Origin of the sequence: Lactobacillus kimbladii, from assembly GCF_014323605.1 — a bacterium.
Lineage (GTDB): Bacteria > Bacillota > Bacilli > Lactobacillales > Lactobacillaceae > Lactobacillus > Lactobacillus kimbladii_B.
This window is the reverse complement of record NZ_SCMB01000001.1, coordinates 57,672-112,455: the sequence shown is the minus strand read 5'-3', so window position 1 is coordinate 112,455 and position 54,784 is coordinate 57,672. Positions and strand designations below refer to the sequence as shown.

At 36.0% G+C, this 54,784-nt stretch carries 74 protein-coding genes (2 of these 74 only partly in view); 66 read left to right on the top strand and 8 right to left on the bottom strand.

Annotated features, from left to right (window positions below; genetic code table 11):
• The 41 genes from rpsG to ERK18_RS00500 all read left to right on the top strand — a co-directional run.
• Positions 1-217: the final stretch of a 30S ribosomal protein S7 gene (rpsG, locus tag ERK18_RS00700; protein ID WP_034980476.1), read on the top strand. 254 nt of this gene lie to the left of the window's left edge; 217 of the gene's 471 nt are visible here — the last part of the coding sequence; its start codon lies off the left edge, out of view; it ends in the stop codon at positions 215-217.
• 24 nt (positions 218-241) lie between these two features.
• The gene (gene fusA / locus ERK18_RS00695) at positions 242-2,335 is read left to right on the top strand and encodes an elongation factor G (RefSeq protein ID WP_034980473.1); all 2,094 of its coding nucleotides are present in this window, start codon (positions 242-244) and stop codon (positions 2,333-2,335) included.
• A gap of 416 nt (positions 2,336-2,751) precedes the next feature.
• Positions 2,752-3,060, top strand: coding sequence for a 30S ribosomal protein S10 (gene rpsJ / locus ERK18_RS00690; protein WP_045928455.1), 309 nt, complete (start codon positions 2,752-2,754; stop codon positions 3,058-3,060).
• A 24-nt stretch (positions 3,061-3,084) separates the two neighbouring features.
• Entirely contained in the window at positions 3,085-3,714 is a 630-nt protein-coding gene (rplC, locus tag ERK18_RS00685) for a 50S ribosomal protein L3 (RefSeq protein ID WP_034980468.1), read from the top strand.
• A gap of 14 nt (positions 3,715-3,728) precedes the next feature.
• Positions 3,729-4,361: a 50S ribosomal protein L4 gene (gene rplD / locus ERK18_RS00680; RefSeq protein ID WP_034980465.1), complete on the top strand. Its 633-nt coding sequence runs from the start codon at positions 3,729-3,731 to the stop codon at positions 4,359-4,361.
• Positions 4,358-4,669, top strand: coding sequence for a 50S ribosomal protein L23 (rplW, locus tag ERK18_RS00675; RefSeq protein ID WP_034980462.1), 312 nt, complete (start codon positions 4,358-4,360; stop codon positions 4,667-4,669). Before rplD ends, rplW begins: the two co-directional genes overlap by 4 nt.
• A gap of 15 nt (positions 4,670-4,684) precedes the next feature.
• Positions 4,685-5,521, top strand: a complete 837-nt coding sequence (rplB, locus tag ERK18_RS00670; RefSeq protein ID WP_187153865.1) for a 50S ribosomal protein L2 — start codon at positions 4,685-4,687, stop codon at positions 5,519-5,521.
• A gap of 18 nt (positions 5,522-5,539) precedes the next feature.
• Positions 5,540-5,821 carry a 30S ribosomal protein S19 gene (gene rpsS, locus ERK18_RS00665; protein ID WP_034980456.1) on the top strand — a complete coding sequence of 94 codons (282 nt, stop codon included), beginning with the start codon at positions 5,540-5,542 and terminating at the stop codon, positions 5,819-5,821.
• 19 nt (positions 5,822-5,840) lie between these two features.
• Positions 5,841-6,194 (top strand): 50S ribosomal protein L22, encoded by a 354-nt coding sequence (rplV, locus tag ERK18_RS00660; RefSeq protein ID WP_034980453.1) that lies wholly within the window; start codon positions 5,841-5,843, stop codon positions 6,192-6,194.
• A gap of 13 nt (positions 6,195-6,207) precedes the next feature.
• On the top strand, positions 6,208-6,879 hold the full coding sequence (rpsC, locus tag ERK18_RS00655) for a 30S ribosomal protein S3 (protein ID WP_034980450.1): 672 nt from the start codon (positions 6,208-6,210) through the stop codon (positions 6,877-6,879).
• The gene (gene rplP / locus ERK18_RS00650) at positions 6,879-7,319 is read left to right on the top strand and encodes a 50S ribosomal protein L16 (RefSeq protein WP_045928453.1); all 441 of its coding nucleotides are present in this window, start codon (positions 6,879-6,881) and stop codon (positions 7,317-7,319) included. The genes rpsC and rplP overlap by 1 nt, the downstream gene beginning before the upstream one ends.
• Complete coding sequence (gene rpmC / locus ERK18_RS00645; RefSeq protein WP_034980443.1) at positions 7,309-7,506, top strand: 50S ribosomal protein L29; 198 nt, start codon at positions 7,309-7,311, stop codon at positions 7,504-7,506. The genes rplP and rpmC overlap by 11 nt, the downstream gene beginning before the upstream one ends.
• 18 nt (positions 7,507-7,524) lie before the next feature.
• Positions 7,525-7,791: a 30S ribosomal protein S17 gene (gene rpsQ / locus ERK18_RS00640; RefSeq protein WP_034980439.1), complete on the top strand. Its 267-nt coding sequence runs from the start codon at positions 7,525-7,527 to the stop codon at positions 7,789-7,791.
• Positions 7,792-7,823: 32 nt separating this feature from the next.
• Positions 7,824-8,192, top strand: a complete 369-nt coding sequence (gene rplN / locus ERK18_RS00635) for a 50S ribosomal protein L14 (protein WP_045928452.1) — start codon at positions 7,824-7,826, stop codon at positions 8,190-8,192.
• Positions 8,193-8,208: 16 nt separating this feature from the next.
• The gene (gene rplX / locus ERK18_RS00630) at positions 8,209-8,472 is read left to right on the top strand and encodes a 50S ribosomal protein L24 (RefSeq protein WP_045928451.1); all 264 of its coding nucleotides are present in this window, start codon (positions 8,209-8,211) and stop codon (positions 8,470-8,472) included.
• A gap of 14 nt (positions 8,473-8,486) precedes the next feature.
• Entirely contained in the window at positions 8,487-9,029 is a 543-nt protein-coding gene (gene rplE / locus ERK18_RS00625; protein ID WP_034980431.1) for a 50S ribosomal protein L5, read from the top strand.
• A gap of 12 nt (positions 9,030-9,041) precedes the next feature.
• Positions 9,042-9,227, top strand: coding sequence for a type Z 30S ribosomal protein S14 (locus ERK18_RS00620; RefSeq protein WP_034980430.1), 186 nt, complete (start codon positions 9,042-9,044; stop codon positions 9,225-9,227).
• A 22-nt stretch (positions 9,228-9,249) separates the two neighbouring features.
• Positions 9,250-9,648 (top strand): 30S ribosomal protein S8, encoded by a 399-nt coding sequence (gene rpsH, locus ERK18_RS00615; RefSeq protein ID WP_038523731.1) that lies wholly within the window; start codon positions 9,250-9,252, stop codon positions 9,646-9,648.
• 24 nt (positions 9,649-9,672) lie between these two features.
• Positions 9,673-10,203 (top strand): 50S ribosomal protein L6, encoded by a 531-nt coding sequence (gene rplF / locus ERK18_RS00610; RefSeq protein ID WP_046332452.1) that lies wholly within the window; start codon positions 9,673-9,675, stop codon positions 10,201-10,203.
• A 21-nt stretch (positions 10,204-10,224) separates the two neighbouring features.
• Complete coding sequence (gene rplR, locus ERK18_RS00605) at positions 10,225-10,584, top strand: 50S ribosomal protein L18 (RefSeq protein ID WP_034980422.1); 360 nt, start codon at positions 10,225-10,227, stop codon at positions 10,582-10,584.
• A 16-nt stretch (positions 10,585-10,600) separates the two neighbouring features.
• Positions 10,601-11,107, top strand: a complete 507-nt coding sequence (rpsE, locus tag ERK18_RS00600) for a 30S ribosomal protein S5 (protein ID WP_034980420.1) — start codon at positions 10,601-10,603, stop codon at positions 11,105-11,107.
• 13 nt (positions 11,108-11,120) lie between these two features.
• On the top strand, positions 11,121-11,306 hold the full coding sequence (gene rpmD / locus ERK18_RS00595) for a 50S ribosomal protein L30 (RefSeq protein ID WP_034980417.1): 186 nt from the start codon (positions 11,121-11,123) through the stop codon (positions 11,304-11,306).
• Between the two features lie 23 nt (positions 11,307-11,329).
• Complete coding sequence (gene rplO / locus ERK18_RS00590; RefSeq protein WP_034980414.1) at positions 11,330-11,770, top strand: 50S ribosomal protein L15; 441 nt, start codon at positions 11,330-11,332, stop codon at positions 11,768-11,770.
• Positions 11,770-13,065 carry a preprotein translocase subunit SecY gene (gene secY, locus ERK18_RS00585; RefSeq protein WP_034980412.1) on the top strand — a complete coding sequence of 432 codons (1,296 nt, stop codon included), beginning with the start codon at positions 11,770-11,772 and terminating at the stop codon, positions 13,063-13,065. Before rplO ends, secY begins: the two co-directional genes overlap by 1 nt.
• 10 nt (positions 13,066-13,075) lie before the next feature.
• Positions 13,076-13,732: an adenylate kinase gene (locus ERK18_RS00580; protein WP_034980410.1), complete on the top strand. Its 657-nt coding sequence runs from the start codon at positions 13,076-13,078 to the stop codon at positions 13,730-13,732.
• Between the two features lie 65 nt (positions 13,733-13,797).
• Positions 13,798-14,019, top strand: a complete 222-nt coding sequence (infA, locus tag ERK18_RS00575) for a translation initiation factor IF-1 (protein ID WP_034980408.1) — start codon at positions 13,798-13,800, stop codon at positions 14,017-14,019.
• Between the two features lie 14 nt (positions 14,020-14,033).
• Positions 14,034-14,150, top strand: a complete 117-nt coding sequence (gene rpmJ / locus ERK18_RS00570; protein ID WP_006729432.1) for a 50S ribosomal protein L36 — start codon at positions 14,034-14,036, stop codon at positions 14,148-14,150.
• Between the two features lie 20 nt (positions 14,151-14,170).
• Positions 14,171-14,521 (top strand): 30S ribosomal protein S13, encoded by a 351-nt coding sequence (rpsM, locus tag ERK18_RS00565; RefSeq protein WP_034980405.1) that lies wholly within the window; start codon positions 14,171-14,173, stop codon positions 14,519-14,521.
• 22 nt (positions 14,522-14,543) lie between these two features.
• Entirely contained in the window at positions 14,544-14,927 is a 384-nt protein-coding gene (gene rpsK / locus ERK18_RS00560) for a 30S ribosomal protein S11 (RefSeq protein WP_034980403.1), read from the top strand.
• A gap of 45 nt (positions 14,928-14,972) precedes the next feature.
• Positions 14,973-15,911: a DNA-directed RNA polymerase subunit alpha gene (locus ERK18_RS00555; protein WP_034980402.1), complete on the top strand. Its 939-nt coding sequence runs from the start codon at positions 14,973-14,975 to the stop codon at positions 15,909-15,911.
• A 25-nt stretch (positions 15,912-15,936) separates the two neighbouring features.
• Positions 15,937-16,320, top strand: coding sequence for a 50S ribosomal protein L17 (rplQ, locus tag ERK18_RS00550; RefSeq protein ID WP_034980401.1), 384 nt, complete (start codon positions 15,937-15,939; stop codon positions 16,318-16,320).
• 306 nt (positions 16,321-16,626) lie between these two features.
• The gene (locus ERK18_RS00545; RefSeq protein WP_187153864.1) at positions 16,627-17,478 is read left to right on the top strand and encodes an energy-coupling factor ABC transporter ATP-binding protein; all 852 of its coding nucleotides are present in this window, start codon (positions 16,627-16,629) and stop codon (positions 17,476-17,478) included.
• Entirely contained in the window at positions 17,454-18,299 is an 846-nt protein-coding gene (locus ERK18_RS00540; protein ID WP_187153863.1) for an energy-coupling factor transporter ATPase, read from the top strand. Before ERK18_RS00545 ends, ERK18_RS00540 begins: the two co-directional genes overlap by 25 nt.
• 4 nt (positions 18,300-18,303) lie before the next feature.
• On the top strand, positions 18,304-19,101 hold the full coding sequence (locus ERK18_RS00535; protein WP_045928444.1) for an energy-coupling factor transporter transmembrane component T family protein: 798 nt from the start codon (positions 18,304-18,306) through the stop codon (positions 19,099-19,101).
• On the top strand, positions 19,101-19,886 hold the full coding sequence (gene truA / locus ERK18_RS00530) for a tRNA pseudouridine(38-40) synthase TruA (protein ID WP_187153862.1): 786 nt from the start codon (positions 19,101-19,103) through the stop codon (positions 19,884-19,886). Before ERK18_RS00535 ends, truA begins: the two co-directional genes overlap by 1 nt.
• A gap of 106 nt (positions 19,887-19,992) precedes the next feature.
• Positions 19,993-20,436, top strand: coding sequence for a 50S ribosomal protein L13 (rplM, locus tag ERK18_RS00525; RefSeq protein ID WP_045928442.1), 444 nt, complete (start codon positions 19,993-19,995; stop codon positions 20,434-20,436).
• Between the two features lie 11 nt (positions 20,437-20,447).
• On the top strand, positions 20,448-20,843 hold the full coding sequence (rpsI, locus tag ERK18_RS00520; protein ID WP_034980394.1) for a 30S ribosomal protein S9: 396 nt from the start codon (positions 20,448-20,450) through the stop codon (positions 20,841-20,843).
• A gap of 202 nt (positions 20,844-21,045) precedes the next feature.
• The gene (locus tag ERK18_RS00515) at positions 21,046-21,681 is read left to right on the top strand and encodes an ABC transporter ATP-binding protein (protein ID WP_261982399.1); all 636 of its coding nucleotides are present in this window, start codon (positions 21,046-21,048) and stop codon (positions 21,679-21,681) included.
• Positions 21,678-22,328: an ABC-2 transporter permease gene (locus ERK18_RS00510; RefSeq protein ID WP_187153861.1), complete on the top strand. Its 651-nt coding sequence runs from the start codon at positions 21,678-21,680 to the stop codon at positions 22,326-22,328. Before ERK18_RS00515 ends, ERK18_RS00510 begins: the two co-directional genes overlap by 4 nt.
• A gap of 18 nt (positions 22,329-22,346) precedes the next feature.
• Positions 22,347-22,511 carry a hypothetical protein gene (locus tag ERK18_RS00505; protein ID WP_187153860.1) on the top strand — a complete coding sequence of 55 codons (165 nt, stop codon included), beginning with the start codon at positions 22,347-22,349 and terminating at the stop codon, positions 22,509-22,511.
• Positions 22,512-22,930: 419 nt separating this feature from the next.
• The gene (locus tag ERK18_RS00500; protein ID WP_187153859.1) at positions 22,931-23,287 is read left to right on the top strand and encodes a DUF6176 family protein; all 357 of its coding nucleotides are present in this window, start codon (positions 22,931-22,933) and stop codon (positions 23,285-23,287) included.
• A 78-nt stretch (positions 23,288-23,365) separates the two neighbouring features.
• On the opposite strand, the gene ERK18_RS00495 is transcribed toward ERK18_RS00500, so the two are convergent.
• The 3 genes from ERK18_RS00495 to ERK18_RS00485 form a co-directional block, all read right to left on the bottom strand.
• The gene (locus tag ERK18_RS00495) at positions 23,366-24,631 is read right to left on the bottom strand and encodes an ABC transporter permease (protein WP_187153858.1); all 1,266 of its coding nucleotides are present in this window, start codon (positions 24,629-24,631) and stop codon (positions 23,366-23,368) included.
• Complete coding sequence (locus ERK18_RS00490) at positions 24,628-25,311, bottom strand: ABC transporter ATP-binding protein (RefSeq protein WP_187153857.1); 684 nt, start codon at positions 25,309-25,311, stop codon at positions 24,628-24,630. The genes ERK18_RS00495 and ERK18_RS00490 overlap by 4 nt, the downstream gene beginning before the upstream one ends.
• An 88-nt stretch (positions 25,312-25,399) precedes the next feature.
• Entirely contained in the window at positions 25,400-26,473 is a 1,074-nt protein-coding gene (locus ERK18_RS00485; protein WP_187153856.1) for a S66 family peptidase, read from the bottom strand.
• Between the two features lie 589 nt (positions 26,474-27,062).
• On the opposite strand from ERK18_RS00485, the gene ERK18_RS00480 reads away from it, so the two are divergent.
• The 4 genes from ERK18_RS00480 to ERK18_RS00465 all read left to right on the top strand — a co-directional run bounded on the left by ERK18_RS00480 (position 27,063) and on the right by ERK18_RS00465 (position 32,644).
• A complete protein-coding gene (locus tag ERK18_RS00480) occupies positions 27,063-27,323 on the top strand; it encodes a SemiSWEET family transporter (RefSeq protein ID WP_034980382.1) in 261 nt (86 codons plus the stop codon).
• A gap of 27 nt (positions 27,324-27,350) precedes the next feature.
• Positions 27,351-28,700: a hypothetical protein gene (locus ERK18_RS00475; RefSeq protein ID WP_187153855.1), complete on the top strand. Its 1,350-nt coding sequence runs from the start codon at positions 27,351-27,353 to the stop codon at positions 28,698-28,700.
• Between the two features lie 514 nt (positions 28,701-29,214).
• On the top strand, positions 29,215-31,818 hold the full coding sequence (locus ERK18_RS00470) for a cation-translocating P-type ATPase (protein WP_187153854.1): 2,604 nt from the start codon (positions 29,215-29,217) through the stop codon (positions 31,816-31,818).
• Between the two features lie 178 nt (positions 31,819-31,996).
• Positions 31,997-32,644 (top strand): hypothetical protein, encoded by a 648-nt coding sequence (locus ERK18_RS00465; RefSeq protein ID WP_187153853.1) that lies wholly within the window; start codon positions 31,997-31,999, stop codon positions 32,642-32,644.
• 105 nt (positions 32,645-32,749) lie between these two features.
• Here the strand turns inward: ERK18_RS00465 and ERK18_RS00460 are convergent, their stop codons facing one another.
• The 3 genes from ERK18_RS00460 to ERK18_RS00450 form a co-directional block, all read right to left on the bottom strand.
• Positions 32,750-33,784: a linear amide C-N hydrolase gene (locus ERK18_RS00460; protein WP_187153852.1), complete on the bottom strand. Its 1,035-nt coding sequence runs from the start codon at positions 33,782-33,784 to the stop codon at positions 32,750-32,752.
• A gap of 441 nt (positions 33,785-34,225) precedes the next feature.
• The gene (locus tag ERK18_RS00455) at positions 34,226-34,810 is read right to left on the bottom strand and encodes a DJ-1 family glyoxalase III (RefSeq protein ID WP_187153851.1); all 585 of its coding nucleotides are present in this window, start codon (positions 34,808-34,810) and stop codon (positions 34,226-34,228) included.
• A 36-nt stretch (positions 34,811-34,846) separates the two neighbouring features.
• On the bottom strand, positions 34,847-35,503 hold the full coding sequence (locus ERK18_RS00450; RefSeq protein WP_187154250.1) for an HAD family hydrolase: 657 nt from the start codon (positions 35,501-35,503) through the stop codon (positions 34,847-34,849).
• A gap of 262 nt (positions 35,504-35,765) precedes the next feature.
• Here ERK18_RS00450 and ERK18_RS00445 point away from each other — a divergent pair, with 262 nt between their 5' ends.
• The 13 genes from ERK18_RS00445 (at position 35,766) to ERK18_RS00385 (ending at position 46,231) form a co-directional block, all read left to right on the top strand.
• Positions 35,766-36,044, top strand: a complete 279-nt coding sequence (locus tag ERK18_RS00445; RefSeq protein ID WP_034980372.1) for an autorepressor SdpR family transcription factor — start codon at positions 35,766-35,768, stop codon at positions 36,042-36,044.
• Positions 36,031-36,666, top strand: coding sequence for an SdpI family protein (locus tag ERK18_RS00440; RefSeq protein ID WP_187153850.1), 636 nt, complete (start codon positions 36,031-36,033; stop codon positions 36,664-36,666). Before ERK18_RS00445 ends, ERK18_RS00440 begins: the two co-directional genes overlap by 14 nt.
• Before the next feature lie 255 nt (positions 36,667-36,921).
• Positions 36,922-37,683: a sulfite exporter TauE/SafE family protein gene (locus ERK18_RS00435; protein ID WP_187153849.1), complete on the top strand. Its 762-nt coding sequence runs from the start codon at positions 36,922-36,924 to the stop codon at positions 37,681-37,683.
• 33 nt (positions 37,684-37,716) lie between these two features.
• Positions 37,717-38,397, top strand: coding sequence for a histidine phosphatase family protein (locus tag ERK18_RS00430; protein ID WP_187153848.1), 681 nt, complete (start codon positions 37,717-37,719; stop codon positions 38,395-38,397).
• A gap of 54 nt (positions 38,398-38,451) precedes the next feature.
• A complete protein-coding gene (locus ERK18_RS00425) occupies positions 38,452-39,339 on the top strand; it encodes a cation diffusion facilitator family transporter (protein WP_187153847.1) in 888 nt (295 codons plus the stop codon).
• 17 nt (positions 39,340-39,356) lie between these two features.
• Positions 39,357-39,533: a hypothetical protein gene (locus tag ERK18_RS00420; protein WP_162833770.1), complete on the top strand. Its 177-nt coding sequence runs from the start codon at positions 39,357-39,359 to the stop codon at positions 39,531-39,533.
• A 1-nt stretch (position 39,534) separates the two neighbouring features.
• Complete coding sequence (locus ERK18_RS00415) at positions 39,535-40,215, top strand: 2,3-bisphosphoglycerate-dependent phosphoglycerate mutase (RefSeq protein ID WP_187153846.1); 681 nt, start codon at positions 39,535-39,537, stop codon at positions 40,213-40,215.
• Between the two features lie 84 nt (positions 40,216-40,299).
• Positions 40,300-41,235, top strand: a complete 936-nt coding sequence (locus ERK18_RS00410) for an AAA family ATPase (RefSeq protein WP_187153845.1) — start codon at positions 40,300-40,302, stop codon at positions 41,233-41,235.
• 141 nt (positions 41,236-41,376) lie between these two features.
• Positions 41,377-42,540, top strand: a complete 1,164-nt coding sequence (locus tag ERK18_RS00405) for a galactokinase (protein WP_187153844.1) — start codon at positions 41,377-41,379, stop codon at positions 42,538-42,540.
• Positions 42,541-42,555: 15 nt separating this feature from the next.
• Positions 42,556-44,034 (top strand): UDP-glucose--hexose-1-phosphate uridylyltransferase, encoded by a 1,479-nt coding sequence (locus ERK18_RS00400; RefSeq protein ID WP_187153843.1) that lies wholly within the window; start codon positions 42,556-42,558, stop codon positions 44,032-44,034.
• A gap of 167 nt (positions 44,035-44,201) precedes the next feature.
• Positions 44,202-45,029 carry a hypothetical protein gene (locus tag ERK18_RS00395; protein ID WP_187153842.1) on the top strand — a complete coding sequence of 276 codons (828 nt, stop codon included), beginning with the start codon at positions 44,202-44,204 and terminating at the stop codon, positions 45,027-45,029.
• A gap of 2 nt (positions 45,030-45,031) precedes the next feature.
• A complete protein-coding gene (locus tag ERK18_RS00390) occupies positions 45,032-45,616 on the top strand; it encodes a hypothetical protein (protein ID WP_187153841.1) in 585 nt (194 codons plus the stop codon).
• Between the two features lie 9 nt (positions 45,617-45,625).
• Positions 45,626-46,231, top strand: a complete 606-nt coding sequence (locus tag ERK18_RS00385; protein WP_187153840.1) for an ATP-binding cassette domain-containing protein — start codon at positions 45,626-45,628, stop codon at positions 46,229-46,231.
• Positions 46,232-46,340: 109 nt separating this feature from the next.
• Here ERK18_RS00385 and pepC read toward each other — a convergent pair whose 3' ends face one another.
• Complete coding sequence (gene pepC / locus ERK18_RS00380; protein WP_187153839.1) at positions 46,341-47,687, bottom strand: aminopeptidase C; 1,347 nt, start codon at positions 47,685-47,687, stop codon at positions 46,341-46,343.
• Between the two features lie 128 nt (positions 47,688-47,815).
• Positions 47,816-48,130, bottom strand: coding sequence for a hypothetical protein (locus ERK18_RS00375; RefSeq protein ID WP_187153838.1), 315 nt, complete (start codon positions 48,128-48,130; stop codon positions 47,816-47,818).
• Positions 48,131-48,238: 108 nt separating this feature from the next.
• On the opposite strand from ERK18_RS00375, the gene ERK18_RS00370 reads away from it, so the two are divergent.
• The 8 genes from ERK18_RS00370 to rlmB form a co-directional block, all read left to right on the top strand.
• Positions 48,239-48,790 (top strand): dCTP deaminase/dUTPase family protein, encoded by a 552-nt coding sequence (locus tag ERK18_RS00370; RefSeq protein ID WP_109586566.1) that lies wholly within the window; start codon positions 48,239-48,241, stop codon positions 48,788-48,790.
• Positions 48,791-50,167 carry a DNA repair protein RadA gene (gene radA / locus ERK18_RS00365; RefSeq protein WP_187153837.1) on the top strand — a complete coding sequence of 459 codons (1,377 nt, stop codon included), beginning with the start codon at positions 48,791-48,793 and terminating at the stop codon, positions 50,165-50,167. It begins immediately after the preceding gene.
• Positions 50,168-50,240: 73 nt separating this feature from the next.
• On the top strand, positions 50,241-51,740 hold the full coding sequence (gene gltX / locus ERK18_RS00360) for a glutamate--tRNA ligase (RefSeq protein ID WP_187153836.1): 1,500 nt from the start codon (positions 50,241-50,243) through the stop codon (positions 51,738-51,740).
• Between the two features lie 174 nt (positions 51,741-51,914).
• The gene (gene cysS, locus ERK18_RS00355) at positions 51,915-53,339 is read left to right on the top strand and encodes a cysteine--tRNA ligase (protein ID WP_187153835.1); all 1,425 of its coding nucleotides are present in this window, start codon (positions 51,915-51,917) and stop codon (positions 53,337-53,339) included.
• A 106-nt stretch (positions 53,340-53,445) separates the two neighbouring features.
• The gene (locus tag ERK18_RS00350; RefSeq protein ID WP_261982398.1) at positions 53,446-53,742 is read left to right on the top strand and encodes a type II toxin-antitoxin system Phd/YefM family antitoxin; all 297 of its coding nucleotides are present in this window, start codon (positions 53,446-53,448) and stop codon (positions 53,740-53,742) included.
• Positions 53,739-54,089 carry a type II toxin-antitoxin system YafQ family toxin gene (locus ERK18_RS00345; RefSeq protein WP_187153833.1) on the top strand — a complete coding sequence of 117 codons (351 nt, stop codon included), beginning with the start codon at positions 53,739-53,741 and terminating at the stop codon, positions 54,087-54,089. The genes ERK18_RS00350 and ERK18_RS00345 overlap by 4 nt, the downstream gene beginning before the upstream one ends.
• A 120-nt stretch (positions 54,090-54,209) precedes the next feature.
• A complete protein-coding gene (locus tag ERK18_RS00340; RefSeq protein ID WP_222710083.1) occupies positions 54,210-54,635 on the top strand; it encodes a Mini-ribonuclease 3 in 426 nt (141 codons plus the stop codon).
• Positions 54,622-54,784, top strand: the beginning of a protein-coding gene (gene rlmB, locus ERK18_RS00335) for a 23S rRNA (guanosine(2251)-2'-O)-methyltransferase RlmB (protein WP_187153831.1). Its footprint extends 593 nt past the window's final position; only the first 163 of its 756 coding nucleotides appear in the window; it begins with the start codon at positions 54,622-54,624; its stop codon lies off the right edge, out of view. The genes ERK18_RS00340 and rlmB overlap by 14 nt, the downstream gene beginning before the upstream one ends.

Genomic DNA, 54,784 nt, shown 5'->3' with positions numbered 1-54,784 from the left:
TCAGATTCCAGTTGAAGTTCGTCCTGAAAGAAGAACTACTTTAGGTTTAAGATGGTTAGTTTCTTACGCTCGTTTACGTAATGAACATACTATGGATGAACGCTTGGCTAACGAAATTATTGATGCTTCAAACAATACTGGCTCAGCTGTTAAAAAGCGTGAAGATGTTCACCGTATGGCTGAAGCTAACCGTGCATTTGCACACTATCGTTTCTAATTTTTTAGGGAAAGGAAAAAATCTATGGCTAATAAGCGTGAATTTCCATTAGAAAAAACACGTAACATTGGTATTATGGCCCATATTGATGCGGGTAAGACTACCACAACAGAGCGTATTCTTTATTACACTGGTAAGATCCATAAAATTGGTGAAACCCATGAGGGTGATTCACAAATGGACTGGATGGATGAAGAAAAAGAACGTGGTATCACTATTACTTCTGCAGCTACTACTGCACAATGGAAAGATTACAGAATTAACATTATCGATACCCCTGGACACGTTGACTTCACTATCGAAGTTGAACGTTCCTTGCGTGTTCTTGATGGTGCCGTAACTGTTCTTGACGCTCAAGCTGGTGTGGAACCTCAAACTGAAAATGTTTGGCGCCAGGCTGAAACTTACGGTGTTCCTCGAATTGTTTTTGTAAACAAAATGGATAAGATTGGAGCAGACTTTGACAAATCTGTTAAGTCTTTGCACGAACGTTTAAATGCCAATGCTCTAGCTGTGCAAATGCCAATTGGTTCTGCCGAAAGCTTTGAAGGTGTTATTGACTTACTTGACATGGTAGCTGATGTTTATGATGAAGATAAGCTTGGATCCAAATGGGATACTATTCCTGTTCCTGATGAATACAAAGAAGAAGCTGAAAAACGTCGCTCCGAATTAATTGAACAAGTAGCTGATGTTGATGATGACATCATGGAAAAATACCTTAATGGTGATGAGATTTCCGTTGATGAATTAAAAGCTGCTATTCGTAAAGCTACATTGGACTTGAAGATTTTCCCTGTATTTGCAGGCTCAGCTTTTAAGAACAAGGGTGTACAGATGATGCTTGATGGTGTTGTTGATTACTTACCATCTCCGTTAGATGTTAAGCCTTATGTTGCTCATGATCCAAAAACTGGTGAAGAAGTTGAATTAGTTGCTGGAGATGAAAAGCCATTTTCCGCTTTGGCGTTTAAGATTGCTACTGATCCATTTGTTGGTCGTTTGACTTATATTCGTGTTTACACTGGTTCACTTGAATCAGGTTCATATGTTTTGAATGCTTCTAAGAATAGTCGTGAACGTGTTGGTCGTTTGTTGCAAATGCATGCTAACTCACGAAGTGAAATTTCTGAAGTATTCTCCGGTGATATTGCTGGTGCTATCGGTTTAAAGAATACTACTACCGGTGATTCATTAACTGATCCTGATCACCCATTAATTTTGGAAAGTTTGGAAGTTCCAGATCCGGTTATTCAAGTTTCAATTGAGCCAGAATCAAAAGCTGACCGTGACAAACTTGATGTTGCTTTGCAAAAATTAACTGAAGAGGATCCAACCTTTAGAGCAGAAACAAACGCTGAAACAGGTCAAACTTTGATTTCCGGAATGGGTGAATTACACCTGCAAATCATGGTTGAACGTATGAAGCGTGAATTCCACGTTGAAGCTAAGATTGGTGAACCACAAGTTGCTTACCGTGAAACCTTCACTAAGCCTGCTAAAGCACAAGGTAAATTTGTGCGTCAATCAGGTGGTAAAGGTCAATATGGTGACGTTTGGATTGAATTTACACCAAATGAAAGAGGAAAAGGTTACGAATTTGAAGACGCCATTGTTGGTGGTGTTGTTCCTCGTGAATTTATCCCTGCTGTTGATGCTGGTTTGCAAGAATCTATGAAGAACGGCATCTTGGCAGGTTACCCACTGATTGATGTAAAAGCTAAACTTTATGACGGTAGTTACCACGAAGTCGACTCTTCTGAAGCTGCCTTCAAAGTTGCTGCATCATTGGCATTGAGAAATGCTGCACCTAAGGCTGGTGCAGTTATCCTTGAACCTATTATGAAGGTTCAAGTTATCACACCTGAAGATTACTTAGGTGACGTAATGGGTTCAATTACTGCTCGTCGTGGTACAATGGATAACATGCAAGATCGTGCCGGCGCTAAAGTATTGAATTCAATGGTTCCTCTGGCAGAAATGTTTGGTTATGCTACCACCTTACGTTCTTCAACTCAAGGCCGTGGTACATTTACGATGGTCTTTGATCATTACTCACCAACTCCTAAGTCTATTCAAGAGGATATCATCAAAAAACGTGGCGGTAACGCTGAATAATTTTCAATAATTAATAATATAAAAACAAGTTATTAACTATAAAAATCGAGCTATTGGTAAAGCCAGTGGCTCTTTTTTTATCAAAAATTTCGTTTCTGAATAAATTATTTGAGAATTTTTCTGTTTGTAGTAGACTTCTTAAACATAAAATTAAGGATTTTATTTAAAAAAGTATAAAAATTGTATTTTTCTATTCTAAAAGATGAAAAAAGTTCCTTTAATCCTTGATAATTAAGCTTAAAACGGTTATACTATTTTTTGTGTGTCTAGGGCATAGTCTGCCTTAAAGCACATTTTGTTGTAAAGCATTGATACAAAAGGTTGCGGCACACCAGGCTGCATTGCCACAGAGGTTGTGTCGGTAATTTTTGTGGAAGCTAGTCATCTTTTAAAGAAGACGTTGAGGAGGTAATTTAATGGCAAGTCAATCAATTCGTATCAGACTTAAGTCATACGAACATGGTATTCTCGATGAATCAGCTGCTAAAATTGTAGCTACTGCAAAGAGAACTGGAGCTGAAATTTCAGGTCCAGTTCCATTGCCAACAGAAAGGGTATTGTTCACTGTTTTGCGTTCACCACACAAGAACAAGGACTCACGTGAACAATTTGAAATTCGTACGCATAAGCGTTTAATCGATATTTTAAATCCAACACCTAAAACTGTTGACTCTTTAATGAAGCTTGATTTACCAAGTGGTGTTGACATCGAAATTAAACTTTAATTTTAAAAAGAAAGAGGTGTAATCATGACCAAAGGAATCTTAGGAAGAAAAGTTGGTATGACCCAAATCTTCACTAAAGATGGTATCCTCGTGCCTGTAACAGTTGTTGAAGCAACGCCTAACGTAGTTATGCAAGTTAAGACAGTTGAATCAGACGGCTACGAAGCAGTTCAATTAGGATATCAAGATAAGCGTGAAGTTTTGAGCAACAAACCAGAAAAAGGTCATGCTGCAAAAGCAAAGACTTCGCCTAAGCGCTTCATACGTGAAATCCGCGGAGTTGAGCTTAAGGACTATGAAGTCGGCTCAGAAGTTACTGTGGACACATTTAAGGAAGGTGACGTAGTTGACGTCACTGGTACTACAAGAGGTCATGGATACCAAGGTAACATTAAACGTTGGGGCCAATCACGTGGACCAGAAACTCACGGTTCAAGGTACCATAGAATTCCTGGTTCAATGGGTTCAATCATTAACCGTGTGCCTAAAGGCAAACGTCTGCCAGGTCACATGGGAATGAAGAAAGTTACCATTGAAAACTTAGTAATTGAAAAAGTTGTAGCAGATAAGAATGTTTTGTTAATTAAAGGCAACGTTCCTGGCGCTAAGAATTCATTGCTTACTGTTAGATCTGCTGTAAAAAATAATAAATAGGAAGGAGGACTAGAATGGCTAATTTAAAAGTTATTGATCAAAAAGGCAAAGATGCTGGTGAAGTTACTTTAAATGATGAAGTATTTGGTATTAAACCAAATGAAAGCGTAGTTTTTGACGCAATTATCAGACAAAGAGCTGGCAGACGTCAAGGAACCTCGAAGGTTAAAAATAGATCTGCTGTTCGCGGTGGTGGTAAGAAGCCTTGGAAACAAAAGGGTACTGGACGTGCTCGTCAAGGGTCTATCCGTTCACCACAATGGCGCGGTGGTGGTGTTGTTTTTGGACCAACTCCACGTTCTTATGCATACTCAATGCCAAGAAAGCAACGGCGCTTGGCTATCAAGTCTGTTCTTTCCCAAAAATTGATTGATAAAGATTTGATTGTTTTAGATCAATTGACTATGTCAGCTCCTAAAACAAAAGAATTTAAGTCAATCTTGGACGACTTAAAGGTTGAAGGTAAAGTTTTAGTTGTTTCTGAAGATAAAAATATTCAATACTCAGCTAGGAATTTGCCAAACGTTAAGGTTATCACTGCAAATGGCTTGAATGTAGAAGATGTTGTCAACTATGACAAATTAATCTTGACAAAAGAAGCTATTGAAAAGATAGAAAAGAATGTTGAGGGGGCTTCGACGAAATGAGTGCACACGATATCATTTTAAGACCTGTCATTACTGAAAAGTCAACGAACTTAATGGATGATAAGAAATACACTTTCAACGTGCTTTTAACTGCAACCAAGACTCAAGTTCGTGATGCTGTTGAAGAAATTTTTGATGTTAAGGTCAAAAAAGTTAATATCATGAATGTTCGTGGTAAGGATAAGCGTGTTGGTCGTTATTCAGGTAAAACTGCTCGGACACGTAAAGCAATTGTCACCTTAACTGAAGATTCAAATGACATCAAAATTTTCAAAGACGATAACGATAATAAAGAAGAAAATAAGTAATAGGAGGTCAGTCAATTGGCTATTAAAATTTATAAGCCAACCACAAATGGTCGCCGTAATATGACTACTTCTGACTTTGCTGAAATTACTAAGAGCAAGCCAGAGCGTACTTTACTTGAGTCACAATCACATACTGCAGGTCGTAACTCTTATGGTCATATTACTAGCAGACACCGTGGTGGTGGACATAAGCAAAAGTACCGTATCATCGATTTTAAACGCAATAAAGATAACGCTAAAGCTGTAGTTAAAGCAATCGAATACGATCCAAACAGAACTGCTAACATTGCGCTTCTTCACTATACTAATGGTATTAAGGCTTATATCTTAGCACCTAAAGGTTTAACAGTTGGTGATGTGGTTGAATCTGGCGCTAATGCAGATATTAAGCCAGGAAACGCTTTGCCATTAAAGAATATTCCAACTGGTACATCAATTCACAATATTGAATTAAGTCCTGGTAAAGGTGGTCAGCTTGTTAGAAGTGCTGGAGCCAGTGCTCAAGTTTTGGGTAATGATGGTAAGTACACTTTAGTTAAATTACAGAGTGGTGAAGTTCGTAAAATTTTATCAGTTTGTCGTGCAACTATTGGTGTTGTTGGTAATGAACAACATTCGTTAATTCAATTAGGTAAAGCTGGCCGTAGTCGCTGGTTAGGCAGACGTCCGCAATCTCGTGGTTCTGTAATGAACCCTAACGATCACCCACATGGTGGTGGTGAAGGTAAAGCTCCTGTAGGTCGTCCACAACCAATGACTCCATGGGGCAAGAAAGCTCGTGGTATCAAGACTAGAAATAGTAAGAGAGCCAGTGAGAAGCTAATTGTTCGTCACCGTAAAGGTAGCAAATAATAGAAGGAGGGTAATTTAATGAGCCGTAGTATTAAAAAAGGGCCTTTTGCTGATGCATCCTTATTAAAGAAAGTTGATGCACAAGCAGATACAGATAAAAAACAGGTTATTAAAACTTGGTCACGTCGTTCAACTATTTTTCCTTCTTTTGTTGGTTTGACTATAGCTGTTTACGATGGTAGAAAGCATGTTCCAGTATATATTACTGAGGATATGGTTGGTCATAAGTTAGGTGAATTTGTTCCAACGAGAACTTTTCGTGGACATAAGACATCTGACGACAAGGCTACTGCAAAATAAAGAAAGGAGAAACACTTAAATGGCAGAACAAGTTAGTTCAGCTAGGGCGGAAGCAAGAACAGTTCGTATTGCTCCAAGAAAAGCACGTTTAGTTGTTGATTTGATTCGTGGCAAAGACGTTGCTGAAGCATTGGCAATCTTGCAATTTACGCCTAGAGCTGCTTCCCCAATCGTTGAAAAAGTTTTACGCTCAGCAATTGCAAATGCAGAACACAATTACGATCTTGAAAGTGCCAATCTTTATGTATCTGAAGCATACGTAAATGAAGGAGCAACTTTAAAGAGATTTAGACCACGTGCCAAAGGTATGGCTTCTCCTATTAATAAGAGAACTAGTCATGTAGTTGTAGTAGTGTCAGAAAAGAACGATTAAGGGAGGTATATTAATGGGTCAGAAAATTAACCCAAATGGTTTTCGTCTCGGCGTAATTCGTGACTGGGAATCTAAATGGTATGCTGACAGAGGATACAAAGAAACCTTAAATGAAGACCTTCGCATCAGAAAATTCATTGATAAGAAGTTAAAGAATGCCTCTGTTTCTACTGTTGAAATTGAACGTGCAGCTAATAGGATCAACGTATCAATCAATACTTCTAAACCAGGTATGGTAATTGGTAAAGGTGGTTCTGAAGTTGAAGCATTGAGAAAAGAATTAAATGCTTTGACTAAGAAACAAGTCCACGTTAATATTGTTGAAATCAAGAAACCTGATCTTGATGCCAAATTAGTAGCTGAAAGTATCGCTAGTCAACTTGAAGCTCGTATCGCTTTTAGACGTGCTACTCGTCAAGCTACTCAAAGAACTATGCGTGCCGGTGCCAAGGGAATCAGAGTACAAACATCTGGCCGTTTGAACGGCGCTGACATGGCAAGAAGAGAATGGCACACAGAAGGTCGTGTTCCATTACAAACTTTAAGAGCAGATATTGATTATGCTTGGGTAAATGCCTACACTACATATGGTGAAATTGGTGTTCAAGTATGGATTAACCGGGGTGAAATCTTACCTTCTAAAAGTAAGAAGCCCGAAAAAGCTGCGAAGGGAGGAAACAAATAATGCCTCTAGTACCAAAAAGGGTAAAACACCGTCGTGAGTTTCGTGGTAAGATGCGTGGTGCTGCTAAGGGTGGTAAAACCATTGCTTTTGGTGAATATGGTTTACAAGCCCTTGAATCGCACTGGATTACTACACAACAAATCGAAGCTGCTCGTGTTGCGATGACTCGTTACATGAAACGTGGTGGTAAGGTTTGGATTAGAATTTTCCCTCAAAAGTCATACACTGCTAAAGGTGTTGGTGTACGTATGGGTTCTGGTAAAGGTGCACCTGCAGGCTGGGTAGCTGTAGTCAAGAGAGAAAAGATTATGTTTGAAATCGGTGGCGTTAATGAAGCAACAGCTCGTGAAGCACTAAGACTTGCTGCAACGAAGCTACCAATTAAATGTAAATTTGTGACTAAAAGTTCGGAAGTAGGTGGCAATTCTAATGAAGGCTAAAGATATCAGAGCATTAACCACTGATCAAATGTTAGATAAGGAAAAGCAATATAAAGAAGAACTCTTTAATTTGCGTTTTCAACAAGCAACGGGTCAATTAGAAAATACCGCTCGCCTAGGCAAAGTTCGTAAAAATATTGCTAGAATTAAAACAATTCTTAGCGAAAAAGCATTGGAAAAAGATTAGTGGAAGGGAGTTATTAACTTGAGCGAATCAATCGAAAGAAATCATCGTCACGTATATCAAGGCCAAGTAATTTCTGATAAGAATGACAAGACTATCACAGTAGTTGTTGATACTTATAAGAACCACCCTGTTTACAAAAAGCGTATTAGATATTCAAAGAAATATTACGCACAAGATGATAAAAATGAAGCTAAAGTTGGCGATACTGTTCGTATCATGGAAACTCGTCCATTATCTCGTACAAAGCGCTTTCGTTTAGTTAAAATTGTTAAAAAATCTGTTTAATTTTGCGGATTTAGTGAGGGGAGGATTATATAGTGATTCAAAATGAATCCCGTTTGAAGGTTGCTGATAACTCAGGTGCCAGAGAACTTTTAGTTATTAGAGTCTTAGGTGGATCAAGACGTAAGACTGGTAACATTGGTGATATTGTTGTTGCAACTGTTAAACAAGCAACACCAGGTGGCGTTGTCAAAAAAGGTGACGTTGTCAAGGCTGTCATTGTTAGAACAAAATCAGGCGCACGTCGTGAAGATGGATCATACATCAAATTTGATGAAAATGCTGGTGTAGTTATCAATGCAGATAAGAGTCCACGCGGTACTCGTATCTTTGGGCCTGTTGCACGTGAGCTACGTGAGCACGACTTTATGAAAATCGTCTCTCTTGCTCCTGAAGTCATATAATAAGTGAGGTGCACTGATGTTTGTTAAAACTGGTGACAAAGTAAAAGTTATTACCGGAAAAGACAAAGGTAAAGAAGGTATTGTTTTATCTGTTAACGTTAAGAAAAACCGTGTAGTTGTTAAAGGCGTTAATAAGATCAAGAAGCATCAAAAACCTTCTCAGACTAATGCTAATGGTGGTGTTGTTGAATCTGAGGGTTCAATCCATGCATCAAATGTTAAGGTCATTGCTAAGTCAGAAGGCAAAACCAATGACAAAAAAGAAGAAACTAAGAAGTAGAAGGGAGGACACAAATGGCAAATTATTTAGCTCAAGAATATAAAGAAAAAATTGTTCCTGCATTGCAAGAAAAGTTTGATTACAGCTCAGTTATGCAAGTGCCAAAGATTGAAAAAATAGTTTTGAACATGGGTGTTGGAGACGCTGTTTCTAATGCTAAAAACTTAGATGAAGCTGTAGAGGAATTGACTTTAATCTCAGGTCAAAAGCCACTGGTTACTAAAGCCAAAAAGTCAATTGCTAACTTCCGCTTGCGTGAAGGTATGTCTATTGGTGCTAAGGTAACTCTTAGAGGCGATAGAATGTACGATTTCTTATATAAGTTAATCAGTGTTTCACTTCCTCGTGTTCGCGACTTCCGCGGTGTATCAAGCCGTTCGTTTGATGGTCGTGGTAACTACACTTTAGGTATTAAGGAACAATTGATTTTCCCAGAAATTGACTTTGATAAAGTTAATAGAACTAGGGGTTTAGATGTTGTTATCGTTACTACTGCCAATACAGACGAAGAAGCTCGTGAGCTTCTAGGTCAGTTTGGTATGCCGTTTGCAAAATAATGGAGGACATTAATGGCTAAGACATCACAAAAAATTAGAAATCATCGTCCTGCTAAATTTTCTTCACGTGAATATACTCGTTGCGAGAGATGTGGTCGTCCACGCTCCGTTTATCGTAAGTTTGGCTTATGCCGTATTTGCTTGAAAGATTTAGCTCACAAAGGTCAAATCCCAGGCCTCAAAAAGGCTAGTTGGTAATACGGATTGGAGGATAGCATAAATGGTCATGACAGATCCGATCGCAGACTACTTGACTAGAATTAGAAATGCCAATATGGCAAAACATAATTCTGTTGAAATTCCTGCATCAAACATTAAAAAATCTATTTCAGAAATCTTGAAACGCGAAGGCTTCATCCGTGATTACGAAGTTACCGATGATAATAAACAGGGTATGATTAAGATTTTCTTGAAATATGGTCCTGACGGCGAACGTGTCATTTCAGGCTTAAAGAGAATTTCTAAGCCGGGTCTTAGAAATTATGTTAGTGCCGAAAACCTACCTAAAGTACTTAATGGTTTGGGTATAGCCATCGTATCTACTTCTGCAGGTGTGATTACTGACAAAGAAGCAAGACAAAAAGATGTTGGTGGCGAAGTTATCGCTTACGTTTGGTAATTCTGACAGAAAGGAGAGCAATCAATGAGCCGTATCGGTTTAAAAACAATTGAAGTCCCAGATAGTGTCACTGTTACCAAAAATGGTGACAATATCACTGTTAAAGGACCTAAGGGTGAATTGACTAGATATTTTGATCCAAAAATTACCTTTAAACAAGAAGATGGCAAGATCAACTTTTCACGTTCAAATGAAAATGATAAAGCACTTCATGGAACTGAAAGAGCTAATCTAGCTTCTATGGTTGAAGGTGTGGTTGATGGTTACAAGAAAACTTTAAAATTAATTGGTGTTGGTTATCGTGCCACTGCACAAGGTAACAAATTAACTTTAAATGTCGGTTATTCTCACCCAGTTGTAATGACTGCACCAGAAGGTGTTTCAGTAAAAGCTACTTCAGCAACTGATATTGAAGTAGAAGGAATTTCTAAGCAAAATGTAGGACAATTTGCTGCTGAAATTCGCGATGTACGTCCGCCAGAGCCTTATAAGGGTAAAGGTATTCGTTATACTAATGAATACGTACGTCGTAAGGAAGGTAAGACAGGTAAATAGTAAAAATTTTGAGGTGAAATTGTGATTTCGAAACCAGATAAGAACAAATTGCGCTTAAAGCGTCATAAACGTATTCGTAGCAAAATTTCTGGTACTGCTGAGCGCCCACGCTTAAGCGTTTTCCGTTCAAACAAAAACATCTACGCTCAATTAATTGATGACGTAGCGGGTGTAACGCTAGCAAGTGCCTCAACTTTAGATGATTCTGTATCAAAGGATCAAACTAAAGTAGAACAAGCTCAAGCTGTTGGTAAAGGTATTGCCGAAGCAGCCAAAGCTAAAAACATTACTAGCGTAGTGTTTGATAGAAGTGGTTATTTATACCACGGCCGTATTTCAGCATTGGCAGACGCCGCTCGTGAAAACGGATTAGAGTTCTAGGAAAGGAGATAAATACATGGCAAACCGCAACGATTCTCGCAATAATCGCAGAAATAAAGACGACATTGAAGATCAGTTAGTAGCAATTAATCGTGTCACCAAGGTTGTCAAAGGTGGTCAACGAATGAGATTTGCTGCTCTGGTAATTGTTGGCGACAAAAAAGGTCGTGTAGGCTTTGGTACTGGTAAAGCTCAAGAAGTTCCAGAAGCAATCCGTAAGGCCGTTGAAGCTGGTAAAAAGAATATGATCAAGGTTCCTAAGGTTGGTACTACTATTCCTCATGAAGTAATCGGTCATTATGGCTCAGGCAGTATTATGATCAAACCTGCTCCAGCTGGTTCAGGTGTTGCTGCTGGTGGTGCCGTTCGTATCGTTATGGATATGGCCGGTATTGCGGATGTTACTTCTAAATCACTTGGTTCTAATACTCCTATTAATGTTGTTCGTGCGACAATAGATGGATTGAAGAAACTTAGAACAAGTGAAGATGTTGAAAAGCTTCGTCACGCTGAACTAGATTAGGGAGACTGGATAAATGACTGAATTAAAAGTTACTTTAATTAGAAGTGCTGCACACCGTCTGCCTGACCAAAGAAAAGTTGTGAAAGCTCTTGGTTTAGGTAGGATTAATAGTACAGCTACTTTACCAGACAATGCTGCAACTCGTGGGGCATTAATGAAAATCGCCCACCTGATTTCAGTTGAAGAAATTAATAAATAGTTAATTGAGGAGGTGCCAAATTAATGAAGCTTCATGAATTACATGCTGCTGAGGGGTCACGCAATACAAGAAAACGTGTTGGTCGTGGTACTTCAAGTGGTTTTGGAAAAACTTCTGGACGTGGCCAAAAGGGACAATTGTCTCGTCAAGGCGGTCATACCCGTCTAGGTTTTGAAGGTGGTCAAATGCCATTATTCAGAACCATGCCAAAACGTGGATTTAAGAACGTTAACCGCAAAGAGTATGCAATCATTAACTTAGATGACTTGAACAAGTATGAGGAGGGCAGCGAAGTTACTGTTGCCAATCTCAAGGAAAAAGGTTTGGTAAAGAAAGAATTATCAGGCGTTAAATTGCTTGCTGAAGGTGAGTTAAAAGTTAAGTTAAACGTAAAGATTAACAAAGTTTCCGCCGCTGCTAAAAAAGCAGTAGAGGCTGCTGGCGGATCTGTTGAGGTGATCTAATGTTTTCGACCTTGAAGAACGCCTTTAAGGATAAAGAAATAAGAAATAAAATTTATTTTACACTCTTTATTCTTTTGATATACCGAATTGGAGCGAATATTACTGTTCCAGGTGTCAACGCAAAAGCGATTACTCAAGTTGCACAAACTGGTTTAGTTCCAATGCTGGATACAGTTTCTGGTGGTGGACTAGATAATTATTCAATTTTCTCATTAGGTGTTTCCCCTTATATAACCGCACAAATTGTTATTCAATTGTTGCAGATGGATATTGTACCTACGTTGGTAGAGTGGGGTAAACAAGGTGAGGTTGGACGTCGCAAAACTAATCAAGTAACCAGATGGCTTGCTTTATTTGTTGCTTTTATTCAAAGTTTGGGAATTACACTTGGTTTTAACGCATTAACTCAAATGGGTTTAGTTAAAAATCAGACTCCTCAAACATACATTGAAATTGCAATAATTATGACAGCAGGAACGATGCTTTTGACTTGGCTTGGTGATGAAATTACTGATAAAGGTTTAGGCAACGGAGTTTCAGTAATTATTTTTGCTGGTATTATAGCTAGGTTACCCCGTGGCTTGTGGCAACTTTATAAAGATGGAGTTATCAATAATAATGCTAGTGATCGTTGGCAAGGGATTTTGTTCTTCATCGCGATTATCATTGCAATACTTATCGTAACCCAATTAGTTACATGGGTAGAACAGGCAGATCGCCGGATTCCAATACAATACACAAGACGGGCAACTATTAGTGGCTCTGAAAGTTTTTTGCCATTAAAGGTTAACGTTTCTGGCGTTATTCCAGTCATTTTTGCTAGTTCATTTATTATTACACCGGCAACAATTTTGATGGCCTTTCAGAAATCTCAGGGTGACCAACAATGGTATAAAATAATGACCAACATATTTAGTATGCAAACTACACCGGGAGTCATAATCTATACAGTTTTAATCATCTTGTTTACGTTCTTCTATGCTTTTGTTCAGGTTAATCCTGAGAAGCTGGCTAAGAATTTGCAAAAACAAGGTGCGTACATTCCGAGTGTTTGGCCCGGCAAAGATACACAAGATTACGTATCAAAGGTCTTAATTAGATTATCAACTGTAGGTTCTGTATTTTTAGGACTTGTAGCATTACTGCCACAACTTGCTACTAATTTTTGGGATTTACCAAGCTCAATTGGATTAGGCGGTACCAGTCTTTTAATCGTTATTGGTGTCGTCTTGGAACTATCTCGTCAAATTAACGGATTGTTAATGAAGAGAGAATACGTTGGATTCATCAGATAGGAACGGATAAATGATTAATATATTTCTTTTAGGTTTGCCTGGTGCTGGCAAAGGTACGGTATCAGAACAAATTGTCGACAAATACCATCTAACTCATATTTCAACTGGGGATATGTTTAGAGAAGCAATGGCTAATGAGACTAAAGTTGGTCTTGAAGCCAAAAGTTACATTGATAAAGGTAATTTGGTACCAGATGAAGTTACTGCCAAGTTAGTTGAAGAACGTTTAGGCCAGCCCGATATTAATGAAGGGTATATTTTAGATGGTTTTCCTCGGACAATTGTTCAAGCGGAACTTTTCGAAGATATTGCTAAGCGCATGAATAAGCAATTAACAAATGTAATTTCACTCGAAGTTAAAGAAGAAACTTTGATAAAACGTTTATCAGCACGTTTTATGTGTAAAAACTGTGGTGCAACATATAATAAAATTACAAAGATGCCTAAAGTTAAGGATATTTGTGATCGTTGTGGTGGGCATGAATTTTACCAACGTGAAGATGACAAACCTGAAGTAGTAAAAAATCGTTTAGAAGTAAACGAAAAGATGAACACACCGCTGAAAGACTTTTACGAGAAAAAAGGTTTGTTAGCTGTTGTAAATGGTGAACAGACGCCTGAAGAAGTTTTTAAGAACGTTGATGCGGTTTTAAGTAAAAAGCAATAATTTGTATATTTACTTTTCCGTGTTATAATTTCAAAGTATGACTGTTTAAATGCGGAGGAACGGCTTTGGCAAAAGATGATGTCATAGAAGTGAAGGGTAAGGTTGTTGATACCCTGCCTAATGCTATGTTTAAAGTTGAATTGGAAAATGGAGCTGTGATTTTAGCACATGTTTCCGGTAAGATTAGGATGCATTATATTCGAATTTTGCCTGGAGACCGTGTTACTGTTGAACTTTCTCCTTATGATTTAACTAAAGGTAGAATAACTTATCGATTTATAAAGTAATAACGGAGGGAAACATGAAGGTTAGACCATCTGTTAAACCAATGTGTGAACATTGTAAGATAATTAAAAGAAATGGTCGTGTAATGGTTATTTGCTCTGCAAATCCAAAGCACAAGCAACGTCAAGGTTAAGATAATAGGAGGTGCAATTTATGGCACGTATTGCTGGTGTTGACTTACCAAGAGATAAAAGAATAGTTGTTGCATTAACATATATTTATGGAATTGGTGAACCAACAGCACAAAAGATTTGTGCGGATGCTGGTGTTTCTGAAGACATACGTTCAAAAGATTTGACTCCAGATGACCAAGAGAAGCTTCGTGCAGAAGTTGATAAATACCGTGTTGAAGGTGACTTACGTAGAGAAGTAAGCATGAACATCAAGCGGTTAATTGATATTGGTTCTTACCGTGGTATTCGTCACCGTAGAGGACTTCCGGTTCGCGGTCAAAATACCAAGAATAATGCCCGTACACGCAAGGGTAGCAAGAAAAATAAATAAAAATTTTTAAGGAGGTTTATTGATGCCTAAAACAGCACGTAAACGCCGTGTGAAGAAGCACGTTGAAAAAGGCGTTGCTCATATTCATTCTACGTTTAACAATACTTTAGTCATGATTACTGACGTTCAAGGCAATGCAATTGCTTGGTCTTCAGCTGGTGCATTAGGCTTTAAAGGTAGTCGTAAGTCTACACCATTTGCAGCACAAATGGCAGCCGAAGCAGCAGCCAAGAGTGCAATGGATCAAGGCATGAAACATGTAGAAGTTTCTGTTAAAGGTCCTGGTGCTGGCCGTGAATCTGCTATTAGATCGCTACAAGCGACTGGACTTGAAATCACCGCTATTCGCGATGTTACTCCAGTTCCTCACAATGGTTCTAGACCACCAAAACGTCGTCGTGTTTAATTTTGTTCTTATTGAAGGACATTGCGTTTTGAAAGGGGCCTAGTAATGATTGAATTTGAAAAACCAAATATTACCGTTGTGGACCAAGAAAAGTCTTATGGTAAATTTGTTATTGAACCACTTGAACGAGGCTTTGGTACTACTTTAGGTAACTCATTACGTAGAGTTTTACTGACATCTATCCCAGGTACAGGACTTGTTTACGTTCAAATAGATGATGTCTTACACGAATTCTCAACCGTTCCGGGCGTAAGAGAAGATGTCGCTAAGATAATCCTGAACCTTAAGAAACTTGAATTAAAGTCTTTTTCAGATGAACAAAAGATTATTGAAATTGACGTAGAGGGTCCGGCTACTGTAACCGCCGATGATCTTAAAGCTGACGCAGATATTCAAATCCTGAATCCTGATCAATATATTTGTACAATTGCTGATGGTGGCCACTTGCATATGCAAATTGCTGTTAAAAATGGTCGCGGCTATGTTGCAGCAAGTGACAACAAGAGCGAGGATATGCCAATTGGGGTTATTCCTGTTGATTCTTTATTTTCTCCAATAAAGAAGGTCAATTACCAAGTTGAATCAACTCGTGTTGGTAAAAGAGACGATTTTGACAAGCTCACTTTAGAGATTTGGACAGATGGTTCAATCAAGCCTAACGATGCCCTCAGTTTCGCAGCAAAAATATTAGTTGCACACTTTAAAGTGTTTGAAACTGCTGATGCAAATACTAAATTCAATGATGTAATGGTTGAAAAAGAGGACGATACAGCTGAAAAGAAGCTTGAAATGACAATTGAAGAGCTTGATCTTTCTGTTCGTTCATACAATTGTCTTAAACGTGCCGGTATTAATACACTGCAAGAACTAACTGACAAAACAGAAGCAGATATGATGCGTGTACGTAACTTAGGACGTAAATCGTTGGAAGAAGTTAAAAATAAATTAGCTGACTTGGGACTATCATTGCGTCAAGAAGATTAATTTAAAAAATAAAGGAGGTAAACTGATGGCATACCGTAAATTGGGTCGCGACAGTGCACATAGAAAAGCAATGCTGAGAGAAATGACTACTCAATTAATCATGAAGGAACGCATTACTACTACTGAAGCTCGTGCTAAAGAAGTTCGCAAAACCGCCGAAAAGATGATTACTTTAGGCAAACGTGGAGATTTGGCTGCAAGAAGAAGAGCAGCTGCCTTTGTTCGTGATGAGGTTGCAGATATTCATGAAGAAAAAGATGCAGTTGTTGTTAAATCAGCTTTGCAAAAGCTTTTTAGCGATATTGCACCGCGTTACAAAGATAGAAATGGTGGATACACCAGAATTATGAAGCTTGCTACAGCTCGTAAGGGTGATGCAGCTCCAATGGTTATTTTAGAATTAGTTTAATTCAAATAATCCAAACTTAATAGCTATTAAGAATTATCCGTGAGAGTGAGAATAAGCGTTAAGATGATGACGAAAGTTTAGTCTAGCTTAGATAATTATATTATCCCTCCTCATGGGTGATTTTTTTTGCTCTTTTAATTTTGTTTAAGCACAAAACAGGAAGATATTTTTAAAATTGAATTCAGAACGGGTTAAAGCATATTAAATAGTGAAACTGATAATTTTGATGTGCAAAGGTGCCAATCAGTATTCAGAATTGTTGATATTTTTGGTACAATTGAATCAGACTTTTAGGACGGTGAGAGTATGGCAAATGATAATATTATTAAAATAAAAAATGTAAGTTTTTCGTATCCAGAGTCAGACACTCCCGCTATAGACAATATTAGTTTCAATGTGAGACGGGGTTCATGGACTTCAATTATTGGTCATAATGGTAGTGGTAAATCAACAATTATCCGCCTAATTAATGGCTTGCTGGTACCTGATGAAAGCGGAAGCCCTTTAATCGAAGTAGATGGAATAAAACTAACGGACGATACAGTTTGGGAAGTTCGCAATAGAGTAGGCATTGTCTTTCAAAATCCTGATAATCAGTTCGTGGGAGCAACGGTGGCTGATGATGTTGCATTTGGTTTAGAAAATCGTGGCATTCCTCATTCAGAAATGGTTAAAATAGTTCCGGAAGCAATTAAAGCCGTCGGAATGAGTGAATATGCCAACTCTGAGCCTGCAAATTTATCCGGTGGTCAAAAGCAAAGAGTGGCTATTGCTGGTATATTAGCTATTAAACCCAAAATAATTGTGTTAGACGAAGCTACTTCAATGCTTGATCCTGAAGGAAGAAATCAAATATTATCAATTGTTCAAGATATGAAGGATAAGTATGACTTGACTGTAATTTCTATTACTCATGATATTGATGAAGCTAATCTGGCTGATCAAGTTTTAGTAATGAATGATGGTAAATTAATTACACAAGGAAGTACTAAAACAGTTTTTAGTCAGGTTAGTCTTCTTAAAAGTATAGGGTTAGATGTGCCCTTCTTTGAGCAAATTAAAGAAAAATTGCAGCAAGATGCAATAAAATTACCTGATAACTTAGATTTAGAAAAAGAGTTGATTAATTATCTATGTCAATTAAATTCAAAAATGTAAGCTACATTTATTCTCCCGAAACTCCAATGGCAAAAAAGGGTTTAGATAATGTTTCATTTGAGTTAAAAGATGGTTCTTTTAATGCAATAATTGGACATACTGGGAGTGGAAAATCGACTCTTATGCAGCATTTTAATGCTCTTATTAAACCTGCAACAGGAAAAATAGAAATAGCTGGCACAACTATAACACCAGAAACTACAAATAAAAATTTAAAAGATTTAAGAAGACATGTAAGTTTGGTTTTTCAGTTTCCTGAAACGCAATTGTTTGAAAATACAGTTTTAGATGACATTGCCTTTGGTCCTAAAAATTTTGGTTATGACAATGAAAAAGCTCTTGAAAGTGCTAAATATTGGCTAAAAAAAGTTGGCTTATCTGAAGAAATTGGCAAAAGGTCACCATTTGAACTTTCTGGTGGACAAATGAGGAGAGTGGCAATAGCTGGAGTAATGGCATATGAACCAGATATTCTTTGTTTGGATGAGCCAGCAGCTGGTCTTGATCCAGAAGCGCGTAAACAAATGATGGCACTTTTTTCTGATTACCAAAAAGACGGGCATACGGTAATTTTAGTTACCCATAATATGGATGATGTGGCTAAATATGCTGACAATGTTTTAGTTATGGAACAAGGTAAACTTATTAAGCAAGACACACCTACAGAAATTTTTAAAAATCGTAAGTGGTTGCAAGAGCATCACCTTGAAGAACCTAAAGCTTCTTTGTTTGCAGCTAAATTAACTAATTATAAATTTACAAAAATGCCATTAAATATAAATAGTTTAGTAAAAGAAATAGAAGACAATTTGAAGGGGTGATTGCGTGAGTAAAATCTTAATTGGTCGTTATGTAGCTGGTGATTCGATAGTCTATAGAATGGACCCTCGAGGGAAATTACTCGCAACTATTCTCTTTATTTTGTTTGTCTTTTTGGCTAATAATCCAATTTCATATATTATAGTGACTATTTTTAGTTTAGCCGCAGTTGCTGCTACAAAGCTAAAGCCCAAAATCTTCTGGGATGGAGTAAAGCCATTAATTTGGTTGATTTTGTTTACCTCTTTTTTACAATTATTTTTTACTGTAGGAGGAACTGTATACTGGCGTTGGACGATCTTTGCCTTGTCAAGTTACGGGATCACTAACGCAATTTTTATATTTATTCGTTTCACTGTAATTATTTTAATCTCTACAGTAATGACGGTTACAACTAAGCCGCTTGAAATTGCTGATGCGATCGAATGGCTATTAAAACCGCTTAAATTGATTCGTATTCCAGTAGATAAGATAGCACTTGTAATGTCAATAGCACTTCGCTTTGTGCCCACTCTATTTGATGAAACTTTTAAAATAATGAATGCTCAGCGCTCACGTGGTGCAGATTTTAATAACGGCGGATTAGTTACTAGAGCAAAGGCAATCACACCACTTTTAGTGCCACTGTTTATTAATTCTTTGGAAACAGCAATTGATTTATCAACTGCGATGGAGTCTCGCGGATATCGCGGTGATAAGGGAAGAACAAAATTTAGAGTATTAAAATGGTCTAATGTAGACTTTATAAATTTGTTTTATTTTGTTTTATTATTAGGACTTCTATTAGTATTTAGGACACATTGATGACAACAAGATATAAAATGACAGTCGCTTATGACGGCCATCTATTTCACGGATTTCAGTATCAGCCACACCAAAGAACTGTGCAAGGTACAATTGAAACAGCATTATATAAAATGACAAAAGGCAAAACCGTGATTGTCGAAGGTTCAGGTCGTACAGATGCTGGTGTTCATGCACTAGGTCAAGTAATTCATTTTGATTATCCAGGTAAACAAATTCCACCTGAAAGAATGATTTGTGCATTGAATTCAATGATGCCACTAGATATTATATTTAAAAATTGCGCAGTAGTCGATGAAAAATTTCATGTTAGATATAGTGCAAAAGGTAAGTGGTACCGGTACTGTGTTAGTCTGGATAGGTTTGTTGACCCTTTTAAACGTTTCTATACAGGACACTATCCTTATCCAGTTGATATAGAAAAAATGAAAAAAGCAGCTGCTGATTTGCTGGGTACTCATGATTTCACTAGTTTTGCTGCTAGTGGTGGCCAAATAAAAAACAAAGTGCGTACGATGTATTACGTAAATATACAAAAAGATCAAAGAAATAATGAAATTATCTTTGATTTTATTTGTTCAGGATTTCTTTATAACATGGTTCGTATTTTAGTAGCTATGTTATTAGAGATTGGCAGAGGTAAACGTTCTGTAAATGATATTCCCCGGGTAATATCTGCTAAGGATCGAGAACAGGTGAGAGAAACTGCTCCAGCAAGTGGACTATTTTTGTATCATGTTTTTTATGAAAATATACCGGAAAAGTACAGGCTTGATAGGGATTAATATTGACTTTTTAATTAAAAAGACTTATTATATTTAAGTATGTTTGTCCACGATAGGCCCCGGAATCTTATTGTTTTCAAACAACGTATAAACGGAGGAAATTAAATTGCGTACTACACAATTAGCGAAACCTAATGAAATTGAACGTAAGTGGTATGTTATTGACGCAACAGATGTATCTTTAGGTCGTCTGTCAACTGCAGTAGCAACTATTTTAAGAGGTAAGAACAAGCCTCAATATACACCAAACGTTGACACTGGTGATAACGTCATTATTATTAATGCCGCTAAACTAAAGTTAACGGGTAAGAAAGCTACTGACAAGATTTATTACCATCACTCTGATTACCGTGGTGGTATAAAAGCCACTCCAGCTGGAGACTTGCTGGCTAATAATCCAGTTAGATTAGTTGAATTGTCAGTTAAGGGTATGCTTCCTAAAAATACTCTCGGTCATCAAGAGTTTATGAAGATGCATGTTTATGCTGGTGCTGATCACAAGCATGAAGCACAAAAGCCTGAAGAATTAGACATTAACAAATTAATCTAGGAGGTTAAATAATGGCACAACAAGTTGCATATGCAGGTACCGGTCGGCGCAAGAATTCTGTTGCGCGTGTTCGTTTAGTACCAGGTAGCGGCAAGATTACTGCTAATAACAAAGATATTGATCAATACATTCCATTTCCTAACTTAGTTAAGGATTTGAAACAACCATTGACTTTGACTGAAACTGAAAATCAATACGACGTTAAGGTTAACGTAAATGGTGGTGGTTTCTCTGGGCAAGCCGGAGCTATTCGTTTAGGAATTGCACGCGCTCTTCTAGAAGTTGACCCTGATTTTCGTGGTCCTTTAAAGAAAGCGGGATTCTTGACTCGTGATCCAAGAATGGTTGAACGTAAGAAACCTGGTCTTAAGAAAGCTCGTAAAGCTTCACAATTTAGTAAACGTTAATCAGTACGATTATATCAGCGTTTTAAAGCACTTCATGGTTTATACCATGAGGTGTTTTTTTATAATTTTTTTGCAAAATTTACACCAACCAAATTCACACCATTACTTTAAAAATCAATATGCACTACTGACTTTGATAATCCTAATTTGAAGTAGTTTAATGGTTGTATATATGATGTTGCAATCATAGTGAGGTATAAAAATGGACACAAAACCAGTAATAGATGTGCTAAATTTAAGTAAGCGATATAAAAATTTTCAGCTACAAATTAACAATTTAAAAATAAATGAAGGTAGTATTGTTGGTTTAATTGGTGAAAATGGGTCAGGTAAGTCAACTTTTTTGAATTTACTATTAAATCAAATAAAAAGTGAAATAGGCAATGTAAAAATTTTTGGTTTGGATTATGTTAAAGATGAATGCCAGATAAAACTTAACTTAGGTGTAATTTTGGAGCAAAATTATTTTCCAAACTCATTTTCTGTTCAACAAATTGAAAAAATGCTAGAAAAGGTTTATCCATGTTGGGATAAAAAACTCTATCACAATTTGATTGATGAGTTTGATTTGCCTACCAATAAGCCTATTAGTAATTTTTCAAGAGGGATGCTTGCTAAATTAAATTTTGCTGCCACACTTTCTCATCACCCAAGACTCTTAATTGCTGATGAAGCAACCAGTGGGCTTGACCCCATTGTAAGGAAAGAAATCTTATCTATGTTAAAAGAATATGTCAATGATAATCAAATGACGGTATTATTGTCTTCACATATCTTAAGCGATTTAGAACAAGTTGCTAACTATTTTATTTTTAGTAAAAGGAGTAAAGATAGATGAGCGGACTTCTCTATAAGGATTTTCAACTTATACTAAATAAGATAAGTGTAAAAAGTAGATTGCTAATCATATTAGTACTACTTTTGGTGACAATTTTTGGTAGGGAGTCTGGAACGATTTTTCTCTCAATAATGGGACCGATTAGTTTAGCATCAATGCCAACTGGTCTATTGATTGCTGACCAAGAAAGTGGATGGAACAGATTCGTAGGTGTTTTTCCTATTCCCAAAAGAAATATAGTTTTGGCTAGATATATTTTTTGTATTTCTTTAATTGTATCTATTAGCTTTATAACTTTAATTTTAAGCATTGCCACTGCTCTAATTTTCCAACAATTTAGCCTGCAAATTCATATATTGATATCGATAGTTGGCTTATTGATTGGTATCATGTATGTAGTACTCTTACTCCCAGCAGTTTACGCTTCAGGCACGTTTGGAATCACAATTGTAAATATACTGGTTTTAGTCCTTATTATGGGAGGGGTTTATATTTTGCAGAAAACGACTTGGGGTCTATCGTTCATCGCTTGGATTGGTAATACTAATTCTTTCCTGCTAGTAATCACAAGCTGTATCTTAATTGCCGTAATATCAATCGTTTCAATGATAATTTCAACAAAAGTATATTCCAACACATTTAAGTAGTTAGGAGTTTGAACTATTATGACTAAAAAATTATATCATCAAATAGCCGTTGCTTTAGCAATAGTTTCAATTGTACTCGCAGTCGGGATACTAGTTTGGGGAGAAAAAGAGACTGCTTTTATTGCAATTATTCCCGCCTTAATTGCAGATTTAATAGAACGTAAGGGAAAGAAAGCAAAATAAGTAAGCGTAAATCTATTGATTGTTGAAAATATGCTTTTTGTTCTTAACTTTTGAATATTAGAAAGACACTAGCTGAATATAAAAGTGTCTTTCTAATTTATGTTCTATTGAAATAATTAACTGGGAGTATTCTACAAAAGTTTACCAAAGTAAGTTATTGAGTAGTGTGAACTTTTAGTATTTATCAACTCAATTCATATATTTTAGAAGTGAAACTCATATCATTCATTTGAAATTAGTTGAAACTTATTGAAGCACTAGTTTCAGAAAAGCGAGAAGACACCTGATAGTAAAGTCTTTTGAAATATAGTTAAACCAGATCTTAAGCAGGTTCGTAACGCTTCACGATTTAGTAAGCGCTATTTACTAATTCTTAGTGTATTGCATTATTTATTATAATAATTATCAAAGGTAGGATTATGACAAAAATTGAATTAACACGTTTTCGTATTAAAAAAGGTAAAGAATTAAGAGCACAGGAATGGATGGATTTTTTAAATAAACATCATCAAGATACTGTGGCAACAATGGCTGGAGAAAAAATGTATATTGAGACTGTATTTAAAGAGGAAAGTTCGGATGGTTACACATACTTTTATTGGTATTCTATCCAAGGAGAAGGAGGCAGTGCTGTTGAAGATTCGGAAAGCTATATTGATCAAAAACACTTAGGGTATTGGGAGGAGTGTATAGATACTGCTTATAAGCCGGTGAATATGAAAGTGATGGAAAAACTAGTAGCACCTAAAATTAATAGCATTATAGATGCTGACTAAGTGAAAATGTTAGGCTACTTGAATAAAAGAAGAATGAAAAACGTCAGATTCTAGTCTGACGTTTTTATTATTTGATTTTTATTCATATCTTAAAGCAGTGATTGGATCTAGTTTTGCTGCTCGTTTGGCTGGTAACGTACCTGCTAAAAAGGTAATTAGACAGATAATGCCAATAATTAGTAAACTGCTTGACCAGTTGAATTGAATTAAAGTAAAGCCATCTAGACCTTTTAAGAATGATTTAGCAGCAAAATTGTTTAAGGCATTGCCTAAACCCATTGCTAGTAGTAATCCCAATGAAGAGCCAAGCAAACCAATTAAGATTGCTTCACAGCTAAAAATGGAAAATACTTTACCCTTGCTGAGCCCTAATGCCTTCATAAGACCAATTTCTTTTGTACGATCTCTCACTGACATGTACAGAGTATTGATTACTCCAAAGCTGGCAGCTACCAATGCGATAGCTCCAAAAACGATTAAAACCCCAGTGACTGCGTTGAATGTTAGAAAAAGTTCATTGACTGCTTCCTTAAGAGTCATACACGAATATCCTTTTTTAGTTAGATTATCCTCAATTTTTTTAATACTGCTAGCACTCTTGTTAATAGGGGTAGCCATAACACTGGTATACTTATCTTTTAATGCTTGCGGAAGTCCTTTTTGGTTGGCTGAAACTATTTTTTGTCCTAAGCCATTACTGTAAATGGCAAAACCTTTTGATACTATACTGTCATTTCTTATTCCAACAACCGTAGCAGATATTTTTGCTCTTTTCTTAGTAAGGGGTGATTTTGTGACTAAAGTTACTTTTTTACCAAGAGCATCTTGAGCATTTTTGAAGCCGTAGGATTTAACCATTGGTTTAGTGATTAGGATCTGAGATTTTTTTCCGCTAGTAGCAACTTGGTGACCAACTTTTAAGTCGTAGTTGATCCCTTCGGTTATTTGCGCAATTATAAGATATTTAGTTTTATTAGGCCCTTGGACATAGTCAACATCACAGTCCTTTAACGCTTTAAAATCTTTTAAGCCTTTAACTGATTTGATTTTTTTAACGTCGTTTTTGTCCATCATACCATCAGCGTTTTGACTGCTCTTCTTGGTATTATATTTTTGAGGTTCATTCGTATCTTGACTGGAACTCCCAGGCAAAATAGACATTTGCTCAGTTTTACCTACATTACCGACCTGCTTTTTCAAATAATCATTAACACCATTATTAATACCCATAGTAAAGGCAATAGTTAAGGAGCCAATGAAAACAGCTATAATGGTTAGGAATGTTCTCCCTTTATTGTGCCATAAGTTTGTAGCCGCAGAATTTAGAATATCATGGAATCTCATTGCTGTATTCCTCCCACTATTTGACCATCTTTAATCTGAACTTGACGCGCACACTTTTTCGCTAAATCAGGATCGTGAGTAACAATTATTAAGGTAATATTTTTTTCTTGATGTAGTTTAAATAAAATATTTTCAATATTTTCGCTAGTAGCTGAATCCAAGTTTCCTGTCGGCTCATCTGCAAAAATAATTTCTGGGTTGTTCACTAAGGCCCGTGCAATACAAACGCGCTGCTTTTGACCCCCTGACAAGTCACTTGCTTTATTTTTAACTTTACTTTCTAAGCCAACTGCTTTGATGGCTGCCAATGCCTTTGATCTGCGTTCTTTTCCTGTAATTCCACCTATTTTTAAAGGAAGCATTACATTTTCTAACACGCTATCTTGAGCATTTAAGAAAAATTGTTGAAAAACAAAGCCAAAGGTCTGATTGCGCAATTTATTTAATGTTTTGTTTTTAATTTTACTTGTGGGCTCATTATTTAGCCATACGCTACCAGTAGTAGGTTGGTCGAGGAGTGCCAAGATGTGCATTAAGGTAGACTTGCCTGAACCACTTTTGCCAATGATAGCAACAGAATCACCTTTGTCAATCTGTAAATTAATTCCTCGTAAGGCTTCAAATTTGGTTGCTCCCTTGCCATAGGTGCGGGTTACCTCACGGGTTTCAAGTAAACTCATAGATTCTCCTTCTTTCTTGTATTACTGTAATACATATATAATACACCATGATTAAAAAAAGGCAAATATTTTTTAAAAATTTTTCAGACTAGGCAAACCAGGATTCCATAATTTTTATCTCTGGTTTTTCAAAGTTAATTTGTGTGAGTGCGCCATAAGGTAGAGCGGTCTTTGGATAAGCGTGGCCAATATTTACATTATATAAAATTGGTGTATTGAACTTAGCAGTTTCTTCCAACAAGATTTGTTTATATTCTGCAAAATACTTTTTATCTTGAGGTTTGCCTACTAAAATTGCGCGAACATTTCCTAAAATACCAACTTCTTCTAATTTAGCTAATTCTTGACGATAAAGTTGAGGAGCTGGTTTTTCTTCACATGTTTCTATGAAAAGTATTTTATCTTTGGCTTCTTCCGGTGTGAGTATAAGCTGATACTGGTTAATAACTGATGGTTCATCTGGATATCGATTTGTTGTTAAGTCATCATAAAGGCTATCGATGCAGCCACCCCATAGTCTACCTCGAACTTTTCCATGGCCACGTAAAACTTCATAACCGGTGTCTTTGTGGCTTATTCTTTCTTTACCAATTTGTTTAATTGAGAAATCAGTTCTTTCTTCATACCAGTTTTCACTTGCAGGAATGAGAGTAACCGATGGATTTTTAAAGTAATGTATTAAAGTCTTTTTTGTATAAGGTAAAAGTTCATTAGCCAGTTCTGCAAAATCAGTTAAAAAGCTCGGTCCATAGAATGTTTGCAAGCCCATTTTGTAAAACATTAGATGATTATTCGTAGTATCAGAGAAGCCACTAAATAACTTGGGATGATCACAGACAGTTTTTTTAAATTCCTGATCTGCCATTAAATAGGGCAAAGTTCTGTAAGTGTCATCTCCGCCAATAGCAGCAAAAATACCTTTAATTTCTGGATCTAGAAATGCTGCTTTTAAATCGGCGGCACGTTCGGCTGGATGACTTTTAACATAAGTACTACCTGAAAGGGCATGTGGCATAAATACAGGATTTATGCCAAGTTGTTTCATGTGCTTAATTCCTTGTTTTAGTTCATGGGAAGCAAAACTCTCACCTAGAGTACCAGCTGATAAACTAACGATTGCTACTTTATCACCTACATGTAATTGCTTGGGTTTTGCTAACATAGTTCACATATACTCCTTTTTAACGGGTTTATTTTTTAAAAAATTATACAATAAAATTCTATTCTTAAAAACCTTTTAAAGAAGTCAAGAGATTAAAGAAGAATAGATTTTTATCATTTTATGTTATGCTAAGTTCTTTCAAGGAAGAACCAGATAGTTTATCAAATTACTGTTTCAGGTAAAACCAGATTAAAAGTATAATTATAAATGCACGCAATTAGAGTTACTAGCTAACAACAAATGGTAAAGCATTAAGTACAAGGGTTCAAAGCCTGATGAACTTTATCAAAATAATTTCAAGAAAAATTTCCTTCTGGCTGATTCAACAGAAGGAAATACGGCTATTAAATAAAATTTATATCCGTTGTCTGTCTTAAGCAAACTGAGTCCTAAACGCCAAATAGTTTTCAGGGCTATTTTTATATCTATATATTTCATATAGGAAATGATATAAGTTACACGAAGATCTACAAAACGGGCGGATTGTGCTTTTTTTAATAATTAAATATAAAAATATGTCTACTCTATGTACAGGTATACTGGAGAGAGCGATTACATGATGCTAAGATGATTAATAGGAGATGAAATTATGAAATTAGAAAAAGCTATGACAGTTCTTGGATGGATTGCTTCTATAACGGCTATCATAATGTATGTGTCTTATATACCACAAATTATTAACAATTTACATGGCGTTAAGGGTAGTCCCATTCAGCCATTAGCAACGGCAATTAATACATTTTTATGGGTGATTTATGCCTTGTTTAAAAAAGATCGAGATATTCCTTTAGCTGCTTGCAACGCAGCAGGAGTTGTGTTTGGATTAATCACATTTTTCACTGCACTATAGTTTTGTTAAAGTTTGAGAGGTAAGAAAATGGTAAAAGTAAAGATTACTAATCCCCAAGAGAAAATTAAAATTCCTGTTCCAGTTAAGTTTTCGGTTTCCGATGATATAACAGGGGATTATTGGGTTGTTAAGAATAATTCTGGAAAGACTTGTGTAGCGCAGAGGTTACATAACGATTCAGATCATAATTTTGTCGCTATTGTCAATTTCTCTGGTCCTGAAGAAGAATTATCTTTTGATCACGAAATTGAGGAGGACAAAGTTAAAGGTATTAAAGAGATACCTACAGCTAAAGAAAATGATGCTTATGTACATTTGAATACTGGTAAATTTGATTTCGAACTTTGTCGTGGTACTGCTCAAGGTGAAGGTTCATCTAAATGGGGTTTACGACATTTTATGGCTGTGGATGAAAAACGGGATTTGCTGCCATCAGGAAATAATGCTATGGGTGGCTTTTATGGTCCCTTCTTTACTCCTGATAATGGTTTAATTAATCCGGCTGAACATTTAATTGTAGATATCAAACCAATTGAAAATGGTCCTGTTATGAAAGAGTACCGTTTATCAGGCAGAATACCAGACGGTTTAAAACCGGAATTACACGGAAAGCGTTTTGCTTTGGACTGGTCTTTTTATTACGATGTTCCTTTCTTTTCGCGCGTTTACCATGTAGATCATTTTCAAACCACAGTTAATCAGCGCTCTATTGTGGACAAAATCACTGTCGGTGATGAATTTGAAAGCGGGATTGGACAATTAGTATTTGATCGCTTTGCCACTTATGACGGTGTATGGTATCGCGAAGGAGATCCATATTCTGGTCAACTGGCAAATAAAGTACAAGAGTTAGTTCATGATGGTCAAAAACGGAGTGATCGGTTTGAAGATTTTAGAAAGCAACTTACCAGCAATATGGCTAATGCACATTGGGACCTGTATTGGCGCTTATTCTCTGTTTGGGAAAATGCATTATCTCAAGTTGAAATAGAGACTAATTTGCATGATGTGCGTCAGAAAGCTTTTGTGTTGGCTGAGTTGAATGATCGTCCGTGGTTATTTAGTGCTGATCCTGTCAATGTGAGTGCAGTTAAGGATCAGACTGTCTTTGCTGGGCCCGCAACTAAGAGTGCTGAAATTAATACTCAAACCGGTCAGGCCATGGTTTGGCAAACTGAACATGCCTCAAATGCTTTTCAAATTGTTCAGAGACCACAATCTGGCTGGCAAAATTGGGGAACTAATGCAGAAAATGAGTGTCCCTCACTACCAGTTGGTAGTTTGATTCATACTGCGTATGGACCTTACCAGAATAATTGGCGTGAGGTATCAGATAGTTTGGAAGCCTTAGCTGATGTAAGAGCAGAAGTAGAGTAAAACAGGTTTAAAATTTATGAGCCAAAAAATTCAAGAAATCTTGCTATTTTAAATTAGATTTCTTGTCTTTTTGCATAATTTAAATGTGTGCCAAACATATTTAAAAGATACTTGGTGAAATCTAAATTTTAAATAGCATTTAGCAAAAGAAGAAAAGCTATTTAAAACATATAGTGCAAACACTAAAAGCATAAAAATAGCCAAAAATTGCCAGTTCCTGTATACTAATTATAAGCTTTTATGGGAAAGAGGATGTTTAGTTTAGAAATAGGATTTTTTAAACTAAAGATAATTTTTAAAAAAACGTTGTTAATTAACAATTACTTTTTAATAATCATGTAAGCAGAAAACTTCGGATAATTACCAGAGGCTTTCTGCTTTTTTAAAAATTTAAAAATTATCTTTATTGCATTAATCAAGCTTAGCTTTTATAAAATCGGCTTAATTACGATTATATGGCTTTTCTATTCAAACAGCTTAATTGTAAATTTAATCGAATAATGGAGGAGATAGCATGTCCCAAAAATCAGAACTACTATTCAAATTAACCCCCGAGTCCGGTTTAACTGATGCTGAGATAGAAAAAAAGCGCAGTGAATTTGGCCCTAATGAATTGCTTGAAAAACAAGCTATTCCACTATATATAAAAATATGGCATCATCTAAAAGATATTTCGTCCTTAGTCCTTTTATTGGCGGTAGTATTAGCGACGTATTTGGCTGTTTTTCAAAACGGTGGCTGGACCAAGACAATTGTAATTAGCCTGATTTTAATAATTAATGTTGTAATTGGCTTGTATCAGGAAGCTTCAGCCGAAAAATCACTGGCGGCTTTGAAGGCAATGAGTTTGCCAACGGCTAATGGTAGAAGAAATAATCATGATATTACAGTAGCTGCATCCGAATTAGTGCCAGGTGATTTAATCTATTTAAACACCGGTGATCAGGTACCAGCGGATGCTGTAGTATTAAAAGAAACTAACTTAACTGTTGATGAAGCAATTTTAACTGGTGAAAGTTTGCCCGTTTCGAAAACATGTTATCGTCTCAAAGGCCATTTATCTGACGATGAACGCGTTTATTCTGGCACAGCTGTTGTTGGTGGTAGAGCCTTGGTTCAAGTTTCAGCAATCGGAATGGCAACAGAGCTTGGCAAAATTGCCAACCTTTTGAATAAAACTCAAAAAAGAGCAACTCCTTTGCAGGGCAAACTGGATCATTTATCAAAATGGATGACAGCTTTTGCTGGTCTAGGTGGTCTGATAATTTTTGTTTTAAGCATGGGTATGCAGAATAAGACTTTAGCAGACAGCTTAATGATTGGACTTTCCTTAGCAGTTGCGGCTGTTCCCGAAACCTTGCCAATTATTGTGACAATCAGTTTATCTCGTGGTGTCAAAAAAATGGCTGAGCGCAATGCTATTATTAGACACATTGGTGCTGTGGAGACTATCGGTAACGTGGATGTTATTGCTACTGACAAAACTGGCACTTTAACTCAAAATAAAATGACCATTACTAAATATTGGACACCTGAAACGGGTATTAAGAAAGCGGCTGATTTACCTAAAGCAGGGCAAAATTTATTGAAAATGCTTGGGTTAGCTAACAATGCCAAAATTATGGAAAAAGATGGCTCGGAAGAAGTTGTTGGCGATGCTACCGAAGTTGCGATTGTAAACTGGTTACACCAACAGGGCAGCTCACGCCAAGAGCTGGAAAATGAAGCACCTCGTATAGCAGAAGATCCGTTTGATTCTAATAAAAAAATGATGACGACGGTTCATCGATTAACTGATGGACGTCAAGTAGTAATCGTTAAAGGTGCCTGGGACAGGCTGCACTTAGATAAAAAAGAACCAGTTAAATCTGGTCAAAAAGCTCATGATGATTTTGCTAAAAATGCGTTAAGAGTATTAGCAGTTGGGTATAAGGTAATAGCTTCTAATGCGGATCCAACTGATTGGGCTAAAAATAATTCCAATTTAAAAATTGCTGGTATGATCGGATTAATTGATCCGCCTCGACCTGAAGTATCCAGAGCTGTTACTAAAGCAAAACAAGCCGGCATCAAGACTGTAATGATTACTGGAGATCATCTTGTAACCGCCAAAGCAATAGCTGAAGAAATAGGTATTTTAGATTCTGATCAAAAAGCAATTACAGGGTCAGAATTACAAAAAATGACAGATTCTGAATTGAAAGACTGTATTCAAGATATAAGAGTTTTTGCTCGTGTTTCTCCCAGTGACAAAATCAGAATAGTTCAAGCTTGGCAAGATCTTGATAAAACAGTTGCAATGACAGGCGATGGCGTGAACGATGCACCGGCTCTTAAAGCAGCGGATGTTGGAATTGCGATGGGCATGACAGGTACAGAAGTGGCAAAAGAAGCTGCTGACATGATTTTGACGGATGATAATTTTGCCACAATTATTAAAGCTGTGGCAGAAGGCAGAACTGTTTATCAAAATATTATTAAGGCTGTTGAATTCTTAATTGGTGTCAATTTCGCGCAAATTTTCTTAATGGTTATTAGTACAATTATAGGTTGGGGTGCACCACTTTTAGCAGAACAATTGTTAATTATTAATGTACTTGCCGATGGAATACCTGGATTCTTTATCAGTAAAGAACCTGGTGAACCAAGCATAATGGACCAAAATCCAATAGGTAATGATGAAAGCATTCTTGGCCGTGGATTAATGCAAAGGATGATTATCCGTGCGGTTACTTTTACGATTTTAACATTGAGCGTTTATGCCTATGGCAGGTTTATTCTTTCAACTAACAATTCACAAGTTGGGATGACACTGGTCTTTCTAGTATTAGCACTAGGATCTATGATTGATATCTACGCTATTAAAGATTCTCAACCAATCACTGTGCAAACATTTAAAACCAATAAAATGCTTAATTGGGGACTATTACTAAGCATGATACTAGTTTTATCACTGACACTCTTACCTCGTTTGCGACAATTTTTGCACTTTGCCTTGTTACCTGTTCAGGGCTGGCTGGTCGTTTTGATTGGTAGTTTAATTCCTGTTTTTGTTCTGGAAGTTAATAAACGTTTGACTAACAACATTAAAATGGAAGTAGAAAAAAATAGTTGCTAAAGAATTGATTTCAAAATAAGCCTTGAAAGCTGGCTAACTTTCAAGGCTTATTTTTTGTCATTACTGATAAAATTTTTTTCTTTTATAGTTAAATAATTAATTATTATTGACATATAAATGTAATAAAGTTACAATTTTGTTACAAATTATTATTATAGTTTATTTTTGAGGTTAAAAAATGAAACACAAGTATTTTAGAACAGTTTTATGTTCTGCAGCCATCCTTTTTTCTTTTACGCCATTGACCACTTTAACCGTGACCAAAGCAGAAAGTACTGATACTGCTAAGCCAGCAGCAGTTAGTCCTACAACCGACCCAGGTATGACCGTTACGCCTGCTAAACGGTTTTCTAAAGAAGGTTACGTATTTAAATTATCTAGGAATGCTATTGTTTATCACGAAGTTAATGATGTCATCAATGATACTTCTAAACCGTTTGACAAAAGTTGGGTTAAGAAAATGGCAGATAAAAATATAAAATTTAAGATTACTGAATTTGGTACCGGTAGGGTTGAATTGGTCGCTCACATAGTTGATCAAAGTGGCAAAAATCAAGGCTGGGTTACTTTCTTTAACGGTGATCTTTATAACATATATGCTAAGAGAAAAGCTTTACAGCCACTGATCAAAGCCGAGTTAAAAGTCATGGATTCACAGTTTGAAAGCAAAAAGCCATCACTAATTCAAACTAAAAATGAGGCTAAAAAGCTACACGGTCAAAACAAAAAAATTGCCAATAAATCAATAAAGGAAATAAAAGACTGGTTTGCTGATAAAGGTGATTTATCGTATACACAATATCCGTCACTATTAGTTGGTAAATAGTAATTATTTATAAAAATGCGTGTAAAAGTATCAAACTTTTACGCGCATTTTGTTTCAAATAGAACAATTAAAAAACTAAAAACTCAAATTAACTGGTAATAAATTTTAAGCTAAAGCTTTTTTTCTTTTAGTTTCTAACACTTTAAAGTCATGTTGAATAGGCTGGGTAATTTTAGTAGTTGTGTCAGGGTCTAGAACGAATTTTGTCATTGTTGGGCAATCCTCTGGTTGAATATATAAACTTCTGCTTGAAACATCATATCCTGCCCAGTAACCTGAATAATCACATTTGTCCTCACCTTCGTGAAGATGCTCTAGTCCCCGTGGAATCATGACGGATTTGAATACATTATACAGTTGAGGAATTCCCTGATCTGAATGAAATGGTGCTAAAAATTTAGAAATAAATGTTCCACGAACAAAACGTGATGGAGCAGTATAGTCACCAGGTAATCCTAATAATCCAGAACCACTTTCAATTTGTTTAATGTCTAGCTGATCGCTTATTTGGTGATGACCCAAATTGTGATTAGTTAAATGCAAGTAATTCCGTAAATTGGCGAGGTGCCAAGGATATTCTGGACTGTTGGTCATAACGCCAATACCATCATATATTTTGAAGGCTCCATTCTTAACCGGCTCCAAAATAACGCTTTTGCCACTTGGATCACAGAAAGTGTAATGCATTGGAATTGGAGTAGGGATGCCAGTGTCTGCATTTTCCCAATCAGGATAATTCGTTTTCTCTTGACCAAGATGCTTAAAAGCTTCTTTTATTTCAGCGATACTGCCAAAATTACTTAAAACATATGCGACAACTTCTTCGCCAATTATAGGTTTTAATCCGCGCTTTTTAAGACTTTCTACTGTATCCCAAGAAGCCTCTTCTAAGAATTGTGCATCACCAACTATACCTGCACTATTTATACCATCATTAAAGAAAAGTGAATTATTGACGTTGATACCCATAAAGGGATATTTGGTCGTCCAGCTTTGGTGCAAACCCTTTAATTCATAGTTTGCAGGAAAAGTAGTCATTTTGCTATCTGCACTAGGTTTAAAGGGATCAAATGTAAAGTCCATTGTCCGTCCCCAAAATACGTCACCACTATCAGATTTAATTGCAATAGTTGTACACATGCTTAATACCTCCCATTATTTGTTTCCCCCTTTTAAGGGTAATTTAATTTTATCATATTTTTAAAATACCTCTTAAAAAAATATTTTTTGTAAATAAGAAGTACTAGTTCATAGGTGTTTAGCAGTAAAAATAAATTAATACCAATTTCCTGCTACAAAAAAATTGTTATCTTAATGTTAATTACTGTCACTTAATAAATATTCTAAAGAATAAAATGACTAATACAAATGTTAAATTTACTTATTAATTGTTATAGTCAATTTTTTAACTCAAATTTTGCGGGACAAACTACCACAAATCATTTTTGATAATGGTCTTTTGATAGGTGGTTCAGGAATTATTTTACTTTTGATGTTATCTAAAGTTATGAATAAGTTAATAATCTATCGTAATAAAAAAAGTGAAGTTTAAAACTTCACCTTTTCGTATCAGAGAAAAATTTACAAACTATCTTGAATATTGTCGGCTAGGTAATTGTATAACATGCCCGCCTTTAGGTTCTTAGTGTCAATTCCCAGCGCTTCCGCAATTGCATATGCAAATGCCCAAGCAGTTGCCGGACCGCGACTAGTAATGACTTTATGTTCGTCATCAGTTACAGTAATATCTTCCTTGAAGTGACCGCTTGGAGCATCTTTTTCTGTTTGTTTTTCAAAACCCGGATAACATGTGTAGTCAACGCCAGCTATAACGCCATAACGGGCAAGAGCAATGGGGGCAGCACACATTGCGGCATCCCATTGGTTAGCGTTATGCCGTTTTATCATTAGATCTGCCAGTTTTTTATTATCACGTAAATTTTCTGCTCCGGTTGTTCCACCTGGAAGAGCTACTACGTCATAATCCAATAGACTATCGTCAACAGTTTTATCACAGGTAAGTTTGATATTGTGTGCACCATTTACCGTTGTACTAGTAAGCCCAACCATATCAGCTTGAATACCTAAGCGTCGTAATACATCAATAACGCTTAAGCCTTCAACTTCTTCACAACCATCGGCAAAAATCACAGCTACTTTTTTCATTTGTTTTACCTCACAATTCTTATACTTTATTATAAACTAGCTTAATTCTAGGTAAAATAATAAATCACTTAATTTATTTAAATGTAAAGTTGGACGTGGACTAATTGGCATTTTTACTTTCTTGGGCGCTAGCCAAAGAGAATCCAGGTTAGCATTTTCGGCACCCTGAATTTCATCGACTAAGTTTGTCCCAATTACAAGACAAGTAGCTGGCGTCAGATTTTGCTGCTGCAAGATTGTTGTCAAAACCTTCTTATTTGGAAACTTACATGCAAAATCATCTTTAAAATAAACTGCGGAAAAATAATTTATTAGTTCTGTATTTTGCATGCGGTATGAAGCCACATCTTTTTTCTCTTTTGTCAGCAAAACCAAGTTAACTTTGTTTTTCACCTCATCTAAAAAGGGCACTACATCTTTATTTAACTGATCTTGTTTTTGCAACTGGTTATAAAAAGTGCCTTTCGCAGAAATCCAGTCATTTTTAAAGAATTCCTGCAAAGTTAATTTAATGCGCTCATCAAATCCTAGTAATTTAATCTTTTCTTGTAATGAATTATATTGTATGCGCTCAGCTGGACCATATTCTCTGCCAGTTAATTTCAAAGTTTGCCTAAGTGCATTTTGTTCTGCAACTTTTTCGTTTAATAAGCTTCCTTCAAGAATAAAAATTAAAGTTTCATATTTTGCCAAGTGTACTTTTCCTTTCATTAACCAACCCTCTGCATTATAACGATTAGCTAACCCAAATTAAAGACAAATATTCATGAACAAGTTTTTACTCATAATTTTCTGAGTTCTCACAAAGCCACCTACGTTGTTTTATTATTTTTACTATAGTTCAAGAAATTGTAATTAATATGTTAAAAATTATTGTGTTTTACGAAAATTGTGATACTATTTAGACAAATATCTAATTAGATATTTATCTAAATAGAAAGGAAAAGAAACTAATGTGAGTTTTGAGTCTAGTTTTAAGGCCTTGTCAGATCCAGTGCGTCGCAAAATATTGCAGCTTTTAAAAAATGGACCAATGTCGGCAGGAGATATTGCTAATCATTTTAATATGACTAAAGCTACTATTTCATACCATCTTAATATGCTGAAAAAGGCTGATTTAATTGAAGAGGAACACGAAAAAAACTTTATTTATTATTCGCTAAATACTTCTATTATAGAAGAAATTATGGGTTGGCTTGTTGATCTGAAAGGAGATCATGATGAAAAAGAATAGTATTCGTCAAACAGAATTAATCTCGCTTCTGCTAATCTTATTTCCAATTTTGACCGGAGCATTTTTATATAATCGTTTGCCGCAAAAAATGGCCACACACTTTGGGATGACTGATATGCCAAATGCTTTTAGCAATAAATTATGGGTTATTATTGGTCTGCCTTTTTTGGGAATTATGCTTCAAGTAATGGTTTTTTTTATATTACACAATCAAAAAGAAACCAAAAATCTTGATTTTAAGATAGTTAATATTACCCTTTGGCTTGTTCCTGTTATTACTAATATCGTAAATCTGTCACTTTATGCCTATGCACTGGGTCATAAAGTAAAAGGCTCCTTTATGCTTAGTGCTTTTTTGGGACTGTTCTTTATTATTTTTGGTAATTATCTGCCTAAAGTTAGTCCCAATCATGTCGTTGGCATTAAATTACCATGGACTTTGAATAATACGGAAAATTGGCGTAAAACACACAGATTTGCCGGATGGATCTTTTTTATCAGCGGCATGGTTCTGCTTCTAACTTCTTATTGGGAAATGTATTGGACCGTTATATCCGTCACTATTATAGTTATTTTACTTCCAACTTGTTACTCATATCTGTTGAGTAAGAAAGGATATTAAGTAACTTAAGAAACTGAGAGATGAATTTAAAACAAAATATTTATTTTAGAGAAGAATTGGCTTTGTTATCGACTAAAGTTAATTCCTTTTTTGTGTGCAAAAACTATAATGTTTCAGTAATTATTATTTAGAGACTAATTTGTTAAATCAAACTTCATTATTAAATAGACAATTGGTCAGAATTAAAATATCTGCTTAAATTATTTTGCAAGAGCATTATAATAGAAATTAACTTTTAAAAGGGAGTTAATTTGAATGGCATCTATTTTTTCACTGATCTTTATACTAATAGGGGGTGTAGCCAGCGGTTTGTTGTCGTCAGTGGCTTCAATGGCTTCTCTTGCATCATATCCGGTATTGCTGGCAGTTGGTATTCCACCAGTTTATGCCAATGTCACAAATGATGCCGCCTTGATTTGGACTAGTATTGGTTCGACTATTTCTTCAACAAAGGAACTTAAGGGACATTGGCACCAAGTGGCATTTTACTCGATATTTACTATTGTAGGTTCTTTAATTGGCTGTCGTTTATTGTTAGCTTTTCCATCTAGTGTTTTTGAAAAAGTGGTACCAATTTTTATTGCTGGCTCGGGTGTTATGGTAATTGTTTCAGGTAAGCATCATAGTTTAGAACCGCATAAAAGACCACTTTGGCAGGAAATTTTTTATATTGCTGCATTATTAGGGATGGGTGTTTACACCGGCTATTTTGGAGCCGCCGGTGGTGTAATTGTGCTAGTTTTATTAACTTATATTACTGATGAAAAGTTTATACTTGTCAATGCAATTAAAAATGTCATCTGTGGACTAGCGAATCTGGTTGCTCTAATTGTTTTTATTTTTACTTCGCGAATATACTGGATGCAGGCAATTCCTCTTGCTGTCGGCATGTTCATCGGTGGTTATTTAGGAATGGATATTTTGCGCAAGGTTCCAGCCAAATATGTTCGTATCTTTATTGCAGCACTAGCATTTATTCAAGCTGGGTATTTCTTTTATAAGGCATATATGTTATAGTTTAAAGCACGTTAAATGAAAGGAGAATGCAAATTGGCAACAGAAATTTATATTGTCCGTCATGGCGAAACAATGTTTAACCAGTTAAACAAAGTTCAGGGATGGTGTGATTCTCCTCTGACAGTCAAGGGTATTAATGACCTAAAAGTAACTGCAAATGCCCTGAGTCAAGTTCGTTTTGACAACATGTATTCTTCCGATTTGAAGCGTGCGATTGATACAGTTCACTTAATGAAGGACGCTAACCAGGTTTCAGAAATTGGCAAGATTAAAAAATTGCCTGAGTTTCGGGAAGTATTTTTTGGTTCTTTCGAAGGTGATGATATAGAGGAAACCTGGAGGGAAGTTGCACTGGCAGCTGGAGTTGGTCCGCAAACAGATGTAACCAAAATTATCAATCAGGTTGGAATTTATGAATTTCGTGAGGCTACAAAAAAGGCTGATCCGCGTCATTTGGCAGAGAATAAAAAAGAGCTGGATGAACGGATGGTAAGGGCGATTGACGTTCTCCATGAGCTGACTAAAAATGAAAAAAGAGTTTTAATAGTTTCTCATGGCGATTTTATCAAAACCTTAGCCATTAAGTATTGGAACCAGAGTGATGGTCTCCATGATATTATTTTTCCTAATAACGGTAGTGTCACTCGGGGAATTCTTCGTGATAACGGTAACTTTGAAATTGTAGATTATAATGTAAATGCTGAAGATATGTAAAGTCCTGCTTAAAAGTAGGGCTTTTTTTACCTTTAGTGCTTGAAAGGAAAAAATATGAAAGATCATACTACAAAAAAATTTGCCTATGTAACTGCACTTAATGTTGTTATTACAGTTGCAGAATTTATTGGTGGTTTCGTATCTGGTTCTTTGTCTTTATTATCTGATGCGGTACACAATCTGAGCGATGTCGGGGCAATAATTATTTCGTTTGTGGCACATATCATCAGCAATAGACGCAGTAATAAGCGAAAAACTTTTGGCTATGACAGGGCTGAAACTTTGGCTGCCTTTACCAACGGTATTATTCTAATTTTAATTAGTATTGTTTTATTTGTGGAAGCTATTGAAAGATTTTGGAAACCAACAAAAATCAGTGGCGGCATAATGCTGATTGTTGCAATTATTGGTTTGATTTCAAATGTAGTTTCAATGTTGGTAATGCATCAAGGTGGACAGCAAAATCTAAATGTGCGATCCACTTTTATGCATATGCTAAGTGATGCTCTTTCCAGCGTAGCAGTTGTAATTGGTGCGATTTTTATTTATTATTGGCACATTAGCTGGATTGATCCGGTGATGACTTTATTAGTGTCGGTCTTCGTTTTTCATGAAGCTTGTGAAATAACAGAAAAGGCAGCAAATGTGCTAATGGAATCTAATCCTGACATTGATCTGGATGAAGTTAATAAGATAGTTTTATCTTTTCCTGAAATAAAAAATATTCATCATGTACATGTGTGGCGTTATAGTGATCGTTATGTCATGCTTGATGCACACGTCAATGTTGATGCTGATTTAACAGCTGGTAAATTTGAATTTTTAACGCAACAAATTAGTGCAAAATTACAAAAATTAGGAATTAACCATATTAATTTTCAAGCAGAATGTGAACGAGGAAAAAATGATAAAATGATTGTAAATGATCGTAATCAAGAGTAATCAGGAGAAAATTAAAGTTGAAAGTTAGTATTTTTACTGCCGTTATTGTTTTAATAGTAGGCTTATATGATATTGCTTATGCGTACAACAGACGTTACCGCAACCATAATCACGGAGTAACTCCTTTTATGATATTGGGAATCATTTTTACAATTAGCGGCTTAGCTTTAATAATTATGCATTGGGTGAGATAAAATGGTCAAATTAGTGCTTGTAAGACACGGTGAAAGTACTGCTAATAAAGCCAATGTTTACACGGGTTGGAATGATGTTGCTCTAACTGAGAAGGGGCGAAAGCAGGCTAAAATGGCTGGCAATTTGATTAAGAGTATTATCGATTTTCACCCTACTCATATTCACACATCGGTATTAATGCGGGCAATCATTACTGCTAATATAGTTGCAGATATTTGTAATTTTTTATATTTGCCCATTACTAAAACTTGGCGTTTGAATGAAAGGCACTATGGTAATTTACGGGGCATTAATAAAGACGAATCGCGTAAAATTTTTGGTAAAGAACAAGTGCTGGAGTGGCGGCGTGGATTCTATGCGATTCCACCTGAAGGTAAAAAAGTAACATCCAGACGTTATGCTAATTTTGATCCGCACTTTTTGCCGCGAACTGAAAGTCTTTACCAAACACAACAGCGAGTTATGCCTTATTACTATGACAATGTAGCTAGCAGATTAAAAAAAGGGGAAGATCAATTAATCATTGCTCATGGTTCTAGTTTACGAGCATTAATTAAAGAATTAGAAAGTATTGATGATCAAGAAATTATTAATCTTGAAGTTCCAAATGCACAGCCAATAGCTTATACATTTGATCAGCAAATGAATATTGTCGACAAAAAGATTTTACGTTGCTTTTAGTTCATAGTAAGGTTTTCTACAAATGTATGTTAAAATTTATTACGATATCATTTAAAATTTACATTTTTAGTTTGGAGTAGAGGCATGCGTAAAATATTTTTATTACGAGGCGCACCCGGCTCCGGTAAATCTTCATTTATTTCTCGTCATCACTTACAGCCATATGCAATTAGTCGTGATCAAATTAGATTGTTGCTGGCGAATTTAACCTATTATTATGAAGAAGATACCGATTGCTTACATCAAGTAATTCCGCGTTATGCAAATGAGCAAACGGAAAAAGTGGTGGATTACCTCGTAGAAGAAAAAATGAAACGTGGCGAAACGGTTATTGTAGATAGTACGCATATCTTTGCGGAGAATATTGAGCATTATCAACCCTGGGTCGAACGTTATCGTTATGAGCTATTTGTTGTCGATTTAATGTATCATAAGAGCTTACGTAGTTTGTTAAATCGCAACGAAGTTCGCAGACAATATGATTGGGTAAAGCCAGATGTGATTAGGGAAATGTTTTTATCTTATCAAGATAATCTGGATGTGCCGGAATGGGCTCACGTTATTAATCCCAATCAATTGGGCAGAGCACTTTCGCAAAAAGAAAGCAATTTAGATCATTTTGCTCATGTGATTGCAGTTCCTGATCAAGTGACTGAAGATAATTTTCCCCATGTACATATTTCGAATTTCTATTTTTCGTTTAACGATTTGTTTACCGAAAAGTATGGCACCTATCGCAACGTGGTTACGATAGGGAAAACTAAAGATGAAGTTGTTAATCAATTTCGGTTACCGTTTTTTGTATTTAAATTTCATCATAAACACTTTTTAATTTCGGCATATCCGGTTAGAAATGAAATGCTTGATCCGATTAAAAAAGTTAAAAGTGTGTGGTCGTATTCTACTGGTCTGGCCAATCCAGCGGATTTCTTGGAATCATTTCCGCAAAGCCGTCCGCAGCATGTGCACCAATTTAATTTATGCAAGTTGCATCCCGATAGACTGCTACATATTTGGTAATAAACTTAAGAAGAGTTTCATGTTGATGTGAAACTCTTTTAGTTTGTTCTTACTTTTTGGACGGGCATTGCTGGTAATAAAAAAAGAAGTATAATAAATTTATTGACTTTTGATAGCGCTTTTAAAAAGGAACAGATAAAAATGAAAATTAAAGAACTCAAACAAGAATTTAGTAATATTTATCACCAAGAACCAACCGGCTGTTATTTTTCGCCTGGTAGAATTAACTTAATTGGTGAGCATACTGACTATAATGGTGGCCATGTTTTCCCTTGTGCAATTTCTTTAGGAATTTATGGTGCAGCCAGTTCTCGAACAGATGAAAGATTTTGTTTTTATTCAGCTAATTTTGCCAATATGGGAGTAGTTGAAACTGATATGCACCAGTTGCAGTTTGCCAAAGAAGATTCTTGGGCAAATTATGCTAAGGGAATGCTCCATTTTATGCTCGAAAATGGGGCAAAGATTGAACATGGCCTTAACATTTACATTAATGGCAATATTCCTGATGGTGCCGGTTTGTCCTCATCTGCAGCATTAGAAATGTTAATTGGCATTTTATTGCAGGATCAATTCCATCTGTCTTTTACTAAATTGGAAATTGTTAAAATGGGAGTTAAGACCGAAAATGAATTTATTGGTGTTAACTCGGGCATTATGGATCAATATGCTGTAGCAATGAGTAAAAAGGATCATGCCATTTTGCTTGATACCGAAAGGGTGGCGTCTGAGCTGGTACCCCTTGACTTGAAAGATAATGTTATTGTTATTATGAACACTAACAAAAAGCGGACCTTAGCGGACTCAAAATATAATGAGCGCAGAGCAGAATGTGAAAAAGGTCTGCACTTTTTGCAGGAGAAACTGTCAATTAAGTCGCTTGGTGAATTGGATAGTTTAGCTTTTGATGAAAATAGTTATCTTTTGCCAACAGAAAACCTGCTGAAACGCTGTCGTCACGCAGTCTGGGAAAATGAACGGACATTAAATGCTGAAAAAGCACTGCAAAAGGGTGATTTGAATGAGTTTGGTCACTTAATGAATGCATCACATATTTCTTTAGAATATGACTATGAAGTTACTGGTAAAGAACTCGATACTTTAGTTCATACAGCCTGGAAACAATCTGGTGTCTTAGGTGCGAGAATGACTGGTGCCGGTTTTGGCGGCTGTGCAATAGCTTTGGTTGCCAAAAATGAGGTTGCTGCTTTTAAAAAGAATGTCGCTGATATTTATCAAGAAAAGATTGGCTATTTACCTTCATTTTATATTGCAGAAACAGCTGATGGCACAAAAGTTTTATGATGTTGGAAAGTTGAGATGGATAAAACGAATCTAATTGAGAATTTCATTACGCAAGTTATTGCCCACAGCGATTTTACAGAACTTGATCGTATTTATTTGAGAAATAGAATTTTGGCCCTTGTAGGCGATGAAGCTAGAAAGGTAACAACCAGTAGGGAAGATCTATTGAATCTTAAAGACGAGTTAATTCAGGCTGCCCAAAATTCAGGGAAGTGCTTGGCCAATAATTCCGCCAAAGATGTCCTCGATGCACAATTAATGAATTTGATTGTCCCCAGACCAAGCGTTGTTAATCACAACTTTTGGCAAACTTATGAGCATTCCCCACAAAAAGCGATAGCTGATTTTTACCAATTGGGTAAAGATAGTAATTATATTAAAACTAGAGCTATTGCAAAAAATATTTATTTTACAACAGCAAGTAAATATGGTGATCTTGAAATTACAATTAATCTTTCCAAACCGGAAAAGGATCCCAAAGAAATTGCTGCAGCCAAAAGCGCCAAAGTAAAATCATACCCAAAGTGTCAGTTGTGTATGGAGAATGAGGGCTACCTAGGTCATGTAAATTATCCTGCGCGTACCAATCACCGTATCATTCGCTTTCATTTAGGAGATGAAACTTGGGGTTTTCAATATTCCCCTTATGCATATTTTAATGAGCACTGCATTTTCTTAGCGCCAAAGCATGAGCCAATGGTAATCAATAAACAAACTTTTGCCAATTTGCTGGAAATTGTTGCTAAATTCCCAGGTTATTTTGTTGGTAGCAATGCGGACTTGCCAATTGTGGGCGGCTCGATTTTAGCACACGAACATTATCAGGGCGGCAAGCATCGCTTTCCGATGGAGAAAGCACCAATTGTTAAAGAACTTAACTTTAAGGGATTTGATGATGTCAAAGCGGGTATTGTCAAGTGGCCCATGTCTGTAATCCGTTTAAGCGGTCTGAATAAAAATAGTTTGATCAAATTAGCAAATAAAATTTTAATAAACTGGCGCAATTATAGTGATGAAAAAGTAGCAGTCCGGGCATTTACGGACAATATCCCCCACCATACTATTACCCCAATTGCTCGTTTACATGGACAAACTTATGAACTTGATTTAGTTCTCAGAGACAATCAGACTTCAGATAAATATCCTGATGGAATTTTCCATCCCCATGCTGATGTACAACACATTAAAAAGGAAAATATCGGCTTAATTGAAGTAATGGGATTAGCGGTTTTTCCGCCGCGCTTGAAGCCAGAGTTTCTTGAGGTTAAAAAATTTTTGCTTGACCAGCCTAACAGAATTGCACCAATCCACCTTGACTGGGCTAAGAAAATTAAAAGCAAGTATGAAATAACTAGTGAAAATGCAGATCAGATTTTGCAAAAAGAATTGGGTTTCATTTTTGCTCGTGTTTTAGAAGATGCAGGAGTTTTCAAGCAAACAGCTGATGGTAAAGCAGCCTTTATGCGTTTTGTTAAGGAGGTCGGGCTAAATTAAATTTTGGCTTTTGTTTAAAAGATCCATATGTGCAAAAGCAAAAATAAGACAATTTCCTATAAAAAATAGGTGAATTTTTTGTAACTTTTTTGGCACACCATTTATTTGATAATTAATGTTATATCTGATATAGTATTCAAAGATATATTATTATGAGGATGGTGCAAATGCTAAGCCGAACCAAAAAATTTGTTCTGATTATTTTAATTATTTATCTTCTTTTGATTACCTGGCAATTTGTAACGGCTGCTAAAGATGGGGCAGGATTAATTCCAACAAACGGCAAAGCAGTTGACATTTCTGTAATGCTTTTCTTTTCCATTCAACCGAATGGCTGGAATGAAAATATCATAAGTTTAGTTATGATGTTGGCATTCGTTCCCACTTTTGGAACAGGTCTCCTAATCTATTTTAAAAATAATAATATGTTCGGCGCTGTTCAGCAAAGAGTCGGCTATCATAAATTTCTGAAAACCGGGGTCATTAACTCCTTTATTGTTGGATTTCTTTTTTCTTTAATAACTAATATCTACCAGTTAGCATTGATTAGTGTATTTTATTATCCGGTTTTCTTTAAAACCAGACCTCTAAAATTATATATTGGTGCCAGACCAGGATATTTTTCTACTAACCAGCTGATCGATTTATGTTCGTATGTTACTTTAGCTGCTGTTGGTTGGGGTATTTTTGCTATTTTAATTTTCAGCATTGGTCTTTTTGTTTCAAAAAATAGTATTTATTTAGTTTTAGGTCCGTGTGTGGGTTTAGGTCTGACTTTATTGTCAATTTTAATATCCATGGGCAATAAATTTTTGCTTTTTGTCTCGTATTCGTGGTTTCCATTTGCTGTACTTGCACCGGGACAGTTTGCGTTAGGATCCCACTTGCCGCCGATTAATTCCTATTTGCTTTTTATGGTAGTGGCGCTGCTTTATTTGTTATTTGCGGCTTACCTAATTAAATTATGGCAGCAGCAGAAAAGAAGGCTGGGCTGATTATGCGTTTAAAGCGAATATCCCGCAGACTTGTTTTAATTGGTTTTATCATATTTTTTATAGGATTAATAGGAAGCATTATTCTGATAAAAACAAGTTCACCAGAAACTATGGAATTGCCAAATGAATATCTCAATTTTCACATGGTATCACTGTATTTGCAACCAGCGGTCTTCTTGCTATTTTATAAGCAGGTACTTACTTTTCGCAACATCAACGTATTTGTAACGGTGAGAAGAAAGAATAAGTGGATGATGTTTCACTTAATGGTACTGGCTGCAATTTATTGCTTATTATTTGTATTAGGATTATTTGGTCCCTATTTATTAACTAGTTACCCTCTATTTAAATTTGGCAGCCCTATTTTGGGCACTGAACTCATAATACTGCATGTGCTTGTTTTTTTACTTCTGCTTTGGTTCCTAGTTGGAGGCTACAACTGGCATAGACCATATTTATTATTGTTAATAGTCATACTCATAGACTTAATTTACCATTACTATATAGAGAAGAATATTTTGGTTAGTTATAGTCCTTTGTATGACGAATTATATCGGGCTATTCATGAAATTTATGGTGGCTTTTAAGGAGAAATAATGTTAGAGCTTAGGCAAATAAAAAAGTCTTTCGGTCAGAAGCTGGTTTTAAAAAACGTATCTTTGCTAGCTAAACCTGGTGAGCTGATTCATATCTCAGGTATTAATGGTTCTGGGAAGTCCACCATTTTTAAAATTATTACCGGTTTATTAAAGGCAGACAGCGGTGAAATTAGGCTGGGTGAAAATGATGTTGTAGGCGCGTTAATTGAAAATCCTGATTTTTTAGAATATGAATCGGCCATGTCCAATCTTCATTTTCTGGCTAATCTTAATAAACGGTTTAATGAGAAAATAGTTAGGGATTTACTAAGGCATTTTATGCTTGATCCTGATGATCCAGAACCCATAGCTAACTATTCTGTCGGTATGAGACAAAAGGTAGGTATTATTCAAGCTGTGATGGAAAACCAAAATGTCATTTTGCTTGATGAGCCAACTCGTGGAATTGATCAAGAGAGCATTAGCTTATTTGTGGCCCTGCTAAAAAAATTAAAACAGCAAAATAAAATCGTTGTAGTTGCTAGCCATGATCAAATTAATGAACTTAAATATGATCGTCAATTCGTATTGCAGCGGGGAATACTACAGGAAAAACAACTTTAAATACTTATTCAAAGCGTATAAAAAAGCACTGGGAAAATTGCTAGGCGATATAACCACTTAATTTCTCAATGCTTTTTAATATTTAACTTTTTGAACAGAAATAATAATTTTATTTAAAAGCCAAAGCGCCCATTGGATCCCAAGGTAATAATTGAATTGGGTCTTTAGCACCTTCATCAAAAGCTTTCTTTAAGTCATCAGGTAAGAATTTCTTGTTGATAACTGCTTGGTAAACAAAACTGTCAAACCAGGAATCGCTCATTACAAAGTAACCTTTAAAGCCAGGCTTTTCTCCCCAAGAGTTTTCAATCTTCCATTTAGTAGGCTTGTCATCAACTAAGTCAACACCAGTGATAACCATAGCGTGATCCATCATACTTTCACTGGAATCAAGCATATCTGCTTTTGACATTGAAAAGTCAACGTCAAATAGCTCATCACGCTTGTAAATATCTGTATCTAGCAAACCAAGTTGTCTTTCTGAATCTTTACCAACATTTGAACCAAACCAAACAACTTCTCCAGCTTTAAGTTGTTTAATAATCAAATCTTTCATTTCAGAAATTTTGACGTTAAGATGGCGAACTTGCCGACCACCAACAACATTACCTAAGTACTCAACGGAAAAAACTTTATGATATGGTTTATCATCTGTAGGTGAATTAATGATTGAAACGTGATCTTCCAAATTCATGCCTATGAATTTATCAAAGAACTCCTTAGGCGTAATTCCTGCTTCACGGTGATAATTACCATCATCATCTTTATATTCAAAGTCAAATTTCTTTGGCGGAACTCCTAATGAAATAGCCAAAATGCGGAAGACTTCGTTTAAAAAGTCATTCTTGCGTTGCTCAACTTCATCTTCTGACTTGCCGGCGTTAACTAAATTGCGTAATTCTAAGCCATCTTTACGCAAAAGGGTATTCAAAGTATCATTTAAAGCACTTGAATTATTGGAATTAGCTGTTTCTGGATAAACTGACTTAGGTACGATTCCGTATTTCTCTACTAGTCCACAAAGCATATCCCATTGACCACCGTCTTGTTGTGGTGTTGCAAACAAGAAGCTAACTTTACGGTCACCTAGTGGTTTCTTGGCTGAAGCAATCACATTTTCAAAGAAAAAGTTTGATTTTTCAAATTTATCCCAGAAATTAGTGTAATTTTGTGATAATTCAAAATCCTTAATCTTATATTCCTTTTGGATTGGGTGGCGCATAGTATTCAATGCAGAGAACATCCAGCAACGACCGGACTGCTTTTGATCAGCAGGCTTGCCAGTATCAATTTCTACTGAAAAGGTTGGTGTTAAATCAATCTTAGATTGCAGGTTTTGACTAGCCTTATAGATGCCATTTTCTTGGGCAGCATGACTGGCAATATTAATACCAGAGTGATTCGCCAAATCTTTTGTGAAATCATCAATGGCTGCACTTGTAATTTCTTTTGTCATATTAAATAGATCCTCCTTAAACAAATTAATACTATTTTAGCTTATCCGGCTGAAGTAGTCTATCTCTGAAAATTTAATTATTGTTAAAAAAGTATTTGTTTTTACTTTATCTATTTAATCTTTCAATACTAGAGAGAACCGTTTTTTGGACTTGGTTTGTGATACCAAATTGATTCAAAATCTGGATGCTCATTAAAGTAGTTAATAACTAAAGGATCAAGCGGCCAAACAGGTAGATGAGATTTTTGAGCAATAAACATTACTATTTTCATTTGATCATGTAAAATCTTTTTGCTATCCATTTTGGGATTGATGAAAAAGTGATTCATAATCCAAACTGTAGCATCTTTACGCTCAATTTTATCCATTGTCCAGCTATAAACCATTTCCCCATTATCATCGTCTTCGCGAAAAAATTGGTGAGGATCATCTACATTAAACATTTATTCTCCCTTCAAAAGTAAAAATTTTACGTACCTAATTATATAAGATTTCAGATAATATCTGCAATTTAATGTAAAATAGTGTTTAAAAGTTTTAAAGGAGATAACATGGAAAAGATTCGGGGCTTTGAAATTGTATCTAAATATAAAAATAAAAATGTTACTTTACCAAGAAGACAAACGATTGCCAGTGCAGGCTATGATTTAGCTGCAGCAAAAGATGTATTAATTCCCAGTATTTGGCGGCTTAATTTTGTCCGTATTTTTAGGTTGATTCGTAATGGTCACCAACTATACGAACAAGATTATGAAATGGCTGAACATGTCCTTAAACCTTTTTTAATTCCCACAGGAGTGAAAGCATATATGCCTGAGGACGAGGTATTATTGCTGGCAAATCGGTCATCAAATACTTTTAAAAGAAACCTTGCATTGCCAAATGGGGTTGGTGTCATTGATTCCGATTATTATAATAATGATGCCAATGAAGGCGAGATCTTTGTTCAATTAATTAACTATGGGGTAAGACCTATTCAGATTCATCAAGGTGACCGAATCGGTCAGGGAATTTTTGTTCATTATTTAAAAACTGATAATGATGTGCCTATTGACAGACAAAGAATAAATGGCTTTGGTTCCACAAATAAGAAGGGAAGCTAAATGGCAAAACTAAAAACAAAGTATAAATGTCGTTCTTGTGGTTACATTTCTGCTAGTTATTTAGGGCGCTGTCCCAATTGCGGCGCTTGGAATCAGTTTGAAAAAGAAACTGAAGCAGTGCAAAACCGTTCAACTAAAGGCAGTCCCAGCAGGCTTATCAAGAAAACCGGAATTAGTGAACCGGTTAAATTGGAAAATGTTAAGGCAGAAAAAGAAGAACGTGTACAAACCAGTATGGAAGAGCTCAACAGAGTTTTAGGCGGAGGTATTGTTCCAGGTTCATTAGTTTTGATTGGCGGCGACCCTGGCATTGGCAAGTCAACTTTAATGTTGCAAATTATGAGCGAACTTGCAAATCAATATAAAGTGCTGTATGTTTCGGGGGAAGAATCAGCCAATCAGATTAAGCTACGGGCTGACCGTTTAGGACTGCCAGCTAATGATATGATGCTTTATCCTGAAACAGACATGGAAGACATTCGCCAACAAATTTCCGAGCTAGAGCCCGATTTTGTTGTCATTGACTCAATTCAGACAATGAATGAACCAAGCTTAGATTCAATGACGGGATCAGCTTCACAGGTAAGAGAAGTTACTAGTGAACTAATGAAGATTGCCAAAATGGATGCGATTACCGTTTTTGTTATTGGGCACGTGACAAAAGAAGGTGCGATTGCCGGTCCTAAAATCCTAGAGCACATGGTAGATACCGTTCTTTATTTTGAGGGTGATGAACACCATGCCTACCGTATTTTACATTCTGTGAAAAACAGATTTGGTGCTGCTAATGAAATAGGCATGTTTGAAATGGTTAATAAAGGTTTAAAAGAAGTTACTAATCCTTCAGCTATATTTTTAGATGAACGGTTGCCCAAATCTACTGGTTCCGCGATTGTTGTCTCTCTTGAAGGAACAAGACCTATTTTGGCAGAAATTCAGGCTTTGGTTACGCCCACAGCTTTTGGTTATGCCAAAAGAACTACTTCGGGCATTGACTATAATCGAGCGGGATTATTGCTGGCTGTTCTAGAAAAACGAGGCAACTTGATGTTGCAAAATCAGGATGTATATTTAACTGCTACTGGTGGAATTCGCTTGAACGAACCGGCAGTTGACTTAGCTGTCGTCATGGCTATCGCATCAAGTTATAAAAATCAGGAAATTTTGCCAACTGATTGTTTTGTTGGTGAAGTTGGCTTGACTGGTGAGGTCAGACGCGTCAACCAAATAGATGCACGTATTAAAGAAGCTGCTAAAACCGGTTTTAAGCGTATTTTTATTCCGAAGCACAATATGCGCGCAAGTCTAAAGAATGCTGGAATTGAAGTTATTCCCATTTCAAGTATTCCGCAAGCCTTAAAACTAGTTTTAGGCTAACGAACATTGAACTTTTTTTCTATTACGCGTAAACTTAAATTGTTTATATTTACTTTTGAAAGAGGCATGAATTTTGGCTAAACAAAAAATTCGGGTAAGATATGCCCCAAGTCCAACAGGGCACTTACACATTGGAAATGCACGAACTGCGCTATTTAATTATTTATTTGCGCGTCATAATAAGGGAACTTTTGTTTTGAGAATTGAGGATACTGACCAGAAGCGTAATGTTGCAGGCGGTTCAGAGTCGCAAATGGAAAACTTGCACTGGCTTGGTATTGATTGGGATGAAGGTCCTGACAAGGGTGGCGATTATGGTCCATATCGTCAATCTGAACGAAAAGACATCTATAACAAGTACATTAAGCAGCTGGTTGATGAAGGTAAAGCTTATTACTCTTATAAAACTGAGGAAGAATTAGAAGAGCAGCGTGAAGAACAACGTGCAATGGGCATTGCACCTCATTACACGTATGAATATGAAGGAATGACAGCAGATGAGATTGCTGAAAAGCAAGAGCAGGCAAAGGCAAAGGGCTTAAAGCCTGTTGTTCGTATCCATATTCCTGAAATGGAAACATATTCTTGGGATGATATTGTTAAGGGTCATCTTAGTTTTGAGTCTGATACTATCGGTGGCGATTTTGTCATTCAAAAACGCGATGGCATGCCTACTTACAATTTTGCAGTGGTAATTGATGATCACCTGATGAAAATTACTCACGTTTTGCGTGGAGATGATCACGTTTCAAACACGCCTAAGCAATTAGCAGTTTATGAGGCTCTAGGCTGGGAGCCGCCAAAATTTGGTCACATGACTTTAATTATTAATTCGGAAACTGGTAAAAAACTTTCAAAGCGTGATGAATCTGTTTTACAATTCATTGAGCAATACAGAGATCTTGGTTATCTACCTGATGCAATGTTTAACTTTATTACATTATTAGGCTGGTCTCCAGTTGGTGAAAGCGAGATTTTCAGCCAACGTGAGTTAATTAAACAATTTGATCCGGCAAGATTATCTAATTCTCCTGCTGCTTTTGATCAGAAGAAATTGGAGTGGATTAACAACCAGTATATTAAAAAGGCTGATCGTGATACTCTTTTAGACTTGGCACTTAATAATTTGCAAGAAGCAGGTTTGGTTGAAAAAGATCCAAATCCGGAAAAAATGGAGTGGGTCAGACAGTTAGTTAACATCTATTCTGTTCAAATGTCATATACAAAGCAGATCGTTGACCTAGCAAAAATTTTCTTTAATGCTCCTAAAGACTTAAGTGAAAAAGAAATTGAAGAAATTCGTAAAGATGACGCTAGACCGGTAATTGAAGAATTTAAGAAGCAAATTGATTTGATTCCACGGTTTACTGCTCCTCAAATAATGAATGCTGTACAAGCAACTCGTAAGGCAACAGGAATTAAAGGTAGACGTTTATTCATGCCAATTAGAATTGCTACTACCAGATCAATGGTGGGACCAGGAATTGGTGAAGCTATGGAGCTTTTAGGCAAAAAGCGTGTGTTAGAGCATTTAGATTTAACTCTCAAGCAAATGAGTGAAAACGGCTTATAGTTATCAAAACAGCGTATTATTCTATTATTGAATGGGAGAAATACGCTGTTTTAACTTGCAGTTAGGCAAAACCTGATTATGGCAAAAAACAAGATTGTAAACTTTTGGTTGAAAAAATTGATTAAAGTTTCTGGTAAAATAAGATTTAGAATGTAGAAAGGTCAGTTAGCCACAGTGAAAATTTACAACACTTTAACTAATACTAAAGAAGAATTTAAGCCGATAAACCCAGGTCAGGTAACAATGTATGTTTGTGGACCAACTGTATATAATTATATTCACATTGGTAATGCCAGGAGCGTTATTGCTTTCGACACCATTAGGCGCTATCTAGAATTTCGCGGTTTTAGGGTAAATTTTGTGTCCAATTTTACTGACGTAGACGATAAAATGATCGCTGAGGCTAAAGCTGAAAATGTTACTGTGCCTGAATTAGCTGAGCGCTACATTAAAGCATATCGTGAAGATATTGCAGCTTTAAACGTTAAGCCGGCAACTAAAAATCCCCGTGCAACTCACGAAGTCAACGAAATTATTAAATTTATCCAAAAGCTGATTTCTAAGGGTTATGCTTATGAGTCAGATGGTGATGTTTATTATCGTACCAGAAAATTTAAAAATTATGGTGCTCTTAGCAGCCAAAATCTTGCAGAGCTTGAAGAGGGTGCTTCTGAGCATGTTAATGAAGAAGAACAAAAACGTAAAGAGGACCCAATAGATTTTGCTTTATGGAAAAAGCAAAAGAAACCTGATGAAATAGCTTGGGCTTCTCCTTGGGGCAAGGGCCGTCCCGGTTGGCATATTGAATGTTCAGTAATGGCTACAAAATATTTAGGTGAAACAATTGATATTCATGGTGGTGGTCAAGATTTGGAATTTCCTCATCATGAAAATGAAATTGCTCAAAGTGAAGCAGCAACAGGCAAACCGTTTGTTCACTATTGGATGCATAATGGCTTTGTTACAGTTGGAGCAGATGCAGAAAAAATGTCCAAGTCATTGCATAACTTTGTAACTGTACATGATTTGTTGCAAAAAATTGATCCACAAGTCTTGCGCTTCTTTATGGCCAGTGTTCAGTACAGAAGGCAAATTAATTATTCGACTGATAATTTAAAACAAGCGCAAATTATTTTGCAGAGGTTTAAAAATACTCTTAACAATCTTAAATATCGACTTAAGGATGGATCAACGAGCCAAAAGTCAGAAACTTTAGTCAATAAAATTCAAGACACTCAGCACAAATTTATTAATGCCATGGATGATGATTTTAATGTTCAGAATGCTTTAACTGCCATTTACGATTTATTACCAGAAATAAATGCTAATATTAATGCTAAAAATGCAGATAAAGATGCGCTTAACAATTCTCTAGAATTGTTGATAAAGTGGTTAGCTATTTTTGGAATAGATGTTCAAAAATTAATTAATGTTAATAATAAAAGCGACGACAAAAAGGTCCAAGAGCTGATCAAAAAGCGCGAAGAGGCGCGTAAAAACAGGGACTGGGCTCAAAGCGATGCGTTACGGGATGAACTCAAACAAATGGGTATTACAGTAGAAGATACACCACAAGGAACAAGGTGGTTACGTGAATAAGATTTATTTAAATGCATGATTTAATTTGATAACAATGAATCATTAAGCTGGGAAAAGTGTACATAATAGTGTACACTTTTTATAGTTGAAAGTGATGGTGAGATATATGGAAACACTGAATCAAACTTATTTTAGAAATAATATTAAATCTTGCTTGGATCTTGTAAATGATAATGATGATACAATTTATATTACCCGACCAAAAAATCGTGCAGTTGCTGTTATTTCAACTAAAAAGTTGGAAAAATATGAATATTTGGAATTATTTGCTAAGACCAAAGAGGGAACTACGGATCACGCTGTAGCAAGGGACAAGTTAATTGAATTAGGTATACTGAATGACAATGATCCTGTAATAGATAAGGATAACTGGACAGAATTTTGGCAACAATTTAAGAGATGAAAAGACTAAGATTTATTCCTAGAAAAGATTTTCAAAAAGATTTAAAAGAACTAGCTCGTATTGATAAAACAATAATTGATGATGTGATGGCTGACATTGATTTACTTTGCGAAAATCATCAATTACCAGCTGAATTTATGGATCATGCTTTAACTGGTCGCTTAGAGGGTTATCGTGATTTTCATGTTCGAACTCCTGAAAAAGGGAAGGCACCTGTTGAAAGTAATAATGTTGTTGTAATATATAGAATTGTAGAAAATAAGTTAATTGTAGTTGGATTGAGAGTCGGTAGCCATTCAAAGTTATTTAATGGACTTGATAGCTCGGTAAAATATAAAAAACAATAGACTCAAAAATTAATTTAAAAAAATCATGGTGCTCTACGTGATGGAACTCAAGCAAATGGGTAATTACAGTTGAAGATACACCTAAAGGAACAAGGTGGCTACGTGAATCAAACTAAAAAAATGATAGAAAATGATGTTAATCCGGATACTTTAAATGGGCAAACATTAGCTTATCTAGGGGATGCAGTTTATGAAATCTTTATTAGGAGGCATTTAATTAAATGTGGTATTGTTAAACCCCAAGTCTTGCAAAGAAGAGCTACTCATTATGTGTCGGCCAAAGCGCAGGCAGCATTAATTTCCAAACTTCAGGAAGAAAATTTGCTTTCTGAAGATGAAGTGGCAACTTTTCACCGCGGTCGCAATTCGAAAACTTATACTAAAGCAAAAAATACCAGTTTAGCTACTTATCAGTTATCTACCGGTTTTGAAGCTGTTTGGGGATACTTAGAACTCTTAAACAAAAAAGATCGTATAAAGCAGCTGACCGAATGGTGTATTAAAACAATTGAAAATGGGGGCATCGAGGAATATGACTTCAAGTGACAAAGACTTTGTTTTTGGCAGGCATGCAGGACTGGATTATTTAAAAACCCAAGATGCCGATCATATCAACAAAATATTTTTACAGCAGGGTATTAAAGAAAATTTTGCCAATCAAGTATTTACCTTGGCTAAGCAGAAGGGATTAATTG

What these genes read in the sequence shown, in the direction of transcription:
- ERK18_RS00370 (WP_109586566.1), top strand. Translation starts at nt 48,239, where the DNA reads ATGGAAAAGATTCGGGGCTTTGAAATTGTATCTAAATATAAAAATAAA.
- rpmJ (WP_006729432.1), top strand. Translation starts at nt 14,034, where the DNA reads ATGAAGGTTAGACCATCTGTTAAACCAATGTGTGAACATTGTAAGATA.
- ERK18_RS00400 (WP_187153843.1), top strand. Translation starts at nt 42,556, where the DNA reads ATGGATAAAACGAATCTAATTGAGAATTTCATTACGCAAGTTATTGCC.
- pepC (WP_187153839.1), bottom strand. Translation starts at nt 47,687, where the DNA reads ATGACAAAAGAAATTACAAGTGCAGCCATTGATGATTTCACAAAAGAT.
- rplC (WP_034980468.1), top strand. Translation starts at nt 3,085, where the DNA reads ATGACCAAAGGAATCTTAGGAAGAAAAGTTGGTATGACCCAAATCTTC.
- rplO (WP_034980414.1), top strand. Translation starts at nt 11,330, where the DNA reads ATGAAGCTTCATGAATTACATGCTGCTGAGGGGTCACGCAATACAAGA.
- ERK18_RS00555 (WP_034980402.1), top strand. Translation starts at nt 14,973, where the DNA reads ATGATTGAATTTGAAAAACCAAATATTACCGTTGTGGACCAAGAAAAG.
- ERK18_RS00345 (WP_187153833.1), top strand. Translation starts at nt 53,739, where the DNA reads ATGAAAAGACTAAGATTTATTCCTAGAAAAGATTTTCAAAAAGATTTA.
- ERK18_RS00390 (WP_187153841.1), top strand. Translation starts at nt 45,032, where the DNA reads ATGCGTTTAAAGCGAATATCCCGCAGACTTGTTTTAATTGGTTTTATC.
- ERK18_RS00500 (WP_187153859.1), top strand. Translation starts at nt 22,931, where the DNA reads ATGACAAAAATTGAATTAACACGTTTTCGTATTAAAAAAGGTAAAGAA.
- rplQ (WP_034980401.1), top strand. Translation starts at nt 15,937, where the DNA reads ATGGCATACCGTAAATTGGGTCGCGACAGTGCACATAGAAAAGCAATG.
- rplE (WP_034980431.1), top strand. Translation starts at nt 8,487, where the DNA reads ATGGCAAATTATTTAGCTCAAGAATATAAAGAAAAAATTGTTCCTGCA.
- secY (WP_034980412.1), top strand. Translation starts at nt 11,770, where the DNA reads ATGTTTTCGACCTTGAAGAACGCCTTTAAGGATAAAGAAATAAGAAAT.
- ERK18_RS00395 (WP_187153842.1), top strand. Translation starts at nt 44,202, where the DNA reads ATGCTAAGCCGAACCAAAAAATTTGTTCTGATTATTTTAATTATTTAT.
- ERK18_RS00475 (WP_187153855.1), top strand. Translation starts at nt 27,351, where the DNA reads ATGGTAAAAGTAAAGATTACTAATCCCCAAGAGAAAATTAAAATTCCT.
- rpsE (WP_034980420.1), top strand. Translation starts at nt 10,601, where the DNA reads ATGGCAAACCGCAACGATTCTCGCAATAATCGCAGAAATAAAGACGAC.
- rpsS (WP_034980456.1), top strand. Translation starts at nt 5,540, where the DNA reads ATGAGCCGTAGTATTAAAAAAGGGCCTTTTGCTGATGCATCCTTATTA.
- rpmC (WP_034980443.1), top strand. Translation starts at nt 7,309, where the DNA reads ATGAAGGCTAAAGATATCAGAGCATTAACCACTGATCAAATGTTAGAT.
- ERK18_RS00340 (WP_222710083.1), top strand. Translation starts at nt 54,210, where the DNA reads ATGATAGAAAATGATGTTAATCCGGATACTTTAAATGGGCAAACATTA.
- fusA (WP_034980473.1), top strand. Translation starts at nt 242, where the DNA reads ATGGCTAATAAGCGTGAATTTCCATTAGAAAAAACACGTAACATTGGT.
- ERK18_RS00485 (WP_187153856.1), bottom strand. Translation starts at nt 26,473, where the DNA reads ATGTTAGCAAAACCCAAGCAATTACATGTAGGTGATAAAGTAGCAATC.
- ERK18_RS00495 (WP_187153858.1), bottom strand. Translation starts at nt 24,631, where the DNA reads ATGAGATTCCATGATATTCTAAATTCTGCGGCTACAAACTTATGGCAC.
- ERK18_RS00350 (WP_261982398.1), top strand. Translation starts at nt 53,446, where the DNA reads ATGGAAACACTGAATCAAACTTATTTTAGAAATAATATTAAATCTTGC.
- rpsH (WP_038523731.1), top strand. Translation starts at nt 9,250, where the DNA reads ATGGTCATGACAGATCCGATCGCAGACTACTTGACTAGAATTAGAAAT.
- ERK18_RS00515 (WP_261982399.1), top strand. Translation starts at nt 21,046, where the DNA reads ATGGACACAAAACCAGTAATAGATGTGCTAAATTTAAGTAAGCGATAT.
- rplP (WP_045928453.1), top strand. Translation starts at nt 6,879, where the DNA reads ATGCCTCTAGTACCAAAAAGGGTAAAACACCGTCGTGAGTTTCGTGGT.
- ERK18_RS00490 (WP_187153857.1), bottom strand. Translation starts at nt 25,311, where the DNA reads ATGAGTTTACTTGAAACCCGTGAGGTAACCCGCACCTATGGCAAGGGA.
- ERK18_RS00620 (WP_034980430.1), top strand. Translation starts at nt 9,042, where the DNA reads ATGGCTAAGACATCACAAAAAATTAGAAATCATCGTCCTGCTAAATTT.
- ERK18_RS00385 (WP_187153840.1), top strand. Translation starts at nt 45,626, where the DNA reads ATGTTAGAGCTTAGGCAAATAAAAAAGTCTTTCGGTCAGAAGCTGGTT.
- ERK18_RS00580 (WP_034980410.1), top strand. Translation starts at nt 13,076, where the DNA reads ATGATTAATATATTTCTTTTAGGTTTGCCTGGTGCTGGCAAAGGTACG.
- ERK18_RS00480 (WP_034980382.1), top strand. Translation starts at nt 27,063, where the DNA reads ATGAAATTAGAAAAAGCTATGACAGTTCTTGGATGGATTGCTTCTATA.
- ERK18_RS00505 (WP_187153860.1), top strand. Translation starts at nt 22,347, where the DNA reads ATGACTAAAAAATTATATCATCAAATAGCCGTTGCTTTAGCAATAGTT.
- ERK18_RS00545 (WP_187153864.1), top strand. Translation starts at nt 16,627, where the DNA reads ATGGCAAATGATAATATTATTAAAATAAAAAATGTAAGTTTTTCGTAT.
- rpmD (WP_034980417.1), top strand. Translation starts at nt 11,121, where the DNA reads ATGACTGAATTAAAAGTTACTTTAATTAGAAGTGCTGCACACCGTCTG.
- rpsJ (WP_045928455.1), top strand. Translation starts at nt 2,752, where the DNA reads ATGGCAAGTCAATCAATTCGTATCAGACTTAAGTCATACGAACATGGT.
- ERK18_RS00375 (WP_187153838.1), bottom strand. Translation starts at nt 48,130, where the DNA reads ATGTTTAATGTAGATGATCCTCACCAATTTTTTCGCGAAGACGATGAT.
- rplX (WP_045928451.1), top strand. Translation starts at nt 8,209, where the DNA reads ATGTTTGTTAAAACTGGTGACAAAGTAAAAGTTATTACCGGAAAAGAC.
- rplF (WP_046332452.1), top strand. Translation starts at nt 9,673, where the DNA reads ATGAGCCGTATCGGTTTAAAAACAATTGAAGTCCCAGATAGTGTCACT.
- rpsK (WP_034980403.1), top strand. Translation starts at nt 14,544, where the DNA reads ATGCCTAAAACAGCACGTAAACGCCGTGTGAAGAAGCACGTTGAAAAA.
- ERK18_RS00460 (WP_187153852.1), bottom strand. Translation starts at nt 33,784, where the DNA reads ATGTGTACAACTATTGCAATTAAATCTGATAGTGGTGACGTATTTTGG.
- ERK18_RS00470 (WP_187153854.1), top strand. Translation starts at nt 29,215, where the DNA reads ATGTCCCAAAAATCAGAACTACTATTCAAATTAACCCCCGAGTCCGGT.
- ERK18_RS00405 (WP_187153844.1), top strand. Translation starts at nt 41,377, where the DNA reads ATGAAAATTAAAGAACTCAAACAAGAATTTAGTAATATTTATCACCAA.
- rpsC (WP_034980450.1), top strand. Translation starts at nt 6,208, where the DNA reads ATGGGTCAGAAAATTAACCCAAATGGTTTTCGTCTCGGCGTAATTCGT.
- rpsI (WP_034980394.1), top strand. Translation starts at nt 20,448, where the DNA reads ATGGCACAACAAGTTGCATATGCAGGTACCGGTCGGCGCAAGAATTCT.
- ERK18_RS00465 (WP_187153853.1), top strand. Translation starts at nt 31,997, where the DNA reads ATGAAACACAAGTATTTTAGAACAGTTTTATGTTCTGCAGCCATCCTT.
- truA (WP_187153862.1), top strand. Translation starts at nt 19,101, where the DNA reads ATGACAACAAGATATAAAATGACAGTCGCTTATGACGGCCATCTATTT.
- ERK18_RS00425 (WP_187153847.1), top strand. Translation starts at nt 38,452, where the DNA reads ATGAAAGATCATACTACAAAAAAATTTGCCTATGTAACTGCACTTAAT.
- rplW (WP_034980462.1), top strand. Translation starts at nt 4,358, where the DNA reads ATGAGTGCACACGATATCATTTTAAGACCTGTCATTACTGAAAAGTCA.
- ERK18_RS00540 (WP_187153863.1), top strand. Translation starts at nt 17,454, where the DNA reads ATGTCAATTAAATTCAAAAATGTAAGCTACATTTATTCTCCCGAAACT.
- ERK18_RS00435 (WP_187153849.1), top strand. Translation starts at nt 36,922, where the DNA reads ATGGCATCTATTTTTTCACTGATCTTTATACTAATAGGGGGTGTAGCC.
- ERK18_RS00455 (WP_187153851.1), bottom strand. Translation starts at nt 34,810, where the DNA reads ATGAAAAAAGTAGCTGTGATTTTTGCCGATGGTTGTGAAGAAGTTGAA.
- rplV (WP_034980453.1), top strand. Translation starts at nt 5,841, where the DNA reads ATGGCAGAACAAGTTAGTTCAGCTAGGGCGGAAGCAAGAACAGTTCGT.
- ERK18_RS00415 (WP_187153846.1), top strand. Translation starts at nt 39,535, where the DNA reads ATGGTCAAATTAGTGCTTGTAAGACACGGTGAAAGTACTGCTAATAAA.
- rpsM (WP_034980405.1), top strand. Translation starts at nt 14,171, where the DNA reads ATGGCACGTATTGCTGGTGTTGACTTACCAAGAGATAAAAGAATAGTT.
- radA (WP_187153837.1), top strand. Translation starts at nt 48,791, where the DNA reads ATGGCAAAACTAAAAACAAAGTATAAATGTCGTTCTTGTGGTTACATT.
- rplD (WP_034980465.1), top strand. Translation starts at nt 3,729, where the DNA reads ATGGCTAATTTAAAAGTTATTGATCAAAAAGGCAAAGATGCTGGTGAA.
- ERK18_RS00410 (WP_187153845.1), top strand. Translation starts at nt 40,300, where the DNA reads ATGCGTAAAATATTTTTATTACGAGGCGCACCCGGCTCCGGTAAATCT.
- ERK18_RS00510 (WP_187153861.1), top strand. Translation starts at nt 21,678, where the DNA reads ATGAGCGGACTTCTCTATAAGGATTTTCAACTTATACTAAATAAGATA.
- ERK18_RS00440 (WP_187153850.1), top strand. Translation starts at nt 36,031, where the DNA reads ATGAAAAAGAATAGTATTCGTCAAACAGAATTAATCTCGCTTCTGCTA.